At 64.6% G+C, this 55,895-nt stretch carries 56 protein-coding genes; 26 read left to right on the top strand and 30 right to left on the bottom strand.

Features of this window, described 5'->3' with window-relative positions:
• Positions 1-30: 30 nt before the first annotated feature.
• Positions 31-375 carry a hypothetical protein gene (locus QW868_RS22885; protein ID WP_316231572.1) on the bottom strand — a complete coding sequence of 115 codons (345 nt, stop codon included), beginning with the start codon at positions 373-375 and terminating at the stop codon, positions 31-33.
• 1,144 nt (positions 376-1,519) lie between these two features.
• Here QW868_RS22885 and QW868_RS22880 point away from each other — a divergent pair.
• Positions 1,520-3,688, top strand: a complete 2,169-nt coding sequence (locus QW868_RS22880; protein WP_316231571.1) for a malate synthase G — start codon at positions 1,520-1,522, stop codon at positions 3,686-3,688.
• Between the two features lie 73 nt (positions 3,689-3,761).
• Here QW868_RS22880 and QW868_RS22875 read toward each other — a convergent pair whose 3' ends face one another.
• Complete coding sequence (locus tag QW868_RS22875; RefSeq protein ID WP_315734551.1) at positions 3,762-3,917, bottom strand: Thivi_2564 family membrane protein; 156 nt, start codon at positions 3,915-3,917, stop codon at positions 3,762-3,764.
• A 174-nt stretch (positions 3,918-4,091) separates the two neighbouring features.
• Between QW868_RS22875 and QW868_RS22870 the strand changes: the two genes are divergently transcribed.
• Positions 4,092-6,185 (top strand): HAMP domain-containing methyl-accepting chemotaxis protein, encoded by a 2,094-nt coding sequence (locus tag QW868_RS22870; protein WP_316231570.1) that lies wholly within the window; start codon positions 4,092-4,094, stop codon positions 6,183-6,185.
• A gap of 13 nt (positions 6,186-6,198) precedes the next feature.
• Here QW868_RS22870 and QW868_RS22865 read toward each other — a convergent pair whose 3' ends face one another.
• Positions 6,199-6,855, bottom strand: coding sequence for a DUF2865 domain-containing protein (locus QW868_RS22865; RefSeq protein WP_316231569.1), 657 nt, complete (start codon positions 6,853-6,855; stop codon positions 6,199-6,201).
• A gap of 15 nt (positions 6,856-6,870) precedes the next feature.
• On the bottom strand, positions 6,871-7,620 hold the full coding sequence (locus QW868_RS22860; protein WP_316231568.1) for a L,D-transpeptidase: 750 nt from the start codon (positions 7,618-7,620) through the stop codon (positions 6,871-6,873).
• Between the two features lie 212 nt (positions 7,621-7,832).
• On the opposite strand from QW868_RS22860, the gene QW868_RS22855 reads away from it, so the two are divergent.
• The 3 genes from QW868_RS22855 to QW868_RS22845 all read left to right on the top strand — a co-directional run bounded on the left by QW868_RS22855 (position 7,833) and on the right by QW868_RS22845 (position 9,950).
• A complete protein-coding gene (locus QW868_RS22855) occupies positions 7,833-8,951 on the top strand; it encodes an AI-2E family transporter (protein WP_316231567.1) in 1,119 nt (372 codons plus the stop codon).
• Between the two features lie 80 nt (positions 8,952-9,031).
• A complete protein-coding gene (locus tag QW868_RS22850) occupies positions 9,032-9,403 on the top strand; it encodes a YqjD family protein (protein ID WP_315734561.1) in 372 nt (123 codons plus the stop codon).
• A gap of 103 nt (positions 9,404-9,506) precedes the next feature.
• Positions 9,507-9,950, top strand: a complete 444-nt coding sequence (locus QW868_RS22845) for a hypothetical protein (protein ID WP_315772605.1) — start codon at positions 9,507-9,509, stop codon at positions 9,948-9,950.
• 73 nt (positions 9,951-10,023) lie between these two features.
• Here QW868_RS22845 and QW868_RS22840 read toward each other — a convergent pair whose 3' ends face one another.
• Complete coding sequence (locus tag QW868_RS22840) at positions 10,024-10,461, bottom strand: hypothetical protein (RefSeq protein ID WP_316231566.1); 438 nt, start codon at positions 10,459-10,461, stop codon at positions 10,024-10,026.
• Positions 10,462-10,881: 420 nt separating this feature from the next.
• Between QW868_RS22840 and QW868_RS22835 the strand changes: the two genes are divergently transcribed.
• Positions 10,882-11,322 carry an energy transducer TonB gene (locus tag QW868_RS22835; protein WP_316231565.1) on the top strand — a complete coding sequence of 147 codons (441 nt, stop codon included), beginning with the start codon at positions 10,882-10,884 and terminating at the stop codon, positions 11,320-11,322.
• Positions 11,323-11,408: 86 nt separating this feature from the next.
• Here QW868_RS22835 and QW868_RS22830 read toward each other — a convergent pair whose 3' ends face one another.
• Positions 11,409-12,212, bottom strand: coding sequence for a response regulator (locus QW868_RS22830; RefSeq protein ID WP_315713838.1), 804 nt, complete (start codon positions 12,210-12,212; stop codon positions 11,409-11,411).
• Positions 12,213-12,408: 196 nt separating this feature from the next.
• Here QW868_RS22830 and QW868_RS22825 point away from each other — a divergent pair, with 196 nt between their 5' ends.
• Entirely contained in the window at positions 12,409-12,645 is a 237-nt protein-coding gene (locus QW868_RS22825) for a NepR family anti-sigma factor (protein WP_315734569.1), read from the top strand.
• On the top strand, positions 12,646-13,194 hold the full coding sequence (locus QW868_RS22820) for a sigma-70 family RNA polymerase sigma factor (RefSeq protein WP_006612137.1): 549 nt from the start codon (positions 12,646-12,648) through the stop codon (positions 13,192-13,194). It begins immediately after the preceding gene.
• A 142-nt stretch (positions 13,195-13,336) separates the two neighbouring features.
• Here QW868_RS22820 and QW868_RS22815 read toward each other — a convergent pair whose 3' ends face one another.
• The 16 genes from QW868_RS22815 to urtA all read right to left on the bottom strand — a co-directional run bounded on the left by QW868_RS22815 (position 13,337) and on the right by urtA (position 27,953).
• Positions 13,337-14,992: an HWE histidine kinase domain-containing protein gene (locus QW868_RS22815; protein WP_315734572.1), complete on the bottom strand. Its 1,656-nt coding sequence runs from the start codon at positions 14,990-14,992 to the stop codon at positions 13,337-13,339.
• 296 nt (positions 14,993-15,288) lie between these two features.
• Entirely contained in the window at positions 15,289-15,912 is a 624-nt protein-coding gene (ureG, locus tag QW868_RS22810; RefSeq protein WP_315753407.1) for an urease accessory protein UreG, read from the bottom strand.
• A gap of 68 nt (positions 15,913-15,980) precedes the next feature.
• Positions 15,981-16,709, bottom strand: a complete 729-nt coding sequence (locus tag QW868_RS22805; RefSeq protein ID WP_409998891.1) for an urease accessory protein UreF — start codon at positions 16,707-16,709, stop codon at positions 15,981-15,983.
• Positions 16,690-17,307, bottom strand: coding sequence for an urease accessory protein UreE (locus QW868_RS22800; RefSeq protein WP_316231564.1), 618 nt, complete (start codon positions 17,305-17,307; stop codon positions 16,690-16,692). Before QW868_RS22800 ends, QW868_RS22805 begins: the two co-directional genes overlap by 20 nt.
• Positions 17,308-17,334: 27 nt before the next feature.
• Positions 17,335-17,634: a putative quinol monooxygenase gene (locus QW868_RS22795; RefSeq protein ID WP_315734580.1), complete on the bottom strand. Its 300-nt coding sequence runs from the start codon at positions 17,632-17,634 to the stop codon at positions 17,335-17,337.
• Between the two features lie 47 nt (positions 17,635-17,681).
• Positions 17,682-19,397 (bottom strand): urease subunit alpha, encoded by a 1,716-nt coding sequence (ureC, locus tag QW868_RS22790; RefSeq protein ID WP_316231563.1) that lies wholly within the window; start codon positions 19,395-19,397, stop codon positions 17,682-17,684.
• Between the two features lie 44 nt (positions 19,398-19,441).
• Positions 19,442-19,954, bottom strand: coding sequence for a hypothetical protein (locus QW868_RS22785; RefSeq protein ID WP_316231562.1), 513 nt, complete (start codon positions 19,952-19,954; stop codon positions 19,442-19,444).
• A gap of 14 nt (positions 19,955-19,968) precedes the next feature.
• The gene (locus QW868_RS22780) at positions 19,969-20,508 is read right to left on the bottom strand and encodes an HD domain-containing protein (RefSeq protein WP_316231561.1); all 540 of its coding nucleotides are present in this window, start codon (positions 20,506-20,508) and stop codon (positions 19,969-19,971) included.
• Between the two features lie 4 nt (positions 20,509-20,512).
• Entirely contained in the window at positions 20,513-20,818 is a 306-nt protein-coding gene (locus tag QW868_RS22775; protein ID WP_006612145.1) for an urease subunit beta, read from the bottom strand.
• Positions 20,819-20,933: 115 nt separating this feature from the next.
• Complete coding sequence (locus QW868_RS22770) at positions 20,934-21,236, bottom strand: urease subunit gamma (protein ID WP_316231560.1); 303 nt, start codon at positions 21,234-21,236, stop codon at positions 20,934-20,936.
• A gap of 62 nt (positions 21,237-21,298) precedes the next feature.
• Entirely contained in the window at positions 21,299-22,135 is an 837-nt protein-coding gene (locus QW868_RS22765) for an urease accessory protein UreD (protein WP_316231559.1), read from the bottom strand.
• A 60-nt stretch (positions 22,136-22,195) separates the two neighbouring features.
• Positions 22,196-22,891, bottom strand: coding sequence for an urea ABC transporter ATP-binding subunit UrtE (urtE, locus tag QW868_RS22760; protein WP_316231558.1), 696 nt, complete (start codon positions 22,889-22,891; stop codon positions 22,196-22,198).
• Positions 22,892-23,009: 118 nt separating this feature from the next.
• Positions 23,010-23,771, bottom strand: a complete 762-nt coding sequence (gene urtD, locus QW868_RS22755) for an urea ABC transporter ATP-binding protein UrtD (RefSeq protein WP_315813400.1) — start codon at positions 23,769-23,771, stop codon at positions 23,010-23,012.
• Positions 23,772-23,775: 4 nt separating this feature from the next.
• Complete coding sequence (gene urtC, locus QW868_RS22750) at positions 23,776-24,939, bottom strand: urea ABC transporter permease subunit UrtC (RefSeq protein ID WP_316231557.1); 1,164 nt, start codon at positions 24,937-24,939, stop codon at positions 23,776-23,778.
• Positions 24,936-26,498, bottom strand: a complete 1,563-nt coding sequence (gene urtB / locus QW868_RS22745) for an urea ABC transporter permease subunit UrtB (protein WP_409999375.1) — start codon at positions 26,496-26,498, stop codon at positions 24,936-24,938. Before urtB ends, urtC begins: the two co-directional genes overlap by 4 nt.
• A gap of 132 nt (positions 26,499-26,630) precedes the next feature.
• Positions 26,631-27,953: an urea ABC transporter substrate-binding protein gene (gene urtA, locus QW868_RS22740; protein WP_316231556.1), complete on the bottom strand. Its 1,323-nt coding sequence runs from the start codon at positions 27,951-27,953 to the stop codon at positions 26,631-26,633.
• A gap of 509 nt (positions 27,954-28,462) precedes the next feature.
• Here urtA and QW868_RS22735 point away from each other — a divergent pair.
• From QW868_RS22735 to QW868_RS22725, 3 genes are all read left to right on the top strand, one after another.
• Positions 28,463-29,872, top strand: coding sequence for a DEAD/DEAH box helicase (locus QW868_RS22735; RefSeq protein ID WP_315734604.1), 1,410 nt, complete (start codon positions 28,463-28,465; stop codon positions 29,870-29,872).
• Positions 29,873-29,896: 24 nt separating this feature from the next.
• Positions 29,897-30,187: a translation initiation factor IF-1 gene (gene infA / locus QW868_RS22730; RefSeq protein ID WP_315734606.1), complete on the top strand. Its 291-nt coding sequence runs from the start codon at positions 29,897-29,899 to the stop codon at positions 30,185-30,187.
• 301 nt (positions 30,188-30,488) lie between these two features.
• The gene (locus tag QW868_RS22725) at positions 30,489-30,701 is read left to right on the top strand and encodes a cold-shock protein (protein WP_006612155.1); all 213 of its coding nucleotides are present in this window, start codon (positions 30,489-30,491) and stop codon (positions 30,699-30,701) included.
• 201 nt (positions 30,702-30,902) lie between these two features.
• Here the strand turns inward: QW868_RS22725 and QW868_RS22720 are convergent, their stop codons facing one another.
• The 4 genes from QW868_RS22720 to QW868_RS22705 all read right to left on the bottom strand — a co-directional run bounded on the left by QW868_RS22720 (position 30,903) and on the right by QW868_RS22705 (position 33,879).
• On the bottom strand, positions 30,903-31,463 hold the full coding sequence (locus QW868_RS22720; RefSeq protein WP_315753431.1) for a TadE/TadG family type IV pilus assembly protein: 561 nt from the start codon (positions 31,461-31,463) through the stop codon (positions 30,903-30,905).
• Positions 31,464-31,545: 82 nt separating this feature from the next.
• A complete protein-coding gene (locus QW868_RS22715) occupies positions 31,546-32,091 on the bottom strand; it encodes a TadE/TadG family type IV pilus assembly protein (protein ID WP_315734610.1) in 546 nt (181 codons plus the stop codon).
• 324 nt (positions 32,092-32,415) lie between these two features.
• The gene (locus QW868_RS22710) at positions 32,416-32,916 is read right to left on the bottom strand and encodes a pilus assembly protein N-terminal domain-containing protein (RefSeq protein WP_315734613.1); all 501 of its coding nucleotides are present in this window, start codon (positions 32,914-32,916) and stop codon (positions 32,416-32,418) included.
• 135 nt (positions 32,917-33,051) lie between these two features.
• A complete protein-coding gene (locus QW868_RS22705) occupies positions 33,052-33,879 on the bottom strand; it encodes a sterol desaturase family protein (RefSeq protein ID WP_316231555.1) in 828 nt (275 codons plus the stop codon).
• A 452-nt stretch (positions 33,880-34,331) separates the two neighbouring features.
• Between QW868_RS22705 and QW868_RS22700 the strand changes: the two genes are divergently transcribed.
• From QW868_RS22700 to QW868_RS22655, 10 genes are all read left to right on the top strand, one after another.
• Positions 34,332-34,496, top strand: a complete 165-nt coding sequence (locus QW868_RS22700) for a Flp family type IVb pilin (RefSeq protein ID WP_231317342.1) — start codon at positions 34,332-34,334, stop codon at positions 34,494-34,496.
• A 326-nt stretch (positions 34,497-34,822) separates the two neighbouring features.
• On the top strand, positions 34,823-35,347 hold the full coding sequence (locus QW868_RS22695; protein WP_315734617.1) for a prepilin peptidase: 525 nt from the start codon (positions 34,823-34,825) through the stop codon (positions 35,345-35,347).
• A 126-nt stretch (positions 35,348-35,473) separates the two neighbouring features.
• A complete protein-coding gene (gene cpaB, locus QW868_RS22690) occupies positions 35,474-36,274 on the top strand; it encodes a Flp pilus assembly protein CpaB (RefSeq protein WP_315734619.1) in 801 nt (266 codons plus the stop codon).
• A 17-nt stretch (positions 36,275-36,291) separates the two neighbouring features.
• The gene (locus QW868_RS22685) at positions 36,292-37,767 is read left to right on the top strand and encodes a type II and III secretion system protein family protein (RefSeq protein ID WP_316231624.1); all 1,476 of its coding nucleotides are present in this window, start codon (positions 36,292-36,294) and stop codon (positions 37,765-37,767) included.
• 22 nt (positions 37,768-37,789) lie between these two features.
• Positions 37,790-38,530, top strand: coding sequence for a CpaD family pilus assembly protein (locus QW868_RS22680; protein ID WP_315734622.1), 741 nt, complete (start codon positions 37,790-37,792; stop codon positions 38,528-38,530).
• Positions 38,527-39,795 carry a CpaE family protein gene (locus QW868_RS22675; protein WP_315734624.1) on the top strand — a complete coding sequence of 423 codons (1,269 nt, stop codon included), beginning with the start codon at positions 38,527-38,529 and terminating at the stop codon, positions 39,793-39,795. Before QW868_RS22680 ends, QW868_RS22675 begins: the two co-directional genes overlap by 4 nt.
• 21 nt (positions 39,796-39,816) lie before the next feature.
• Positions 39,817-41,280, top strand: coding sequence for a CpaF family protein (locus QW868_RS22670; protein WP_315734626.1), 1,464 nt, complete (start codon positions 39,817-39,819; stop codon positions 41,278-41,280).
• Positions 41,281-41,291: 11 nt separating this feature from the next.
• Entirely contained in the window at positions 41,292-42,266 is a 975-nt protein-coding gene (locus QW868_RS22665) for a type II secretion system F family protein (protein WP_316231554.1), read from the top strand.
• Positions 42,267-42,274: 8 nt separating this feature from the next.
• Entirely contained in the window at positions 42,275-43,249 is a 975-nt protein-coding gene (locus QW868_RS22660; RefSeq protein ID WP_315775479.1) for a type II secretion system F family protein, read from the top strand.
• Between the two features lie 84 nt (positions 43,250-43,333).
• A complete protein-coding gene (locus QW868_RS22655; protein ID WP_316231553.1) occupies positions 43,334-44,575 on the top strand; it encodes a Zn-dependent hydrolase in 1,242 nt (413 codons plus the stop codon).
• Between the two features lie 9 nt (positions 44,576-44,584).
• On the opposite strand, the gene QW868_RS22650 is transcribed toward QW868_RS22655, so the two are convergent.
• Positions 44,585-45,388: a tetratricopeptide repeat protein gene (locus tag QW868_RS22650; protein ID WP_316231552.1), complete on the bottom strand. Its 804-nt coding sequence runs from the start codon at positions 45,386-45,388 to the stop codon at positions 44,585-44,587.
• A gap of 193 nt (positions 45,389-45,581) precedes the next feature.
• Here QW868_RS22650 and QW868_RS22645 point away from each other — a divergent pair, with 193 nt between their 5' ends.
• The 5 genes from QW868_RS22645 (at position 45,582) to QW868_RS22625 (ending at position 53,580) form a co-directional block, all read left to right on the top strand.
• Positions 45,582-46,964, top strand: coding sequence for a leucyl aminopeptidase family protein (locus tag QW868_RS22645; RefSeq protein ID WP_316231551.1), 1,383 nt, complete (start codon positions 45,582-45,584; stop codon positions 46,962-46,964).
• A complete protein-coding gene (locus QW868_RS22640; protein ID WP_316231550.1) occupies positions 46,957-47,796 on the top strand; it encodes an NlpC/P60 family protein in 840 nt (279 codons plus the stop codon). Before QW868_RS22645 ends, QW868_RS22640 begins: the two co-directional genes overlap by 8 nt.
• Before the next feature lie 1,176 nt (positions 47,797-48,972).
• Entirely contained in the window at positions 48,973-50,157 is a 1,185-nt protein-coding gene (locus QW868_RS22635) for a hypothetical protein (RefSeq protein ID WP_315813407.1), read from the top strand.
• The gene (locus tag QW868_RS22630; protein ID WP_316231549.1) at positions 50,154-52,685 is read left to right on the top strand and encodes a hypothetical protein; all 2,532 of its coding nucleotides are present in this window, start codon (positions 50,154-50,156) and stop codon (positions 52,683-52,685) included. Before QW868_RS22635 ends, QW868_RS22630 begins: the two co-directional genes overlap by 4 nt.
• Positions 52,686-52,773: 88 nt before the next feature.
• Entirely contained in the window at positions 52,774-53,580 is an 807-nt protein-coding gene (locus QW868_RS22625) for a DsbA family protein (RefSeq protein ID WP_316231548.1), read from the top strand.
• A 742-nt stretch (positions 53,581-54,322) separates the two neighbouring features.
• On the opposite strand, the gene QW868_RS22620 is transcribed toward QW868_RS22625, so the two are convergent.
• The 3 genes from QW868_RS22620 to QW868_RS22610 form a co-directional block, all read right to left on the bottom strand.
• Positions 54,323-54,610 (bottom strand): hypothetical protein, encoded by a 288-nt coding sequence (locus tag QW868_RS22620; RefSeq protein WP_315775486.1) that lies wholly within the window; start codon positions 54,608-54,610, stop codon positions 54,323-54,325.
• Positions 54,611-55,051: 441 nt separating this feature from the next.
• Positions 55,052-55,342, bottom strand: coding sequence for a hypothetical protein (locus QW868_RS22615; RefSeq protein WP_315775487.1), 291 nt, complete (start codon positions 55,340-55,342; stop codon positions 55,052-55,054).
• Positions 55,343-55,401: 59 nt separating this feature from the next.
• On the bottom strand, positions 55,402-55,895 hold a 494-nt coding region (locus QW868_RS22610; RefSeq protein WP_316231547.1), incomplete at its 5' end, for an ATP-binding cassette domain-containing protein.

Raw genomic sequence — 55,895 nt, 5'->3', positions numbered from 1 at the left:
CGTGCCGACCATGTCCACGCAGAGCCAGCACTACACTCTTCCTTTGTTGATCATCTGTCTGGCCTGCTCTACTGCGCGATTCAGTCTGATGCGCTCCTTGCCTTGGCCGATTTGGTTTCGATAGTCCGCGATGGCCTGAATGGTCACCTCTGCCAGAACCAGCGGGCCACCCCCACGAGGCGCATCGAAGCTCACGACGGTATGGTCGTCGATGAGGATCGTATAGACGTCCTCGCCCTGCTCGGGGATATGTCTCAGCACGTGACAAGTCGATCCACCCGGGCAGACGCGGTCGATCTGGCGCAACAGCTCGGCACGAAACGCGTCTTCGGGCAGCAGCACATTAACTTGATATCGGTCTGTAAGACGTGCCATCGATATTCGCTCCGAATGCGATGCTATGCGAGCGGACAGCAAACTCCAGTGACGGCTTCGCCAGGCTGAGCCTCACGGCGGCCAAGATCGGTCCACTCCGGAAACCAGAAATCTCAACCGCCTCAATCTAATCTACCTTGTCCAGTCCCCAGCCCAAAAATATTCATCTTTCTTTTTTTCAGAAGTCATGCTTTTCTCTCTCCATCCCGTCCCACACGAGGGACAGTTCGCGACCGTCACGGACGTCGGGTGCGGGATGCGGTGGGCGTCTTGGGCTGCGGCGTGAGCGATCATGTTGACGGACAGTCCCGGGGCGCACGGCCAAGTCGTGGGGTCCTGGCATCCCGATGCCGATGCCACGCTTGCGACAGCGCCAACGCGCTGCGCAGGCAACGGTGACCAGAAAGCCCGGCGCACCGGGGAGACCACGAAGCAACCGTAGAGCCATCGCGCAGGGAAGGCCGGATGTCCGGCTCGTACCTGTGGTGACTGCCGCCTGCATTTTTTTCTGCAGGCGGGCCATGGGTGCAGCCTGCACCCGGCCTTCCCCGCGCCTCTCGTGATCGAGGGGCGGCACGTCAGCAAAGCTCGGACGCGATCACGCGCCGCGAGGACGAAGTCGCATGAGCCATCACCTCCACGAGCGATCACCTTCGTTGAGTTGTCCGCAGCCGTTTGGTGTACGTCGGAACGCCATTTGCGGCACGCTTTGCGTTGTCACCCTCCCCTGGAGGGGGAGGGTCGGCGCGCGTCGCGGCAGCGATGCGCGGCGGGGTGGGGTGATGCCACGCGCACCGGCGCTCGTGGAGAGATCACCCCACCCCGCCTCGCATCTCGCTTCGCTCGTCGCGAGTGGACCCTCCCCCTCCAGGGGGAGGGTGGCAGCGTGCCCGATCCGAGAGCTCCGCACGGTTGTGGGCTCGCGGCCGAACTCTGAGGCGGTCCTGCGAAATTACTTGGCATCACTCCGCCCGGAACCAGCCCGCCTGTCCGCTGCCCCCCGACCAACTGCGATACCCCTCCCCCCCCTTTCGTGGCCCCCGCTTTGGCGCTAAATGCACTGCACACGCCGCCTTCGAGGCGGCCATTTCAGCATGCCCAAGACACGCGCAACGTCGCCCTTATTCGAGAGAAACGTCTCATCATGACCCGTATCGACGCCCATGGACTGAAGATCGCCCCCGTTTTGTTCGACTTCATCGCCAAGGAGGCCACGCCGAAGACCGGGATCGATCCGGACGCATTCTGGGCCGGCCTCAGCGCGATCCTGCGCGATCTCGCCCCGAAGAACCGCGAGCTGCTCGCCTTCCGCAATGCCCTGCAGGACAAGATCGACGCCTGGCACCTCGCCAACAAGGGCAAGGCCTTCGACCTCGGCGCCTACACCGCATTCCTGAAGGAGATCGGCTACCTGCTGCCGGAGCCCGCGACCCACAAGGTCGAGACCGCCAATATCGACGAGGAGATCGGCAAGATCTGCGGCCCGCAGCTGGTGGTGCCGCTGACCAATGCCCGCTACGCGCTGAACGCGGCGAATGCGCGCTGGGGTTCGCTGTATGACGCGTTCTACGGCACTGACGCCATCCCGCACGATCCGAGTGAGTCCGGCAAGGGCTACAACAAGGCCCGCGGCGACAAGGTGATCGCCAAGGCCAAGGCGTTCCTCGACGCCGCCGTACCGCTCGCCACCGGCAGCCACACCGACGTCACCGCCTACAGCGTGATCGCCGGCCAGCTCTCCGCCAAGCTGAAGAGCGGCAACGCCACCGCGCTCAAGAACGCCGACCAGTTCGCCGGCTACCAGGGCTCGGCCGACGCCCCCTCCGTGGTCCTGCTCGCCAACAACGGCCTCCACGTCGAGGTCGTGATCGACCGCCGCCATGTCATCGGCAAGGACGATCCGGCCGGCGTCTCCGACATGATCCTGGAGGCCGCGGTCTCGACCATCCTCGACATGGAGGACTCGGTCGCCGCCGTCGACGCCGAGGACAAGGTGCTGGTCTACCGCAACACGCTCGGCCTGATGAACGGCACGCTGTCGGCCGATTTCGAGAAGGGCGGCAAGACGCTCACCCGCGCGCTGAACAGCGACCGCAGCTACACCACGCCGTCCGGCGGGACGCTCACCTTGCACGGCCGCAGCCTGCTGCTGATCCGCAATTGCGGGCACCACATGTTCACCGACGCCGTGCTCGACTCCGAGGGCAAGGAGGTGCCGGAGGGCATTCTCGACGCCGCCGTCACCGGCCTGCTCGCGATGCACGACCTCAAGGGTCTCTCCAAGGTCAGGAACAGCCGCACCGGCTCGATCTACATCGTCAAGCCGAAGATGCACGGCCCGGACGAGGTGGCGCTCACGGTCGACTTGTTCGCGCGCGTCGAGAAGCTGCTCGGCCTGCCCGAGAACAGCATGAAGGTCGGCATCATGGACGAGGAGCGCCGCACCACGGTCAACCTCAAGGCCTGCATCCAGCAGGCGTCCAAGCGCATCGTCTTCATCAACACCGGCTTCCTCGACCGCACCGGCGACGAGATCCACACCTCGATGGAAGCGGGTCCGATGATCCGCAAGAACGAGATGAAGGCGCAGCCCTGGATCAAGGCCTATGAGGACTGGAACGTCGATATGGGCCTGATCGACGGTCTTCCCGGCCATGCCCAGATCGGCAAGGGGATGTGGGCGGCGCCGGACAAGATGGCCGACATGCTGGCGCAGAAGATCGGCCACCCGCAGGCGGGCGCCACCACCGCATGGGTGCCGTCACCGACCGCCGCGACGCTGCATGCCCTGCACTACCACCAGGTCAACGTGCACGCCCGCCAGGACGAGCTCGCCAAGGGGGGCCCGCGCGCCAAGCTCGGCGACATCCTGACCATCCCGGTGTCGCAGTCGAACTGGGCGCCCGACGACGTGCGCCAGGAGATCGACAACAACTGCCAGGGCATTCTCGGCTATGTCGTGCGCTGGATCGACCAGGGCGTCGGCTGCTCCAAGGTGCCTGATATCCACGACGTCGGCCTGATGGAGGACCGCGCCACCTTGCGGATCTCCAGCCAGCATCTCGCCAACTGGCTTCACCATGGGGTCGTCACCAAGGAGCAGGTGATGGATTCGCTGAAGCGCATGGCCGTCGTCGTCGACAAGCAGAACGCCGGCGACGCGCTGTATCAGCCGATGGCGCCGTCGTTCGACGGCGTCGCCTTCAAGGCAGCCTGCGACCTCGTGTTCGAAGGCCGCACCCAGCCGAACGGCTACACCGAGTACATCCTCACCGCCCGGCGCCGCGAGGCCAAGCAGAACGAGAAGGCTTAGGCCAGACGTCACAAAGCCCCGGCGATCCGCCGGGGCTTTTTTTGATCAGGCGAGAGGTAACATGATCCTCAGATCATATGACCGCGATGTAGCGAAGCAGCGAGATCACGCCGAGCACGATCACGACGACGCGGCAGATCTGCTTGGCGCGGCCGTCGATCGGCAACAGATTGATCAAATACAGAATGAGGATGACGACGAGGAAGGTGACGAGAGCACTGATGAGCATGGGAGTCCCCTGGGAGATGAAGAATGCGCTGGCGCTGTGGAGCTAACCCGCTCGGCGGCTTGCAGTTCCCGGGTCGGAACTTTGGCCACTCCGTTTTCTCCGTAGTTCCACGGACCCACCTCGCATTCAGTTCTTTACCGGTTTGCGGTCGAATGCCGGGAACCGGAGATCAAAATGTTGAATCGCCTGACCATTTCTTCATTGCTGAAGACGGTCATCGCCACCGCCGCCCTCGCCGTCGTCGCCCTCTTCTCGCTGAACGCCTGGAATTCCTGGAGCAGGCTGCAATCTGCCCAGCGGATCGCACGCGTTGCCGAAGTCTCGGGCGTCTTGTTCAAGGCCATGAACAGCATGCGCAGCGATCGTTCGACCACGATCCGCGTGCTGAATGCCGATCAGGCCATGGACGGCGACACCGAGAAATTCCTGCGCTCCGCCCGTGGCATCTACGTCCCTGCGCTGGACCGCAGTCTCGATCTGCTGCAAGGCATCGACTTCCAACAGAACCAGAGCCTGGTTGCCGACCTCGACCGGCTCAACAAGACGCTGACCGCGGAGCACAGCGAGTTCTGGACCGAGATCGTCAAGCCGAAGGCGGCCCGCCGCGCCGGCCTGCCCAAGGAGTATGGCGAGACGTTCGACGCGCTACTGGTCCTGCTCGACAAGATCACGGTCAATATCGCCGCCAGCGTCAATCATCAGAGTGCGACCGTCGATCAGCTATTGATGATCAAGCAGATGGCCTGGCTGATGCGCAACACGGCTGGTGAAGCATCGCTCGTCGTCAGCAATGCGCTGACGGCCGGCAAGGTGTCGCCCGAAGCGGTGCTGGCCTACACCAAGCAGGTCGGCGGCGTCGATGCCGCATGGAAGGCGGTCCAGCTCGCCACCTCCGGCATGAGCTTGCCGCCGGCGCTCTCCGCAGCGATGTCGGGCACGGAGCAGGCCTATTTCACGCCGGAGTATGCCGGCCTGCGCGAGCGTCTGCTGGCAGCGGTGCAAAAGGGCGAGAAGCCTGAGCTGACGCCATATCAGTGGAGTCCGTTCTCCGTGAACAAGATGACGAGCGCGGTCGCCCTGGCCGAGGCGGCGCTCGACGCGGCCAAGGACCATTCCAGCGCGCAGCAGAGCACGGCGATGGAGTCTCTGATGCTCCAGCTGACGCTGCTGCTCCTGGCCGTCGCACTGGGCGGCGCGGCGATCGCCGCCGTGAGCGGCCGGGTGATCCGGCCGCTGCACCGGATGCGCGATGCCATGCTCGCGGTTGCAGGCGGCGATCTCGGCGTCGACACCGGCTACACCCAGCGGCAGGACGAGATCGGCGCGCTTGCCAACGCGCTCGAGACCTTCAAGCAGCAGGCCAAGGACAAGCTCGCGATCGAGGCCCAGGAGCGCGAGCGCAACGCCGCGACAGTTGCGCGCCAGCGCGCGATCGAGTCCTACGTCGCGGAGTTCGAAAGTCTGGTGCGCGGGTCGCTGGAGCAGCTCGGCCAGGCCTCCACCGACATGCAGGCGACGTCGGCCGGCCTCACCAGCGTGTCGCGGCAGACCAACACACGCGCCGAGGTCGCCGCGAAGGCTTCGAACGACGCCTCGATGAGCGTGCAGACCGTCGCCTCTGCGGCGGAGGAGCTGAATGCGTCGATCGCGGACATCTCTAAGCAGGCTTCCCATGCCGCCGGCATCGCCAGCCGCGCGGTCGAACAGGCCCGCATGACCGACGGCACGGTGCAGGGGCTGGCGCAATCGGCGAACCGGATCGGCGAGGTTGTCGGGCTGATCAACAGCATCGCCTCGCAGACCAATCTGCTGGCGCTGAACGCGACCATCGAGGCGGCGCGCGCCGGCGAGGCCGGCAAGGGCTTCGCCGTCGTCGCCTCCGAGGTGAAGACGCTCGCGAGCCAGACCGCGAAGGCGACCGACGAGATTTCCGAGCAGATCGCCGACATTCAGCGCGTCGCCAATGACGCGATCGACGCAATCAAGCGCATCGGCGGCATCATCGGCGAGGTCAACGAGGTGGCGACCGCGATCGCCGCTGCCGTGCAGGAGCAAGGCGCGGCGACGCAGGAGATCTCGCGCAGCACTCAGTTCGCTGCAGATGGCACCAAGAACGTCTCCGACAACATCACCGGCGTGAAGTCAGACGCAGACGCGGCTGCGGCCGCAGCCGACAACGTGCGCAATGCCTCGGAGACGCTGGAGAGCCAGAGCAGAAATCTTGGTCATCAGGTCACGGACTTCCTCGGCAAGATCCGCGCGGCCTGACGGTCTCGCAGGATCAGTCGGACGCCATCACCGGCGCGCGCTCATACTTCGCGCGCAGCGCCGCGGGCGCCGGCGAGAAGTTCAGCTCGGCGCGCTTGCCGCTGCCGGTCCGGTTGGCGACCTTGAGGCCGTCGTCGCTGGCGACGACATCGCCCTTGCGCAAGGTCGGATCGTTGTCGATCGACACCTTGGCGAGGCCGAAATGGTCCTTGCCGTTGCAGGTGCAGCCGTCGACGATTTCGGTGCGATACTTGAATGCGTTGGGCAGCGCCGAATACGGCTTGCCGCCATCCGTCTCGGCGCCGTCGATCGAGCTGCCATAGACGATCTCGGTCTTGGCCGCCGGGCAGAAGCTGTTGCAGGCGGCCTCCTTGCTCTGGTCACCGGTGGCGCCGAGCGGGAAATAGCGGCCATCACAGGTGCGCACGCACCACGCGGTGCTGCCGCCACCGGAATAGACCGGCTGGCTGCGCGGCGCTGGACGCTGCACCGGCGGCGCCTCGTCGGCGAACGGCATCCGGATATAGGGCGTCTGGCGTTGCGGCGCGTTGAAGCCTCCGAACAGCGCGGAGATAAAATCCTGCGCGCCCGCCGTGGTCGGCGCTGCCAACGCGCCCGCGGTTGCCATGGTTGCCACTGCGATGGCAGCGAGGGCACGTCGGCCGTTCATGACCCAACTCCCCGCTTAATTGACGGCCGCAACCGGCAGCGACATCGCCTGCCGCCCCGACGGCAGCGACGTCACGCGCGGCGCACGGCCGGCATTGGTGCGCGCCTGCAGCGAGGCGGCTTTCGGCAGCACGACGACCTTCGTCCCCACCTGCACCCGGCTGAACAGGTCGGAGACGTCCTCATTGGTCAGGCGGATGCAGCCCGACGACACGAATTTGCCGATTGTCGTGGGATCGTTGGTGCCGTGGATGCGATACTCGCTGGAGCCGAGATACATGGCCCGCGCGCCGAGCGGATTGCCCGGGCCGCCGGCCATGAAACGCGGCAGATAGGGCTGCCGCGCGATCATCTGCGCCGGCGGATGCCAGTCCGGCCACTCCGCCTTGCGTGTCACGGTCTGCACGCCGGCCCAGGTGAAGCCTTCGCGCCCGACGCCGACGCCGTAGCGCAATGCACGGCCGCCGCCGAGCACGTAGTACAGATAGGTGTTGCTCGTATCGATGATGATCGTCCCCGGCGCTTCCCGCGTATCGAGGTTGACGATCGTGCGGCGCAGACGGTCCGGCAGCCGGCTGTCCTCATCCTGCTCCCCCGCAGATGCCGTCGCCTCGTCCGGCGGAAATGCCTGCTGCTCGACCGGCGCATATCCGAGAATCTGGGCGTGAGATGCAGTTGCACCTGCGAGCAAGAGGACCGCGACGCCGGCGATCAGCGAAGCCGTCCGCCGCGAATTGCGGCGATGGCCGGAAGCGAGCTGTGTCATGGAATGCCCCTGTCATGCGAGCATCGCGGTGCGATGCGTGATTACCTTCCAAACGCCGAACGTCTCGTCGTAGTTCCGGCTTCGATGTGGTCGCCCTGCGTCAGTCAAGCATGTGAGCTCTCACGTTTGCGCGACGGAACCGGATGGCCCCCCGGCTGTTAGATGACAAGCCACGCGAGCCGTGCGCGAACGACTCGATCGGGAGATTCATGGTGCGTGTACTTCCCACCGAGCGGCTGCTCGCCAGCGGGAACGACGAATCAGCCCCGAATGAAAGTCGCCAAGAATTACCTCCCGTGATCAGACGGGTTGACGTCGTCGCCATCGCTCTCATCATCCTCACGGCCGTCTGCGTGACGGGTGTCCTCTATGTCGCCCGGGGATTTTTTCTCCCGATCGTGATGGCGTTCGTGGTCGGCACCATGCTGTCGCCGGCCGCCAACTTTCTCGAACGCTTCCACGTGCCGCGCGGTGTGGGCGCCGTGCTGATCGTGCTCGCGGTTGCGGCAGGGCTCGCCTTCATCATCGGCCTGATCTCGGCGCCGGTGCTGGACTGGACCAATCGCCTTCCCGAGCTTGCCGCCACGCTCAAGTCGAAGCTGCACGTCTTCGATCGGCCGCTGGCGCTGTGGCACGAAATGCAGGCGGCCATCGGCGGCGGAAGCGCACCGGCCTCGGCCAGCCTGGAGCTGCCCAAATTCGATTGGGTTCAGCCGACGATCGAATTCCTGTCGCCGACCTTCACCGAATTCCTACTGTTCTTCGCCACGCTCGTGCTGTTCATCGCAAGCTGGCGCGATCTACGGCGGGCGCTGATCATGACCTTTGGTGATCACGAGGTCCGGCTGCGGACGCTCCGCATCCTCAACGAGCTCGAGCTGCACCTCGGCAACTACCTCCTGACGGTGACGCTCATCAACACCGGTGTCGGCATTGCGGCCGGTCTCGCCTGCGCCATCGCCGGCATGCCCAATCCCGCCGGCCTCGGGGCGCTTGCGGCGACGCTGAACTTCATCCCCATCATCGGGCCCATCGCCATGTTCGCGGTGCTCGTCCTGGTCGGCGCAATCGCATTCCCGACCTTGAGCGCCGGCATGGTCGCGCCCGCCATCTTCGCCGTGATCACCTTCCTGGAAGGCCACTTCGTCACGCCGACCATCATCGGCAGGCACCTTGCGCTCAACGCACTCGCGGTGTTCATCGCGCTGGCATTCTGGACCTGGCTGTGGGGCCCGATGGGAGCCTTCCTCGCCTCGCCGCTCCTGATCGTCGCCCTCATCGTGAAGGAGCACCTGCTTCCGGACGATTCGCCGCAACTGCCGCCAGACTAATTCGGTTTCCACCGTCGGAACTTCGGCCGAGACCCAGCGTTTGTCGAGCAGACGCAATCACCTTGCTCCGGGAGCTTGCCATGCCACCGACTGACGGTGAGACCGCCCTGAAGGATCTCGTCGACAAAGCGAACTACGAACGCCTGCAGAAGGATGTCCACGCCGTGAAAAACGATATCGCAGCCCTCACCGAACAGATCACCGATGCGCTCAATGCTTTCGCGGGGCAGGCCAGCAAGCAGGCCCGCAGCGGCTATCGCCAGGCACGCGACAACGTGGACCAGACGTTCGACGACATGTCCGAGCGGGGCACCGCGATGTTTGGTGCAGCCCAGGATGCCGCAAACTCACTCGAGGAGCGCCTCGAGGACGTGATCTCCCATCGCCCACTTGCCACCGTGGGTCTTGCGCTCGGACTTGGATTCCTCATCGGCGCCGCTTGGAGACGCTAAGCGGCGGCCCCTGAAATCCAGAGGCTTGTCTTGTTTCGGCGCCGCGTCTTCGGCGCCGATTTGAGTTTGTTGCGCAGATGAATGAGACGCCGAGGGTAATGACATGCTGCAGCGCCTGATTGCGGACTTCCAGGAATCGACCGGGCATGCCGTTCGGCTCACGTCGCTCGCGATCGCTGCAGCGGTCGGACTGTTCGTCACCACGAGCTTTCTGTGCGCCGCAGCTTTCGTCGCCGTTCTGAATCGATACGGGCTCGTGGCCGCGTGCCTCACCGGTGCCGCCATCTTCTTCGTGGTGACGTTGATCGCCGCAATCAGCTACATGGCGCGCAAGCGCGCGATCGCGATCCGTGCCGCGCGGACCGCGGAAACGGCGCGGTCGGCAGTCCAGTCCGCTTTTGCAGACCCGATGTTGCTGGCGAGCGGCCTGCAGATCGTCCGCATGATCGGCATCAAACGGCTGATTCCCATTCTGGCTGTCGGCGGTCTGGCGCTCGGATTCATGGTCAGCCGCCAAGCGGCGGAAGAACAAACGCCTGCGGAGTGAGGGCTGCCCTGACCGTCATTGCCCGGCGTTGATCGCCTGCTTACGCCTCGGACCGGGTGCGGCGCTGCTGTAGCTAAGTCACACACCGTCCCGGTTGCAGGCGCTTGGCGATCTCCGTCAGCACCGACACCGACGGCTCGCAGGCCACCGGGTGCTTGGCGGCCTTCTCGTTGCCGGTGGTGATGAGCTGCGATCCCTGCGGCGACGGCGGGGAGCCCGCGCTTACACCCGTGGGGTTGACGGGAAGCCGCACCAGGAAGGAGGTATCCGCGAAAGCAGCCAGCTTGATCGATACAGTCTGTGACGGCGCCGCAGTACCGTTTTGGTTGGCGCGGTCAGACTTGGCGGCCCGGTTCACGTCGTTCGCTGTTGCGACGATCGTCTCGCGAGTGGTGTTCTGAACCGCCAGGCTGGCGCCAAGATCATGGCCGGAAGCCAGTTGCATTGCGCCTACGAGCATGGCGGACGCCGCAAGCGAACCCAAAACGACAACTTTCTTGGTCTGCGACATGTCTCTGCTCCCCTCGCCGCAAGGCGATCGGCATACCAACGTAAGTCGCAGGAACCGGGTTCTCGGTTGGGCAAATCACTTAACCGTGTGTAAACTGCGGCGACATTCTTCAGCTTTATGGCGTCAAAAAATTCGGTCTCACACGGAACGACTTTTCGGGTCACGCGTCATCTCGGCAGCCGGTTATTCCCCCTGCCCCATTGACCGGCGACGCGGGGCACTGCCGTGGTGATGCCGGCGGTGCCCCGCATTCTTTTCTGATCCAGCACTACCGGTCAGATCTCCGCCCACCCGTTGCGGCGCTTTATCCCCATTTCGTCTGAGGTATATGTTGGAGCGGCGCGGCTGACTTCATGGTCCGCGCGTGGGGACGAAATGCTGAGCACGTTGGATAGCGTCGGCGTATGGCGGGGGATTGGATTGGCTCTGGCTCTCGTAGGCCTCTTTCCTGCGATTGGAGCTGCCGAAAGCGCCAGGGACAATTGGATCAAGAGTCTGGTCGCGCAATTGAAGATTCAGCGCCGCTACCCGTTGCAGGCCTCGGGCGAGGGCGGAACAGCCAAGGTCCTGTTTCACATCGACCGCGAGGGTCATCTCATCTCGGCCGTGCTGGCGGAAACGACTGGCGATCCGGCGCTCGACCGGGAAGCGGTCGCCATGGTCGAGCGAGCCCAGCCATTTGCTCCACCGCCGCCGGAGCTGGCGGATGGTGATCTGACCTTTCTCGTGCCAATCGTCTTCGCGCCGCGGCGGACGTCTGAAATCTTCCAGCTCGACGAGAACAGGTTGAAGTTCCGAGAGTCCAAGCCGAACGACGCGGTGCTAAAGGCACGGCTCGACGGCGTCTGCCGCGGCTGCTGATCTCGCCCTTTGTTGTTGGGGCTACAAACGAAGCCGGCGCGCTCCATGACGAACGCGCCGGGACGACATCGTACACCGTGACCTGATCAGGCCGCCGGCTTCGGCATCCGGTTGCGCGAGTTGCGCTGGAAGAAAAGAGCCTGGCTGGCGACTGCCGACACCATGGCCGGCTGGAACGGCTTGGAGATCAGGAACGCCGGCTCGGGCCGCTCACCGGTGAGGAAGCGCTCCGGATAGGCGGTGATGAAGACCACCGGAACCTCGAAGGTGCGCAGCAGCTCGTTCACGGCATCCAGGCCGGACGAACCATCGGCGAGCTGAATATCAGCCAGGATCAGACCGGGCTTCTTGTTCTTGGCGAGAGCCACCGCGTCGGCATGGGTTCGCGCCACGCCGATGACGTTGTGGCCGAGATTCTTGACCAGGCTCTCGAGGTCCATCGCGATGAAAGTCTCGTCCTCGATGATCAGCACATCGGTAGCGATTTCGGCAGCGAGCTCCCGTCCGGCGGCATCCGCCAGCCGGCGGGTTTCGGCAACGTCGATATCGAGGATGAAGGCCACTTCCTCCTCGGGAAAACCCTCGAGCGAGAGCAGCAGGAAGGCTTGGCGTGGCAAGGGCGTGATGTTGGAGAGCCGCCGCTCCGGCGGCATCGGCAGGGTCGCCACTTCGGCGTCGTCGTTGAGGGCCACCGAGTTCCAGATCTGCGTGAACAGCCGGAACAGCGCAGCCCGCGGTCCATAGCGCTCGTCCAGCAGAGCCGGATCCTGAATCAGGGCCTCGAGCATCGCTCCGACATAGGCGTCTCCGGAACCCTGGCTACCGGTGAGGGCCCTCGCATACCGGCGCAACAGCGGCAAATGTTCAGCAACAAGCTGTGATCGGCTCATCCCCACTCCATTCGGTCATCTGGGCTTCCCGCCCGGGTTCCATCATGGGCTGATTACGCCCGAACCGACGAAAAGTTCCCCAAACGCGTGGAACTTTTGTCGCCCCGTCGCATTAGTTCCCGGCAGACCCTCTCGGTGGCGAGAATAATTCTTGAAGCTTCAGGGACTTAACTCTCGGGGAAACGTGGAAAAGGTCATGAAAGATGTAAAGTCTCAAGCCAGCAAGAATGCGGCACCGCGCAAGCCCGGCGGACTGAACGCGGAAATTCAATCCAGGATCGGTCATCAACTCCGCGCGATGTACGACGACGTCGTCCGTCAGGGAGTGCCGGACCGCTTCGCGGAGTTGGTGCGGAAGCTTGATGCGCCGGCAGCACAGTCCCACGTGGAAAACGGCGGGGGATCCAACGACCAAACCGACGGGAGGGAGTGAATGCCTCTCACTGATTCCTTGCGGGACGATATCCTCGCGGCCGTCCCCAGCCTTCGCGCATTTGCGATTTCCTTAAGTGGTAACAGCGATCGCGCCGACGACCTGGTGCAGGAAACCCTGCTCCGGGCGCTGGCCAACATCGACTCGTTCCAACCGGGATCGAATCTGCCTGCCTGGCTGTTCACGATCCTGCGCAACCTGTTCCGCTCCGACTACCGCAAACGCCGGCGCGAAGTGGAAGATGCCGAAGGCAACTACGCCAAGACGCTCAAGACGCATCCCTCGCAGGGCGCGCATCTTGAGTTCGAGGAGTTCCGTGCGGCACTCGAGAAGCTGCCTCAGGACCAGCGCGAGGCACTGATCCTGGTCGGTGCATCGGGCTTCTCCTACGAGGATGCGGCAGCGATCTGCGGCTGCGCGGTGGGCACCATCAAGAGCCGCGTGAACCGCGCGCGCTCGAAGCTGGCAGCGCTGCTCTATGTCGAAGGCGCCGAGGATTTCGGCCCCGACGAAACCGTGCGGGCGGTGATCGGCGGCAGCGGCGGCTGATCAGCCAAGCCGTCGCAAACAAGCCAGCAAAGAGGCGGCTCCCGAAAGAGCCGCCTCTTCTTGTTGTTGAACTTGTTGTTGTTGAACAGTTGCGCCGGGCATCGTGCGCCTTGATATCCTGTTCACTGACGAGCCCGGCGAGCTATCGCGGCGGATGCACCGGCGCGGAGAACTGCTCGGTGCGATCGCGCTCGGTCATGTCGATGACGGTCTCCATCGGAGCGGTCAGCTCATAGACATAGCTCGCCTCGGTGAAGAAGCGTTTTGACGTGCCACCGAGTGCTTCCGGCGCAACGCGATCGAGCAGGATCAGTCCGAAATCGCTGTCGGGCCGCCGCGTCGCTTCACTGGTATTCAATTCCTCCCAACGGAAGTGGAAGACGGCATTCGGCTCTTCGCCCGTCACCTCCCATCTGGCGGTGATGTGCGGGTGCTTTCCCACCAGCGAGAGGCCCTCGTCCGAGTGCGAGGCGAGTTCGAAGAACAGCAGCGAAAGGCTCTGCGCGGCACGCGCGCTCACGGTGATGTCGGGTCCGTTGACCGCAATCCTCTCGGCATGCGGGATGGCGCGAGCTTCGAACAGCCCGCGCAGCTGCACGCCTTGCCACTGGCTCTCGCTGAGCAGCGTGACGACGTTCGACATCGCATGGATCCGCCCGATCAGCAGCTCGCGCGCGACGTCCATGTCGCTGCCATGACGCAGCGTTCGCGTCACGATGGACTGGATCACCGCCAGGATGTTCTTGACCCGGTGGTTCAGCTCGTCGATGACCGCCGTCAGTCGGCGCTCGAAGCCGATCCGCACCTGGATTTCGCGGCTCAGGCGCAGATTGTTGTAGGCGACGTAGCCGAACAGGCCGCAGATGATGCCGGTGAGCGCCATCCCGATGACGCCGACGATCGCCGCGGTCTGTTGCGCACGCCGGACCGCATTGCTCTTGGCGTAATAGACCAACGACCAGTCGTGATTGCCGAAGGCCACGGTGCGGGTCGACGACGGAGCAGGATCGTCCGGCCCGCGGGTCCGGCTCGTCACCGCCCCCTGATCATTGGCAACCAGCTCGTCCGACGCGTTGCGCGGGTCCTTCAACGCCACCGAGAACAACGACAGATCGTCATTGGTAAGCAGCAGCGGCCCGATCTCGTACGAAAAGGTCACGAAGCCCGCCGGTGCAGTGGCGCCTTGCGGGACGACCGGGGCTGCCAGCACGATCCCGATCGGACCATCGCTCCGCACCAGCGGAGTGGGATCGGACGCAACCGGCTTGCCCTCAGCCATGGCCCGCGCGAGCATCGGTCCGACAATCGGCTGCCGGTCGAGGGCAATACCGGGAAGCTTGGAGGTCTCGGCATTGCGTGGCTCGAGATCCATCAGAACGTCCAACGGACGATCGACGTTCGGCCCCAGCGGCGTGTCATCGAAATTGCGAATGGTCGGATTCGGGAAGCCGGCCTGGCGCAGCTCGGCTTGCGCAATGGAAAACTCATCCGGCCGCAGCCGTGCGATCCACGACGCCACCACGAAGTCGGTCTTGAACGCGTAGATCGACGATCGCAGCGGCTCCAGCATATTGGCCTTGATCACGGAGGGAGCGCGGAACAGCCCGGAGGCCACCCGGGCCAGCAGCTCACGTTCGGTCAGCCGGTCCTGCACCAGGCTGGCATGGACGTCGATGGCGCGGGCCAGCGCAATGCGATCGAGCGCCAGCTCCTGGTCGTGTACGCGGTAGGCAGCCAAGCCGGATAGCGCCGTCCCGAGCAGCGCGATCAAGCCGATGATGACACCCAGCCGGAGCACTCGTTTACTCTGAGGTAAAGGGTTGGTGGCGAAGGAGACGAGTCATCCAATAACCGGGCCTGCAACTCAAGGACGCACCTCGGGGCGACGGGAGCGATCGGAGCGATCAGCGGAAAGCGATCCCAGGATACCGGCCGTCCATCGGCCGCCGAGACGCCTTGAGCAAGGCGCACCCCGGGCCGAGGCAACACCCAGGGGCTCAAGTTGTTCCGGCCGGTTGAGGCTTTTTTGCGTCTGCCATTGCAGCAGATACCTCGCGCAACGAAGAACGGTGCGACGCAGATCAGTCCCCGCGCTCACGCCGACGGCTTGAGACCACCCTTGGCTTCGATGAAGCCGATGATCCGATCAAGCCCCTGGCTCTTCTTCAGGTTGGTCATGACGAAGGGCCGTGCGCCGCGCATGCGCTTGGCATCCGTCTCCATCTTCTCCAGAGAAGCGCCCACATGGGGCGCCAAGTCAATCTTGTTGATCACCAGAAGGTCGGAGCGGGTGATACCCGGCCCGCCCTTCGACGGGATCTTGTCGCCCGCCGCGACGTCAATGACATAGATCGTGATGTCGGCCAGTTCCGGCGAGAACGTTGCCGCGAGGTTGTCGCCGCCGGATTCGATCAACACCAAGTCGAGCCCAGGAAACTTCGCGCGCATGTCGGCCACGGCTGCGAGGTTCATGGACGCGTCCTCGCGGATCGCGGTGTGCGGACAGCCGCCGGTCTCCACGCCGGCAATACGATCCGGGGTCAGCGATCCCGAGCGAACGAGAAACTCCGCGTCCCACTTGGTGTAGATGTCGTTGGTGATCGCGGCGATGTCGTAGTTCTCCCGCATCGATTTGCACAGGAGATCCATCAGCGCAGTCTTGCCGGACCCGACTGGGCCACCGACGCCGACGCGGAGCGGACCGTGAGACGATGCCATGTCATCTACCCTTCTATCGTTCGCGCGACCGCGCGGGGCCGTGATCGGAGCAACCTTGCCCCGCTTCATCACGACCGAAACAGCCTTGTATATTGCGTCTCGTGATGAAGGCTTGCGAGATCGGCGCGGAATGTTGCGCCGCCGATGTCGTCGAGCGAGGCGAGCAGAGCGCGGTCCGCCGTCGCGGCGACGACAGGTTCCAATGCGGCGAGCACGCGCTGGCTGTCGGTCTGCCCCAACGGTACGAGACGGCTGCCGGCGGAAATCCAGTTCGACGTGACCGCGTGCAGAAAGCCGTGCAGCAGGGCCGCCAGAGGAACGCCATGAAGCGCGCCGACCAGCCCCACGGCGACCGGGTAGACGATCGTCTCGCATTGCGCCACCGCCTCGTCGAGACCTGCGCTGTTCCAGGCTGACCGCGCGATCTCGACGAAGGCACGGCCCTGCGCGGTGGTTTCGAGCTGACGTTCGCGCGACGGTACGAAAGCCGCCGCGAGCTCGGCCACCTCGCGGAGGCTGGTCCTGTCGTCCAGCTCGACCGCGCGATACGCGTGCGCGAGGAAAGCCGCATCGCAGAAGCCGGAGCCATTGGTAAGCATCGTCGCAAGCCAGCCGCGCAGCCCCGCCGCATCGCCGATGTCGCCCGCCTCGACGGCCCATTCGATGCCGCTCGAATAGGAGAAGCCGCCGATCGGAAACGCCGGCGACAGCCACGTCAGCAGCCGATACAGCGCGGCCGAATCTGCGGCGCTGATCGAGGCCGGCCGAAGCTCTGGTTCATTTGTGCTCGTGAGCATGGGAATGACCGTGATCGTGATGGTCATGGCCGCAGTGCTCGTCATGCACGTGATGATCATGCGCGTGGCCGTGGTCATGGCCGTGATGCGCATGATCGTGCCCGGCATGATCGTGATGATGATCGTGGCCGTGGTGATCATGATCATCATCGCCATGCGCATGGCTCGGCTCGGCGTAAGCACCGCCTTCCGGATCGAACGGCGCCTCGATCTCGATGACACGCGCGCCGAGACCCTTGACCATGGCCTCGATCACGTGGTCGCGGCGGATGCGCAGGCTCTTGGCCAGGATCTGCGTCGGCAGGTGCCGGTTGCCGAGGTGCCAGGCCAGCCGCACCAGGTGATGCGGATCAGCGGCGCGGATCTCGAGCAGCGGCTCGGCCGCCGCGACGACCTCGATCAGCCGGCCGTCCTCCAGCACCAGCGCATCGCCACCGCGCAGTGCGGTGGCGTGCTCGAGGTCCAGCAGGAACTCCAGCCCGCGCGTTCCGGTCATGGCCAGCCGCCGCCGATGCCGGTCGTCGAAATCGAGCAGGACGGAATCGGCGGCAGCCTCTTTCCAACGATGCTGCCCAAGCACGCGTGTCGCGCGGATCATGCTGAAACTCTCATTCACTTATTTCGCTCAGCGGACATCGACCTTCTCAGGCGTGATGATCTCGATCTTCGGCGGGGCCGACATGCATTTGACCGCGACGCGCCCGAACGTCTTCATGTGCTCGGTCGCGCGGTGCGGCACCAAGGCCTCGGCGTTCTCCCACTGCTCGACGAACACCATCTTGCTCGGATCGGTGACGCTCTCATGCAAATCATAGGCGATATTGCCGGGTTCTTTGCGGGTCCCCGCAATGCAGGCGGTCGCAGCGGCGATGAATTCCGCACGGGTTTCGGGCTTGATGGTCAAGGTGGCAACGACATAGATCACGAACACGTCCTCCCGGTACTTTTCTGGTTCTGGTACCGGGCGGAAGCTTAGTACATGAAGTAGCGCTGCGCCATGGGCAGCACCTCGGCCGGCTCGCAGGTCAGGAGCTCGCCGTCGGCGCGCACCTCATAGGTCTCCGGATCGACCTCGATGTTCGGCGTCACATCGTTGTGGATCATGCTCTTCTTCGAGATCCTGCCGCGGGTGTTCTGCACTGGGTAGAGCTTCTTCGAAAGGCCGAGCTTGCGGGCGAGTCCGCCGGTGACGGCCGCCTTCGAGGTGAAGATCACGGACGATGCCGTCAGCGACTTGCCGAAGGCGCCGAACATCGGCTGGTAGTGCACCGGCTGCGGCGTCGGGATCGAAGCGTTGGGATCGCCCATCGGCGCCGCGACGATGGTGCCGCCCTTGATGACACAGTCCGGCTTGACGCCGAAGAAGGCGGGCGACCACAGCACGAGGTCGGCGAGCTTGCCCTTCTCGACCGACCCGATCAGCTTCGACACGCCGTGCGCGATCGCCGGGTTGATCGTGTATTTGGCGATGTAGCGCTTGACGCGGAAATTGTCGTTGTCCTTGCCCTTGTCCTGCGGCAAGGCGCCGCGCTGCTTCTTCATCTTGTCGGCGGTCTGCCAGGTCCGGATGATGACCTCCCCAAGCCGGCCCATCGCCTGCGAGTCCGACGACATCATCGAGAGCGCGCCGAGATCGTGCAGGATGTCCTCGGCCGCGATCGTCTCCTTGCGGATGCGGCTCTCGGCGAAAGCGAGGTCCTCCGCGATCGACGGATCGAGATGGTGGCAGACCATCAGCATGTCCAGATGCTCGTCGATGGTGTTGCGCGTGAACGGTCGCGTCGGGTTGGTCGAGGACGGCAGCACGTTCTTCAAACCAGCGACCTTGATGATGTCGGGCGCATGACCGCCACCAGCGCCTTCGGTGTGGAAGGCGTGGATGGTGCGGCCCTTGAAGGCCTTGATGGTGTCCTCGACGAAGCCGGATTCGTTGAGCGTGTCCGAATGCAGCATCACCTGGACGTCGTAGTCGTCGGCGACCGAGAGACAATTGTCGATCGCAGCCGGCGTGGTGCCCCAATCCTCGTGCAGCTTCAGCGCGCAGGCGCCGGCCTTGACCATCTCGACCAGCGCCGCGGGGCGCGAGGCGTTGCCCTTGCCGGAGATGCCGAGATTCACAGGAAACGCATCGAACGACTGCATCATCCGGCCGATGTGCCATGGGCCGGGCGTGCAGGTGGTGGCGAAGGTCCCGTGCGAGGGGCCGGTGCCGCCGCCGAGCAGCGAGGTGACGCCACTCATCAGCGCGTGCTCGATCTGCTGCGGGCAGATGAAGTGGATGTGGCTGTCGAAGCCGCCGGCGGTGAGGATCTTGCCCTCGCCTGCGATCACGTCGGTGCCCGGGCCGATCACGATGGTGACGCCGGGCTGGATGTCCGGATTGCCGGCCTTGCCGATCGCAGAGATCATGCCTTCCTTGATCGCGACGTCGGCCTTCACGACACCCCAGTGATCCACGATCAGTGCATTGGTGATGACCGTGTCGGCAGCGCCCTGCTTGTTGGTCGCCTGCGACTGGCCCATGCCGTCACGAATGACCTTGCCGCCGCCGAACTTCACCTCCTCGCCATAGGTGGTGAAGTCCTTCTCGACCTCGATGATCAGGTCCGTGTCGGCGAGGCGCACCCTGTCGCCGGTGGTCGGGCCGAACATGTCGGCATAGACGGAACGCTTGATCTTGACGGACATGTCGTGCTCCAGCCTCTAGCTCTCAACTATTTCCAGCGCGCGGATCATTTCGGACGTGCGCAGATCGATTGAAACTTGGCGATGGTCTCGAGACCCGGCTTGAACTCTTCGCGGATGGCGGTCTTGCCGATCTTGAACGTCAGGCGTCCGGTGCGCTTGAAAGCATCGAAAGCGGGCGCATCGGCCGCCACCTCGAAGCTGTACTCCCAGACCGATCCCGCCTCGCTGTAGGACACGCTCAGCAGCGTTTGCCCGTAACGGCTCGCCGGCACCATCTCGACCTGCGGATATCCGTTCGAGCGCAGCAGATCCGCAACTACGTTCCGTAGCTCCTGGCCAGCATCTCCGGTGACAGCGATGGTGCCGGACTTGGCCTTGCAGCGGAACGACGGCGATCCGACGTCGTCGGTCGCCTCATCGCTCCGACTGGGCGACAGCAACGCGCCGTCGTCCTGCTCGAACAGCCGCCAGCGCCGGTCGTCGGCTGCCGAAGCCGCGGCAGCAAACCCCGCAACGGTCGATGCCGCGCACAGGCTGTAGATGGCCGCCGAGGACATTCGCGCTAGGCCGCTCACAGCGTCCCCCGCGCATTGGTCACCGTCTCGTCGAACAGCGCATCCAGCGCCGCGTTGACGCCGCGGCAGCCGGCGACGACCTGCTCGGCCCAGCCGAGATACTCCATCAGCTCCAGCTGCTGCTCGAGGTCCGGCTCGAAGAAGACGCGGGCGCGGATGTTGCTGATTTTGTCGGCGATCTTGATCTGCTTGGCGCCAGCAGATTTGCCGGGAGCCGCGATGATTTGGACCGCGCGCCGCTCGCTCTTCGGCAGAGTCATGTCGTCGGTAACCTCCTCGACCAGCCCGGCGACGCGCGCGCCGAAGCGCTGCGCCAGCTCGTCGTGGCTGGTGTCGGTGTCCTCGATAGTGTCATGCAGCCAGCCGGCCGCGACGAGCTCGGCGTCCTCGCCGTTGCAGGTTGCCGACAGGATGTTCGCGACCTCGGCGAGATGATTGATGTACGGCTCTTCGTCACGCCCCTTGCGCTGCTGGCCGGCATGACGGCGCGCGGCCAGCTCGGCGGCTTCGGAGACGAGGCGCAATCCGGTCAGCATCGGCTTACAGCTTGCCCATCACGTCGCCGCGGAAGCCATAGACCATGCGCTTGCCGGCGAGCGCCACCAGTTGCACGTCGCGGGTCTGGCCAGGTTCGAAGCGCACGGCCGTGCCGGCCGCGATGTCGAGCCGCATGCCGCGCGCCTTCTTCCGGTCGAACTTCAGCGCCGGGTTGGTCTCGAAGAAGTGGTAGTGCGAGCCGACCTGGATCGGACGGTCGCCGGTATTGGCGACCGAGAGCGTCACGGTCTTACGGCCGGCATTGAGCTCGATCTCGCCGTCCTGGATGAAGAGTTCGCCGGGGATCATGTTGTCCTCTCCGTCATTCCGGGGCAGCCCGCAGGACCGAACCCGGAATCTCGATCTAATAATCTCTGGATTCCGGGTTCAGCCCTGCGGGCTGCCCCGGAATGACGTGCCATGATCAGCGGATCGGCTCGTGCACCGTGACGAGCTTGGTGCCGTCCGGAAACGTCGCCTCGACCTGGATGTCGTGGATCATCTCGGGGATGCCGGGCATCACCTGGTCGCGGGTCAGGACCTGGGCGCCGGCCTGCATCAGCTCGGCGACGGTGCGGCCGTCGCGCGCGCCTTCGAGGATGAAATCGGAGATGACCGCGACCGCCTCGGGATGGTTCAGCTTGACGCCGCGCTCGAGCCTGCGGCGGGCCACGATGGCGGCCATCGAGATCAGGAGCTTGTCCTTTTCGCGGGGAGACAGGTTCATGCGGACTCTCTGGTGATCGTCTTCTGGTAATCGTTACTTGGTAAGCGTCGCTTGGTAAATGTCTAGTTGAGCCAGAGCCGCGGCAGCGGCACGGTCGAGGCGCAGCCGAGCACGGCCATCATGTCGGCGCGCAGGCTTGCGGCATCTTGGGCACAGAAGCGCGCCATTGCAAATCCATTCCAGGCCGACAGCCCGGCCTCGCCCCGGAACGCCGGCAGGCTCTCCCTGATGCGCTCCACCAGTGCGGCGTCGCCGGGGACGATCAGCGCAGTCCCGATCGAAGCGGCGCCGTTGGCGATCGCGGGCTCCGCCAGCTTGGCGCCGACGTCGCCGTCGAGGCGGACGGTCTCGGCGAACACCAGCTTGCCGCCGCGCCGCAGCCGCCAGCGATCGACGAACTCGCCCTCGCGCATGCGCTCGCCCATGGCCGTGCGGCCGAACACGACGATCTCGCACAACAGTAACGAAGCGGTGTCGGCGAGATCGATGTCGATGCGGCGGTGGATGCGGGCGCGGTCGAACAGGATGGTCTCCTGCGGCAGCCACGAGATATGCGCGCCCGCCGCGGCCTTCAGCACAATGTCCAGTTCGGCCGGCTTGCCGGGCGCACGATAGACCTTCTCGGCTGCGGCGCTCGACAGCGTCACGCGGCTGCCCTCGCCGGCCGCGACCTGGATGGCGAAGCGGTCGCCGCCGGCAATGCCGCCGGCCGTGTTGACGAACATCGCCGACAGGCCGTCGTCCTCGGGCGAGGGAAAGCGCACGCGCAGCGAGCCGGACTCGTGCAGGTGATGACGCCGCGTCACGCCGTCCTGCAGCCGCACGTCGAAACGCACCGCGCCGCGGGCGCGGTTGGCCTCGAAGATGTCGGCGGCGGCGTTGGCGGGATCGGCCCGCATCGATCCCCTCCCCCTGGGACCAGACGCGGGGCGAGTCCGCGTCGAGAAGCTACGTGATGATCAGAGCGCCATCTGGCGGCTAATCTCGGCCGGATCGAGGTTGGCGCGGGTGCAGGTAAATTTTACCGCGCCGCGATCCATGACCGCGAAGTTGTCGCCGAGTTCGCAGGCAAAGTCGAGATACTGCTCGACCAGCACGATCGCGATGTTGCCGAGGTTACGCAGATACGAAATCGCCCGGCCGATGTCCTTGATGATCGAGGGCTGGATGCCCTCGGTCGGCTCGTCCAGCAGCAGGACCTTTGGCCGCATCACCATGGCGCGGCCGATCGCGAGCTGCTGCTGCTGGCCGCCGGAGAGATCGCCGCCGCGCCGACCGAGCATCGATTCGAGCACCGGAAACAGCGAGAACACGTCATCGGGGATGCTGCGGTCGGCGCGCTTCAGGGGGCCGAAGCCGGTCTTGAGGTTCTCCTCGACCGTCAGCAGCGGGAAGATCTCGCGGCCCTGCGGCACGAAGCCGATGCCCTTGCGCGCCCGCTCATAGGGCTTGAGATGGGTGATGTCGGCGCCGTCGAAGGTGATGGTGCCGGAGGCCAGCGGATACTGCCCGACCAGCGCCCGAAGCAGCGAGGTCTTGCCGACGCCGTTGCGGCCGAGCACGCAGGTGACCTTGCCGGGCTCCGCCGCGATCGAGACGCCGCGCAGCGCCTGGGCGGCGCCGTAATAGAGGCTGATGTTGTCGACCGTGAGCATCAGCGACCTCCGGTCGCTGATGGGCGAATGGCGGATGGCGAATAGCGAATAGATTGAATTCTCTGCGTCATCGTCCCTTGCCCTATTCGCTACTCGCCATTCGCTATTCGCCGGCCGACTAACGGCCCAGATAGACCTCGATCACCCGCTCGTTCGACGACACCTGATCGATGGTGCCCTCGGCCAGCACCGTGCCCTCGTGCAGGCAGGTGACCTTGACGCCGAGCTCGCGCACGAAGGTCATGTCGTGCTCGACGACCATGACGGTATGATCCTTGTTGATTTCCTTGAGCAGCTCGGCGGTCTGATGCGTCTCGACGTCCGTCATGCCGGCCACCGGCTCGTCGACCAGCAGGAGCTTCGGGTCCTGCGCCAAGAGCATGCCGATCTCCAGCCACTGCTTCTGGCCATGCGACAGGCTGCCGGCGAGCTTGCGCCTGAGGTCCTTGAGCCGCACGGTTTCGAGCACCTTGTCGATCTGCTCGGCTTCGCTTCTCGATCCGCGCCAGAACAGCGTGCCCTTGACGCTGTGGTCGACGTTGAGGGCGAGCAGCAAATTGTCCTCGACCGACTGGCTCTCGAACACCGTCGGCTTCTGAAACTTGCGGCCGATGCCGAGCTCGGCAATCCGTGTCTCGTCCAAACGAGTCAGATCGGTCTTGCCGTCGAACAAAACCGTGCCCTCGTCCGGCTTGGTCTTGCCGGTGATGATGTCCATCATCGTGGTCTTGCCGGCGCCGTTCGGGCCGATGATGGCGCGCATCTCGCCGGGCTCGAGCGTCAGCGACAGATTGTTGATGGCGTGGAAGCCGTCGAAGGAGACGTGCACGCCGTCGAGATAGAGCAGCGACGACGTCGCGCGGGTATCCATCACGTTCATGCGCTCACTCCGCCATCTTGGGTTCGGTGACGCCGTCCTCGCGGGCGGCGCTCTCGGCGTTGGGCGTCTTGGTGCTGAGTTGATCCCACCGCGTATTGAACGTGCCGATGATGCCCTTGGGCAGCAGCAGGGTGACGAGCACGAACAATGCGCCGAGCATGAACAGCCAGTACGGCGCCAGCACGCCCGAGGTGAAGAACGTCTTGGCGTAGTTCACGACGACGGCGCCGAGCGCAGCGCCGGCCAGCGTGCCGCGGCCGCCGACCGCGACCCAGATCACCGCCTCGATCGAGTTGCCCGGAGCGAACTCGCTCGGATTAATGATACCCACCTGCGGGACATACAGCGCACCGGCGACGCCGGCCATGCATGCGGACAGCGTGAACACGAACAGCTTGTAGGACTCGACGCGATAGCCGAGGAAGCGCGTCCGCGACTCGGCGTCGCGGATCGCGATCAGCACCTTGCCGAGCTTCGACGACACGACGGCCCGGCAGATCAGGAACGCCAGAATGAGCGCGACGCAGCTCAGCGCGAACAAGGCGGCACGGGTGCCCTCCGCCTGGACGTTGAAGCCGAGGATATCCTTGAAGTCGGTCAGGCCGTTGTTGCCGCCGAAGCCGAAATCATTGCGGAAGAAGGCGAGCAGCAGCGCGTAGGTCATCGCCTGGGTGATGATCGACAGATACACGCCGGTGACGCGCGAGCGGAAGGCGAGCCAGCCGAAGCAGAAGGCGAGCAGGCCGGGCACCACGAGCACCATCAAAGCTGCGAACCAGAACATGTCGAAGCCGTGCCAGTACCAGGGCAGCTTGGAATAGTTCAGGAACACCATGAAGTCCGGCAGGATCGGATTGCCGTAGACGCCGCGGGTGCCGATCTGGCGCATCAGATACATGCCCATCGCATAGCCCCCGAGCGCGAAGAACGCGCCGTGACCGAGCGAGAGGATGCCGCAATAACCCCAGATCAGGTCGATGGAGAGCGCCAGGATCGCGTAGCAGACATATTTGCCCCACAGCGCGACCAGATAGGTCGGCACCTGCAACGCCGAGCCGGCCGGCAGCAGCAGGTTGGACAGCGGGATCAGGATGCCGCAGGCCGCAACGATCAGCACGAAGATGGTCGCGGCGCGGTCCAGCGACCTCGTCAGCATATGCGGCATCATGCTTCCACCGCCCGGCCCTTGAGCGCGAACAGGCCGCGCGGGCGCTTCTGAATGAACAGGATGATCAGCACCAGGATCGCGATCTTGCCGAGCACGGCGCCGGCGACCGGCTCCAGGAACTTGTTGGCGATGCCGAGCGTGAAGGCGCCGACCAGGGTGCCCCAGAGATTGCCGACGCCGCCGAACACCACGACCATGAAGGAATCGATGATGTAGCTCTGGCCGAGGTTGGGGCTGACGTTGTCGATCTGCGACAGCGCCACGCCGGCGATGCCGGCGATGCCCGACCCCAGCCCGAAGGTGAGCGCATCGACGCGCGAGGTGGCGATGCCCATCGACGCCGCCATGCGCCGGTTCTGCGTCACGGCGCGCATTTCCAGACCGAGCGCGGTGTAGCGCAGCATCGCGAGCAGGATCGCGAACACGGCCATCGTGAAGCAGAGGATCCAGAGCCGGTTATAGGTGATGGTGATCTGGCCGAGCTCGAACGCACCGCTCATCCAGGAGGGATTGCCGACCTCGCGGTTGGTCGGGCCAAACGCGGAGCGCACCGCCTGCTGCAGGATGAGCGAGAGGCCCCAGGTCGCGAGCAGCGTCTCGAGCGGCCGCCCGTAGAGGAAGCGGATGATGGTGCGCTCGATCAGCACGCCGATGGCTCCGGCCACCAGGAAGGCGAGCGGCGCGGCAATCAAGAGCGAGTAGTCGAACAGCGCCGGATAGCGGGTGCGGATGACCTCCTGGACCACGAAGGTGGTGTAGGCGCCGAGCATCACCATCTCGCCATGGGCCATGTTGATGACGCCCATGACGCCGAAGGTGATGGCAAGCCCGATGGCGGCCAGCAGCAGCACCGAGCCGAGCGACAGGCCGTACCAGGCATTCTGCACGCCGGACCAGATCGCGAGCGAGCTCTGGATCGAAGCGATGGCGCCTGCCGCGGCCTTGGCGACGCTTGCGGGCTGATCGCCACTGCTGATCTCGGTGAGCAGCGCCAGCGCCTCCTGGTCGCCGCGCGCCTTCACGGTGGCTACCGCTTCGAGCTTGTCCACCTCGCTGGCATCGGACTTGAACAGGAGAATTGCGGCGCGGGCCTCGGCGAGCGCCTGCTTGACCGAACGATTGGTTTCCTTGGCGAGCGCCGTTTCCACGGTCGGCAGCGTCGCCTCCTCATGCGATTTGAACACCGACTTGGCGGCCGACAGGCGCGTGTTCACGTCCGGCGACAGCAGGGTCAGGCCGCCCAACGCGGCGTCGACGCTGCGGCGCAGGCGGTTGTTGAGGCTGACCGCCGCGGCGTTGTCGGGCAGCCTGTCGACGGCGGCGCCGGTGGCGGCATCGATGATCTTGCCGTCGGTCTGCTTGACATAGACCTTCTTGGTGTCGGTATCGAACATCAGCCGCTCATCCTGCAGCGCGCTGATGATCGGATAGGCCAGCGGATTGCCCGACACGGCGATCTCGCCCACCGCATCATCGGTGTCGGAGAAATCGTCATTGGCGAACTTGGCGACGGACTCTTCGAAGCTGGCCGCGAATGCAGGCGCGGCCACGGCAATCAGGACAATAGAAAGAAGAATGCGACGAAGAATCGCGCAAATAGTTGCAGGCACTGGACAACCCCGGCAGGAGGAAGTGAGAAGGCGGCGCTATCCACCGCCTTCTCCAGTTGTGACTTGGACGTCAGATCGATCTCAGCTGCCCGAGCCCAGGCACTTGTTGGTCTTGACGTTGAAGTTGCCGCACTTCTTGCCGACCCAGTCGCCGATCAGGTCCTTGGAGCCCTCGAGCTCCTTCGACCAGGCGTCGCCCGGGACGAGGTCCTTGGTCTTGTAGACGACGCTGAACTGGCCATCGCCCTTGATCTCGCCGATGAACACCGGCTTGGTGATGTGGTGGTTCGGCAGCATCTTCGACACGCCGCCGGTCAGGTTCGGGGCCTCGGTGCCAGGGAGGGCGTCGATGACCTTGTCCGCATCGGTCGACTTCACCTTCTCGACCGCCTTCACCCACATGTTGAAGCCGATCACGTGCGCTTCCATCGGGTCGTTGGTCACGCGCTTCGGGTTCTTGGTATAGGCCTGCCAATCCTTGATGAACTTCTCGTTGGCCGGGGTTTTGATCGACTCGAAGTAGTTCCAGGCGGCGAGATGGCCGACCAGCGGCTTGGTGTCGATGCCGGCGAGCTCTTCCTCACCCACCGAGAACGCGACGACCGGGATGTCCTTGGCCTTGATGCCCTGGTTGCCGAGCTCCTTGTAGAACGGAACGTTGGCGTCGCCGTTGATGGTCGAGACCACCGCGGTCTTCTTGCCGGCCGAACCGAACTTCTTGATGTCGGCCACGATCGTCTGCCAGTCGGAGTGACCGAACGGCGTGTAGTTGATCATGATGTCGTCCTGAGCCACGCCCTTCGACTTCAGGTAGGCTTCCAGGATCTTGTTGGTGGTGCGCGGATAGACGTAGTCGGTGCCGGCCAGCACCCAACGCTTCACCTTCTCTTCCTTCATCAGGTAGTCGACCGCCGGGATCGCCTGCTGGTTCGGCGCCGCACCGGTGTAGAACACGTTGCGCTCGCTCTCCTCGCCCTCGTACTGGACCGGGTAGAACAGGATGCTGTTGAGTTCCTTGAACACCGGCAGCACCGACTTGCGCGACACCGAGGTCCAGCAGCCGAACACGACCGCGACCTTGTTCTTGGTGATCAGCTCGCGCGCCTTCTCGGCGAACAGCGGCCAGTTCGACGCGGGATCGACGACGACGGCCTCGAGCTTCTTGCCGAGCACGCCGCCCTTCTTGTTCTGTTCGTCGATCAGAAACAGGATCGTATCCTTCAGCGTGGTTTCGCTGATGGCCATGGTGCCGGACAGAGAATGCAGAACACCAATCTTGATGGTGTCGTCGGCAGCCATGGCCGGGCCGAAGCCGGCGACGCCGAGCGCCAGGCCGGCAGCAGCAGCCAGCCAGCGACGGCGGCTGAATGGCGCCGTTAATTCCTGAGTGAGTCGAGTAAGCATGAGGTAATATCTCCCTGACGCAGACGTGCTTCACAGCCAAGGCGGCCGGCGGTCTGCGGCGGAAGAATCGCAAGAAGCATGCCATGCCGTTCACATCTCGTAAGCCATTGATCCCAATCTGGAACTCGGGCCGATCGCGGCGGAAGGTCGCAATCTCGTGCCGCCGGCTTAGGCAGGCACGGTGATTATTCGGCTGGCATCGAGCACATGATTTATGCACTTTGTTTTGAATGGCTAAAATTAAAGCAGCAGAGTACCGGATCAATCGCCGATCCGTTGCGCACCGGCCTTGAAAGTGCCGCCAGTCTGTTCCATATATCTGATAGATCGAGGCGAATCGGCCGGATCTTTGCAAGCCGCGTGTTCTTTAGCTCGTTCAGAGCTTCTGGCTTCGCATTCTCACCCATCCAATCTCGACGCTCCAAACACGCGGGTGTCTCTTCAACCACCCACCCGCGTCCGGCTGGCTGCCGACACGGGCCTCATCCTCTTATGGAAAGCCCAATCTTTTGACATCCTTTCAGGATTTTAACCTCGCCGACGCGCTGACGCGCGCGCTGAAGGAAGAGAACTACACCACCCCCACCCCGATCCAGGCACAGACCATCCCGCTCGCCCTCGAAGGCCGCGACGTGATCGGTATCGCCCAGACGGGAACCGGCAAGACCGCCTCGTTCGCCCTGCCGATCCTGCACCGCCTGCTGCAGAACCGGATCAAGCCGCAGCCGAAGACGGCGCGCGTGCTCGTTCTGAGCCCGACCCGCGAACTATCCGGCCAGATCCTCGACAGCTTCAACACCTATGGCCGCCACATCCGCCTGACCTCGGCGCTCGCGATCGGCGGCGTGCCGATGGGACGCCAGGTCCGCGCGCTCATGCCGGGCCTCGAGGTGCTGGTCGCCACGCCTGGCCGTCTGCTCGACCTCGTCCAGGGCAACGCCGTGAAGCTGAACCAGGTCGAGTTCCTGGTGCTCGACGAAGCCGACCGCATGCTCGACATGGGCTTCATCAACGACATCCGGAAGATCGTCGCCAAGCTGCCGATCAAGCGGCAGACGCTGTTCTTCTCGGCCACCATGCCGAAGGACATCGCCGAGCTTGCGGACGCCATGCTGCGCGACCCCGCGCGGGTCGCGGTGACCCCCGTTTCCTCGACGGTCGAGCGCATTGCCCAGCGCGTGATCCACGTCGACCACTCGGCCAAGCCGAACCTTCTGGCTCAGTTGCTCAAGCAGGAGCCGGTCAACCGCGCGCTGGTGTTCACCCGTACCAAGCACGGCGCCGACAAGGTCGTGAAGAGCCTGGAAAAGGCAGGCATCCCCGCCCAGGCGATTCACGGCAACAAGTCACAGAACCACCGCGAGCGCACCCTCGCAGCGTTCCGCACCGGCGAGATCCGAACCCTGGTCGCAACCGACATCGCGGCCCGCGGCATCGACGTCGACGGCGTCAGCCATGTCGTGAATTTCGACCTGCCCAACGTGCCGGAGACCTACGTCCACCGCATCGGCCGCACGGCACGCGCCGGCGCTGAAGGCATCGCGATTTCGCTCGTCGCCGGAGCGGACGAGCTGTCCTACCTTCGCGACATCGAACGGCTGATCAAGATCTCGCTGCCGCGCGACGATCGCCGCACGCCGGGCCTCCGCGAGGCCGCGGCACCGGCCAAACCGCCTCAGCGTGGCGGCCGTCCTGGCATGCAGAATGCGCGGACCAACGAGGGTGGTACCGCCGCAAAAGGCCCTCGCCGTCGCCGTCGTTCCAATGCTAAGATGGCGCCTCTGCCAGGCAATCGTCAGGAGCCCCAGCGGCCGTCGCAAGGCGGCGGCAAGGCCGGGTCGATTCAAGGCGTTGCTTTCCTGCATCGCGAGGGCAGACCCAAAAACCACGCTCACAACCGCAACCAACGGCCAAACTAGACGTCTATCGATCTGGAGAGAGACATGGCTAAGGAAGAGCTGATCCAGTTCGAAGGGCTGGTCACCGAAATCCTTCCCGACGCGCGCTACCGGGTACAACTCGATGCGGGGCACGAAATCGTCGCCTACACCGCCGGCAAGATGAAAAAGAATCGCATCAAGACGCTCGCGGGAGACCGCGTGACCGTCGAGATGTCGCCCTATGATCTGGAAAAGGGCCGGCTGATCTTCCGCCACAAGGACGAGCGCCCCAGCTCGACCGGCGGACCTCCGCGTGGCGCAGCGCAGCGCGGCGGCCAGTTCCGGCGGCGCTAGAGCCTTGGGCGGAGCAATGGTTCCGCCCAACCCAGCGAATTGATCAACTCTTGCGCAATCAGCGACAATTCAGCGCGTCGGCCTCAAGCCGGCGCGTCAAAAAATCATGCGCCCTCGCGCAGCTCAGGATTGTTTTGCGCGGGCATTTCCAATAGTATATCCCGCAATCGATTTTCGGCCGGACGAGATTAGCTATTACCGGTACAGCCGGTTCAGACGCTGACGACCCTTCCAAAAATTCGATCTAACCAGCCCAGGAATCTGGGTTACGCATTTGATATCTGAGAAGGGAACTACCCCCGTGAGCATGGGAACCGTGAAGTGGTTTAACGCAACCAAGGGCTATGGCTTCATTCAGCCGGATGACGGCGGCAACGACGTGTTCGTGCACATCAGCGCCGTCGAACGCGCTGGTCTCGGCACGCTGCGCGAAGGCCAGAAGATCTCCTACGAGATCGTGGCGGACCGTCGTTCGGGCAAGTCGTCGGCCGATAATCTCCGCGCCGCCAATTGAGCGACGCCAGGGTAATCGCCTGCGCGATTGCCCGCCTGGACAACGAAAGGCCGCCTTGCGCGGCCTTTTTTATTGCCTGCTTTTTGCTGCCTGAATGCCCATCGTCGCGCTCTGCTCGCCCGAAAGACCGCATGTCGCGCCGGTTCGCAGGCGCGTGCGACCGCGGCCCCGGGGGCGGGCTCGGTTGCGGCAGCCCTCACCTCAGCAGTAGGTCGCCGGACTATACATCACACAGGTCGACTGCCGCGGGCGGGTATAGGCGACGTCGCTGAGATTGACGCCGGTCTTGCCCATGACGTAGCCGATCGTCGGAACGTACTGGTAGTTCACCTCGCTGAAGATCAGATAGGTGCCGGACACCAGCAATTCAGCCGGCACGCCGACCGTCATGCCGACGGTTCGCGGTGTCGACCCCTTGCTCCACTTCACCGTCGCCTGCTTGGTGGTGGGATCGACATAGAGCTCGGTGATCGTCGCATTCACCGGCGTGGTGGAATAGGGGTACATGATGCCGGTCGAGGCGGCGAAGAAGTTCGACATGTCGCTATCGCCGACCGAGGTCGATTGCGATGTCAGATCCGACAGGGTTCGCGCCATCAAGGTGACCTTGCGGTCGACGGCGATCGCCGAGCAGAATTCGACCGTGCCGAAGAACATCACCAGCATCAGCGGCACGATGAATGCGAATTCGGTGGCCGCGACACCGCGTCGATCGGCGGCAAAGGCGTCGATGCGACGCCACAGGCGCAGGCTCGAAGACATACCCGGCATTCTTCCCAACGGCATGATGAATTCCTGGTGTCCCTCTGAAGGAGCTCGCGAGAGCCTTGTCGTGAGAGCCGTGTTATGAATACGGCTCGTTCTTGAATGCGGCCGTGCCCACCAGCAGCCGCTTGCTGCCGCTCAGGTTGGCGATGTTGTAGCCGAGCCCCGTCACGAAGATCGGCCATTGATAGAACAGCCTGACGACGACGATGTCTCCGGCGGCACCCGGGCTGTAGGTCATGTTGTTGACGAAGTTGCCGCTGTTGTCGATCTGGTTGCTGATCGAGACGCTCCCGAACGAGGAGTAGCTCTTCACGTCGATATAGATCTTGTTGCAGTCGAACAGCGCGGGAACCTGGGTGCAGACGTAGCTCGCGAACTGCGCCTGCGTATAGGCGCCCTGTTGCGCCTGTCCGGTCAGGATCATGCGCGCCGAGTCCTGCGTGATCGTCTCGAGCACCTGGCCGGCAAAGAACATCAGCGCCGTTTCGATGATCGCGAACAGCAGCGCGAAGAAGACCGGCGCGACCAGCGCGAATTCGAGCGCGGCCGACGCCCGCCGGTTGCGTCGGAAGCGGCGCAGCATCCGGCGCATCGAAGCGGTCGAGGAGACGGGGGCTTGCATGGGTTCATCCGGACTGGAAAGGCACATCAATCTGAGCGAAAGGAATAGCGGAAACTCCTTGGGAAAGGGTTTCCCACGATGCGGACAGTATGGCCTGCCGCATCAACGTCCCGCTAACCGTGCTTGGGGGTTCGCACGCAGCCAGCCCTTCGAGACAGCGCGTCACCGCCCGATCCGATCATCGAAACCAAACGAGAAACCAAACGAATCGGGCGACCCAGCCGCAGCACCAGCGGCAAGGCTCGCCGCATCGTCGGCGCGGACACGCGTGGAGAGGCGGTCAGGCGCTGCCATCGACCCGGGCAGGCGTGGCAAGGCCAGCGCTCAGTTGGTCTTTGAGGCCGCCGCCGCGTTACCGCTCGCCGTGCTGGACATCGTTCCAGCCTGGTCGAGCACCGATTTGAAGTAGTTGTCGCCGTCGCCCAAGGTCACCCGGCGCTGGCAGATCGGCATACAGCTATAGGTCTCACGATCGACGCCGCGATACACCGTCACGAGCTGGTCGGTGGGCCCGGCGACCTGGATCTGGCGATCGATCAGCACCTGTCCGCCACGATCCATCGCAATGAAGTTGGTGGCGCCATAGCTCTTGCCGGTGACGACGATGATGCCGCCGCTCTGCAGCGTCACATCGGCAATCATCGGATTGCCGACGACGAGGGTCGCGACCCGGTCGGGCAGCTTGACCAGCTTGGCCTGGTCGACATTCACGGCGATGGCGGGATCAGGCTCCGCCAAGGCGGCAGCCGGCCACAGCAGCACCGCGGCGACAGCTGCCCGCAATGCGAAGGAAACACTAGGACGACGCGACACACAGAACGACATACTCAAACCCCGGGACATTGACGAGCCGTCTCAAGCGATACGCAGCGGTGACGGCGCCCGACGCGGCAAATCTGCGCTCAATTGGTGAATGATCTGCAAACGTCGCCATTTGATCTGGGGCGGTTGCAGAACCCCTCATCGCCGGAACGGAAACGCGAGCTGGCCGCCGAACTCACCGGGCATCGTCGCCTCGTCCTTGCCGTAGGCCATGGGCAACTGCCCCGCCGGAATCCGGAACGTGCCGAACAGGATGTCCCAGATCGGGAACGTGCCGGCGAAGTTGGTATTGCCGCCCTGCTCCATCGACGTGTGGTGCCAGCGGTGGAAGATGGGCGTGGCGAGGACATATTTCAGCGGGCCCAGCGTCCAGTTGAGATTGGCGTGCACGAAGGCCGAATGGAACGTAGTGAATGGTCCGACCCAGATCATGACATTGGGCGAGATGCCGGCCATCAAGAGGATGACGTCGACCGCGATCGTGCCCAGGATCAAGTTGATCGGATGGAAGCGGGCAGCCGAAATCCACTCCAGATCCTCCGACGAGTGGTGAACCGCGTGGTATTTCCAGAACTCGCCGCCATGGAACAGACGATGCGTCCAGTACAGCATGAAGTCGGAGACCACGAGGAAGAGCACCCCCTGCAGCCATTCGGGAAGCTGCGCCAGCGGGCCGTGCCCGTTCTCATAGAAGGCGATCAACTCGTCGGCGTCGCGGATCTTGAAGAGAACGCTGGCGCCGAGCACGAGAAAGCCGATGCGGAGCACCCGGGCGAACACCGGCACGAAGAACCAGTAGACCACGTCGGTGACGAGCTCGCGCTTCTGCCACCACGGCTTGCCGGGATTGCAGGCCCAGAAGTGACTGAGCACCGAGAACACCACCGCCAGCACCAAGGTGATCGGCAACACCTTCTCGATGGTCTGGCCGAGCATCAGCGCGACTTCCCATGGCAGACCGGACATCACATTCCTCATCTCATGAACTGTTCCGAGGGGTACTCCTTGGCGCTTAAGGAGCCGTGAACCTCGGCGCCGGCAAAACCGCTCTGCCTATCGGCCCAGCGCGATCGACATCGAGCCACATGCTCCGCCAGCCAGGTCGACACGGCCATATGCATATAGTGCGGAATGCGGAGCAGGCCCCGCGATGGACCGGTCGGGCATGATCGCCGAAACCCTGCGCTCATCTTTTCAACGAGACCGACCGCGGCGCGACCATGCATCATTTCGAATGATCGCGCCGCGCTTCATCCTATGTTTACTCTGCACAATAACAGCCATTTGTCGCCGTGTTTCGGCGACCGAATTAACTACGCCGAAATTCCTGCCCCCTAGGGTGGCCGCATGGTCACGGTGCTGAGAACGCCGCAACGACCAGAGTTTGTTCGACCAGCCACGTGTACATGGAGTTACCTATGAAGAATCTTCTTGCTCGCTTCGTGAAGGATGAATCCGGCGCGACCGCGATCGAATACGGTCTGATCGCCGCCGGCATCTCGCTCGCGATCATTGCCGCGGTGAACGGTCTCGGCTCCAGCCTGAGCTCCAAGTTCGGCGCGATCAACACCTCGCTGAAGTAAGCGGTCGTCACGGCCGAGCAAAGAAGGCCCCGGACATCCGGGGCCTTTATCATTTCCACATTCAGCTTCGCGGCGTTCAGTGATGCGTAACCACGTTTTGTCCGCAGCCGCGTCCCGGCCCCCGCCCAGGGCGGCCGACGTCGCCTTGCGTTGGATCTGCGGCGGCCTCGGCGTGTCCATCCTCGCTCTCGCGGCCCGCATCGTCAGCGTCTGGTGAGATCGACAGCCAACCGGCCATTCCGGCTGTTTCCCGATCGTTTATTTCTTGCAGCTAGACTCTGGCGCAGCGGCGCACCCACGCGCCGCGTCGATGCCATTGAGAGCCCATGACCCTCGATCTCGCGCGCCTTCTGCTGTTTCCGGCCCTGATGGCCTTTGCCGCGGCGAGCGATTTGTTCACGATGACCATTTCGAACCGGGTCTCCCTTGCGCTCGTCGCCGGCTTTCTGGTTCTGGCGCCGCTGAGCGGCATGAGCATGGCTGACATGCTCATGCACCTCGGCGCCGGCGCGACCCTGCTGGTGATTGCTTTCACCTGCTTTGCATTCGGCTGGATCGGCGGCGGTGACGCCAAGGTCGCATCCGCCGCCGCGCTGTGGTTCGGCTTCGCCCACCTGATGAACTACTTGTTGTACGCCTCGATCTTCGGCGGCGTGCTCACTCTCGCCCTCATGCAGTTCCGGCAATGGCCGTTGCCCTACATGCTGGCGGGGCAACCCTGGCTTGCACGCCTGCACGCCAAGGAGAGCGGCGTGCCCTATGGCATCGCGCTCGCCCTGGGCGCTCTGATGGTTTATCCAGAGACCGATTGGGTGAAGGCGATCGACGCTGCGCGTCTTGCATTGCTCTGAAAGCACCGTGTCAACGCGGTGTTAAGGCGATTTAGATACGCCTCATTAACCATGCTTTGACGAATAACTGCTCAACTCCCATCACGGCGGCGGAAACGTCGCGGCGTCATGTGGAAAGTGAAGCGTATGAATACCGCACGCATTGTGGTTCTGACCATCGCTGTAGGCGCTGGCGGCGTGGCCGCATATCTCGCGAGCGGGTCCGACGACCGGCCGGCTCAAGTTGCCGCGCCCGCGCCGCAGATGCCCACCGTCGACGTTCTCGTCGCCAAGGGCGACATCGCCCTCGGCCAATCGCTCAAGCCCGAAGATCTGCAGTGGCAGAGCTGGCCGGCGGCCACGGCCAGCTCCAGCTTCATCCGGCGCAGCGAGCGGCCCGAAGGACAGACGCAGATCACCGGCACGATCGCGCGGGCGCCGTTCATTGCCGGCGAGCCCATCCGCGAACAGAAGCTCGTCAAGGCCGACGGCTCGGGCTTCATGGCCGCGATCCTGCCGGCCGGCATGCGCGCCGTTTCCACCGAGATTTCTCCGGAGACCGGCGCCGGCGGCTTCATCCTGCCGAACGACCGCGTCGACGTGATCCTGTCCAAGCGCGAGCGCAATCCGGATCAGCCCAACGCGGGCGACGTCGTCAGCTCCGATATCATCCTGTCGAACATCCGCGTGCTGGCGATCGATCAGGCTCCGAAGGAAAAGGACGGCCAGACCACGGTGGTCGGCAAGACCGTCACGCTGGAGCTGAAGCCGGAACAGGCCGAGACGCTCGCGCGTGCCCGTCAAACCGGAACGCTGTCCCTGGCGCTCCGCAGCATCGCCGACGTCAACGTGGCCGAGCACCGCACGGACGAGACCAGCCGCAAGCGCAGCGACAGCGTTGCCGTCGTCCGCTTCGGCATTCCCAGCACGATGACGACGCAGAAGTGAGCAAGAGGACCACCAAGATGACCTGCAGCGAAAATCAGCGGAAGATGCGGACCCTGTTGGTCCGCGCGCTGTCGTTTTCGGCCGCCGCTGCGCTGACCCTCAATCCGGCGATCGCACCGGTGATCGCGGCAGACTACCGCCCGGCGACCGCAGCCGCCGCGGACGGCCAGATCAATGCACGCTTCCTTGCGCTCGGCATCGGCAAGTCCGTCGTCATCGATCTGCCGCGCGACATCAAGGACGTTCTCGTCGCCGATCCGAAGATCGCGAATGCCGTCGTGCGCTCCGCCCAGCGCGCCTACATCATTGGTGCGGCGATCGGCCAGACCAATATCGTCTTCTTCGACGCGCAGGGCCAGCAGATCGCGGCCTACGACATCGCGGTCAAGCGCGACCTGAACGGCGCGCGGGCGGCGCTGAAGCAGTTGCTGCCGAATACCGATATCCAGATCGAAGGCCTCGCCGACAGCATCGTGCTGACCGGCTCGGCGTCGAGCCAGATCGAAGCCCAGCAGGCCGGCGAACTCGCCGCCCGGCTCGCCGGCGGCGCCGACAAGGTCGTCAACTCGATCACCGTGCGCGGCCGCGACCAGGTCATGCTGAAGGTGACGGTCGCCGAGGTGCAGCGCTCGATCGTCAAGCAGCTCGGCATCGATCTCTCCGGCCAGCTCAACTATGGAACAGCCGTCGTCAAATTCGCCAACTCCAATCCGTTCACGGCCTATGGCAGCAATCTGGTCTCGAACAATGCCGTGAGCGCAGCGTTCGGAGCGGCCCCGACGGTGCAGGCGACGCTGCGCGCGATGGAGAACGCGGGCGTGATCCGTACCCTCGCGGAACCCAATCTGACCGCCATCTCGGGCGAGTCCGCGACCTTCATCGCCGGCGGCGAGTTTCCGGTTCCTGCCGGCTACTCCTGCGATCCGACGACCCATGTCTGTACGACGCAGATCAGCTTCAAGAAGTTCGGCATCTCGCTCAACTTCACGCCCGTCGTGCTCAGCGAGGGCCGGATCTCGATGCGGGTGATGACCGAGGTCTCGGAGCTCTCAAACGAGAACTCGATCACGCTGTCGCAAGCCGTCAGCTCGACGACGGTCAACTCGTTGACGGTTCCTTCGATCAAGACCCGGCGTGCCGAGACCACGCTGGAAATTCCCTCCGGCGGCGCCATGGCGATGGCCGGCCTGATCCAGCAGCAGACCAAGCAGGCGATCAGCGGCATGCCGGGCCTGATGCAGCTGCCGGTCCTCGGCGCGCTGTTCCGCAGCCGCGACTACGTCAACAACCAGACCGAACTGATGGTTCTGGTGACGCCGTTCGTCGTCCGCGCCGTGGCACAGAAGGATCTCTCCCGCCCTGACGACGGCTTCGCGGCCGCGTCCGACCCCCAGGCCGATCTCCTGGGCAGCATCAACCGCATCTACGGCGTACCCGGCCGGGCCGAACCCGGACGCAACTATCGCGGCACCTATGGCTTCATCACGGACTGAGCCGGGACAAGGACCTGCAACGATGACCATCACATCCAGCCCCGCTCGATACCGCCGCCTGCCCCTTGCCGCAGCGCTCGCCGGAGCCGCAGCCCTGCTCGGCGCCTGCAACTACACCAGAGACGCTGCCACCACGGCGAGCATCCCGGACGACTACCGGCTGCGCCACCCGATTGCGATCCAGGAGGCCCCGGACTCCCTGGTGGTCTTCGTCGGCCAGGGCCGTGGCGGCCTGACCGCCGAGCAGCGCGCCGACGTGATGGGACTGGCCCAGGGCTGGATTCGCCAAGGCACGGGCGCGATCAGCGCCGACGTGCCGAGCGGCACCCCCAATGCACGGGCGGCCGCCGACTCGATGCGGGAGATCCACTCCCTGCTTGCCGCCGCCGGCGTTCCGCCGCACGGCATCACCGTACGCAATTATCAGCCGAAGGACCCGCGCCAGATGGCCGCGATCCGGCTGAGCTATCCTAAAATGTCGGCCACGGTCGGGCCCTGCGGCGTCTGGCCGGACGACCTCGGGCCGTCGATCAAGAACAAGAACTGGTTCGACAACAAGCCTGACTGGAACTACGGCTGCGCCTACCAGCGCAACATGGCGGCAATGGTCGCAAACCCGTCTGATCTCGTGCAGCCGCGATCCGAAACGCCGTCCTATACCACCCGGCGCACGGCGTTGTTCGACAAATATCGCAAGGGACAATCAACCGCGATCACGTATCCAGAGGCCGACAAGGCCAAACTCAGCGACACAGGCAAATGATCAGCTACGCCCGACAGACCCAAGAGGAGCAGCCTGACGTCGTGCCGCCGCCGGCCGACGATCACATCGCGCCCGCGCCGCGCGTGTCCGTGCAGGCGTTCTGTGAGACGGTGGAAACCGCCGCGACGGTTCAGGCCGCCGGTGAGGACCGGCGCCTCGGCAAGGCGCATCTGAAGGTTCAGATGGGCGGCATGGCGGCGGCGATCGAGGCCTACCGGTCGGCACCGACCCCGAACGTCATCATCCTGGAGACGGATGCGCGCACCGACATCCTGGCAGGCCTGGATCAGCTCGCCACGGTTTGCGACCCGGGCACGCGCGTCGTCGTGATCGGCCGCGTCAACGACGTCACGCTGTATCGCGAGCTGGTGCGGCGCGGCGTCAGCGACTATGTGCTGTCGCCGGTGACGCCGATCGACGTCGTCCGCTCGATCTGCAACCTGTTCTCGGCGCCAGAGGCCAAGGCCGTCGGGCGCATCATTGCCGTCGTCGGCGCCAAGGGTGGCGTCGGAGCTTCGACCCTCGCCCATAACATCGCCTGGGCGATCGCGCGCAACCTGTCGATGGATTCCGTCGTGGCCGACCTTGATTTGGCGTTCGGCACCGCCGGCCTCGACTACAACCAGGATCCCGCGCAGGGCATCGCGGACGCGGTGTTCTCGCCCGACCGGATCGACATCGCCTTCATGGACCGGCTGTTGTCGAAATGCACCGATCATCTGAGCCTGCTGGCCGCGCCCGCGACGCTCGACCGGGTCTACGATTTCGGCGCCGAGGCATTCGATGCGGTCTTCGACACGCTGCGGGCCTCGATGCCCTGCATCGTGCTCGACGTTCCGCATCAATGGGCAGGCTGGACCAAGCGGGCGCTGATCTCCGCGGACGACATCCTGATCGTGGCGGCGCCGGATCTCGCCTCGCTGCGCAACACCAAGAACATGTTCGATCTCCTCAAGGCCGCCCGGCCGAACGATCGCATGCCGCTCTACTGCCTGAACCAGGTCGGCGTTCCCAAGCGGCCCGAGATCAATGCGAGCGAGTTCGCCAAGGCGATCGAAAGCCCGCCGATCGCGACGATCCCGTTCGAGCCGCAGATCTTCGGCGCCGCCGCCAACAACGGCCAGATGATTGCGGAAATGTCTCCCAGTCATCGGACGACGGAGATGTTTCTCCAGATTGCGCAGCGGCTCACCGGCCGCAGCGAGACCAAGAAGCCGAAAGGCTCCTTCCTGTCGCCTCTGCTGGACAAGCTGAGGGCGAAGTAGGCACGCGTGGAGTTCTAAGTCGTGTTTGGTAAGCGTAGCGGATTGGACAACGATACCAGGACCCTCAGGCCGGCCGCGCCAGCGCCCGAGCCGGCGCCGGCAGCACCACGCGCGGCGTCTCCGGCCGTGCCGTCGCCACCTCTGGCTCCGACCCGGCAGGCTCCGCCGCCGCCGCCACCGGTTGTCGAGGCCCGGCGTTCTGACAGTTACTATCAGGTCAAGGCGACGATCTTCGGGGCGCTGATCGAAGCGATCGATCTCGCTCAGCTGGCCAAGCTCGACGGCGAATCCGCGCGCGAGGAAATCCGCGACATCGTCAATGAGATCATCGCGATCAAGAATATCGTGATGTCGATCGCCGAGCAGGAAGAGCTGCTCGACGATATCTGCAACGACGTGCTCGGCTATGGCCCGCTGGAGCCGCTGCTGTCGCGCGACGACATCGCCGACATCATGGTCAACGGCGCCGGTACGGTCTTTATCGAAGTCAACGGCAAGATCCAGCGCACGGGCATCCGGTTCCGCGACAACCAGCAGCTCCTGAACATCTGCCAGCGCATCGTCAGCCAGGTCGGCCGCCGTGTCGACGAATCCTCGCCGATCTGCGACGCGCGTCTCGCCGACGGCTCGCGCGTCAACGCCATCGTTCCGCCGCTTGCGATCGACGGCCCCGCGCTCACCATTCGTAAGTTCAAGAAGGACAAGCTGACGCTCGATCAGCTGGTCAAGTTCGGCGCGATCTCGCCGGAGGGCGCGGAGATCCTGCAGATCATCGGCCGCGTCCGCTGCAACGTGCTGATCTCCGGCGGTACCGGTTCGGGCAAGACCACGCTGTTGAACTGTCTGACCAATTACATCGATCACGACGAGCGCGTCATTACCTGCGAGGACGCCGCCGAGCTCCAGCTGCAGCAGCCACACGTGGTGCGCCTCGAAACCCGGCCGCCCAACATCGAAGGCGAAGGCCAGGTGACGATGCGCGAGCTGGTGAGAAACTGCCTGCGTATGCGACCCGAACGCATCATCGTCGGCGAGGTCCGCGGACCCGAGGCCTTCGACCTGCTGCAGGCCATGAACACCGGTCACGACGGATCGATGGGCACGCTGCACGCCAACAACCCGCGCGAAGCCTTGTCCCGCTGCGAATCCATGATCACGATGGGCGGCTTCTCGCTGCCGTCGCGGACCATCCGTGAGATGATCTGCGCTTCGATCGACGTCATCGTCCAGGCGGCGCGCCTGCGCGACGGCTCCCGCCGCATCACGCACATCACCGAGGTGATGGGCATGGAAGGCGACACCATCATCACCCAGGACATCTTCCTCTACGACATGATCGGCGAGGACGCGAACGGCAAGATCATCGGGCGCCACCGCTCGACCGGAATCGGTCGGCCGCGGTTCTGGGAGCGTGCGCGCTACTACGGCGAAGAGAAGCGGCTTGCGGCTGCACTCGACGCCGCCGAAGTCGCGAGCAAGGACTGAGGAGAGACCCCATGAAGCTTCAGGCTCTCGCCCTTGCCTTCCTCGCCGCCACCGCCATCGGCGGCATCGCCTGGGTGTTCCTTTATCCCCTGCTGTCGGGTGAGCGGAAGGCCGAGCAGCGGCGCAGCACCGTCGCCAAGTCCGAGCCGGTGGTCCGCCAGGCCGAACGCAGTCAGCGCTCGCGCCGCGAGCAGGTCGAGTCGTCGCTGAAGGATCTCGAGGCGAAGGCCCAGAAGCTGAGCAAAGTCCCGCTGAATATGCGGATTTCGCAGGCTGGGCTCGACTGGACCGTGCAGAAGTTCTGGATCGTTTCCGGCGTCCTCGGCTTCGTCGTCTGCGCGGTCGCCTTCTTCGCCGGTGGCGGCCCGCTCGGCGCGCTCGGGCTCGGCTTCGCTGCAGGTCTCGGTTTGCCGCGCTGGATCCTCGGCTACCTCAAGAAGCGGCGCGAGAAGAAATTCCTGGCGGCATTGCCGGACGCCGTCGACGTGATCGTGCGCGGCATCAAGGCGGGCCTGCCGCTGTTCGAATCGATCAAGGTCGTCGCCGCCGATGCGCCGGAGCCCTTGCGCAGCGAGTTCCTCGCGATCATCGAGACCCAGGCGATCGGCATGCCACTCGGCGAGGCCTGTGCGCGGCTGTATGAGCGTATGCCGCTGCCGGAAGCCAACTTCTTCGGCATCGTCATCGCGATCCAGCAGAAGTCGGGCGGCAACCTCTCCGAGGCTCTCGGCAACCTCTCGAAGGTGCTGCGCGACCGCAAGAAGATGAGCGAGAAGATCCAGGCGATGTCGATGGAAGCCAAGGCCTCCGCGGGCATCATCGGATCGCTGCCGCCGATCGTGATGCTGCTGGTCTATCTGAGCACGCCCGACTACATCTCGCTGCTCTGGACCCATCCGACCGGCCAGCTGATGCTGGTCGGCTGCGTGATCTGGATGTCGATGGGCATCCTGGTCATGAAGAAGATGATCAACTTCGATTTCTGAGGTGGACCATGGTCGACTTTCTGGTCACCAAGCTGCACGACCCGCACTTCATGACGATGTTCTTCGCCGCCATCGCGGCGACGGCCACCGTCTATACGTTGATCATGCCGCTGTTCGCGGGCGAAAACCTGAACAAGCGCATGAAGGCGGTCGCCAGCGAACGCGAGCGGATCAAGCAGCGTGAGCGCGAGCGGTTGAACGCCGGCGAGAAGGTCTCGCTGCGGCAGACGCCGAAGCAGCTCATCTCTCGTGTCGTGGAGGATTTCAACCTCACCAAATGGCTCGCCCAGGAAGCGGCCCGCGAGAAGCTCATCATGGCGGGCTACCGCGGCCAGGCGCCCTACATCACTTTCCTGTTCGCGCGCATGGTGACGCCGCTGGTGCTGTTCGTCGGCTCCGTGCTGTACGTCTTCGTGATCGCGCATCTGCAGAAGTCGATGCCGGTCAAGATCGGCATCTGCGTCGGCATGGCCTATCTCGGACTGCAGGCGCCGATGCTGTTCCTCAGCAATGCGATCTCCAAGCGCCAGTTGTCGATCAAGCGCGCCTTTCCCGACGCGCTCGACCTGCTGCTGATCTGCATCGAGTCCGGCATGTCGATCGAGGCCGCCTTCCGCCGGGTGGCGATCGAGATCTCGAGCCAGTCGATCGCGTTGTCGGAGGAGTTCACGCTGACCACCGCGGAGCTCTCCTACCTGCAGGACCGCAAGGTCGCCTATGAGAACCTCGCCCGCCGCACCGGCCTGGAGGGCGTGAAGTCGGTCTGTCTCGCGCTCCAGCAATCGGAGCGATACGGCACGCCGCTTGGACAGTCGCTGCGCGTGATGGCGCAGGAAAATCGCGACATGCGCATGAACGAGGCCGAGAAGAAGGCGGCCGCGCTGCCGCCGAAGCTGACGGTGCCGATGATCCTGTTCTTCCTGCCGGTGCTGTTCGTGGTCATTTTGGGACCGACCGGCATCAAGGTCGCGGCCATGCAGTAGACGTAGACCGCTCGCGAGAAATTTCGCTTGCGGTCGCGGCTCTACCCTGGAAGCTAGGCGGAGCATGATCGAGGTCTCCGCCTGATGTCCGACAAGCTCCGCCGCGCCGATGGCGCCCGCGTTCTGGCCGATCTGAACGCGCTGCGTGCCTTCGGCACCTACAAGACCGGCGTGCACCGGCCGACCTTCTCCAACGCCCACCGGCAGTCGCTGGCCTGGCTCGCCGAGCGCCTGCCCGACGCGCAGCTGACGCCTGATATCGACGGCATCGGCAATGTGCTCGGCACCAGCGCCAAGCCGGGACGCAAGCTGCTGGCGGGCTCGCATCTGGAGAGCCAGAACCAGGCCGGCTGGCTCGACGGCCCGCTCGGCGTCGTCTACGCGCTGGAGGCGGCGCGCGTGCTCAATCCAGACCCGTCCATCAACGGTGCGGTGGAGGTCGCCTCCTGGTGCGACGAGGAGGGCCACTTCGGCAGCATGCTCGGCAGCCGGTCCTATGTCGGCGACGTCAGCGAGGCCGAAATCGATGCTGCCCGCGACCGCAGCAGCCCGCGCACGATGCGGGAGGCGCTTGCCGAGATGGGCCTCGCCGGACGGCCGCGCCTGCAGGCCGAGCGCGGCCGACATATCGGCTATCTCGAAGCTCATATCGAGCAGGGCGACACGCTCGAGGCGAGCGGGCTCAAGATCGGTGTCGTCACCTCGATCGTCGGCATCTGGCAATACCGCATCACCTTCACCGGCGAGCAGAACCATGCCGGCACGACGCGGATGGCGGTGCGCAAGGATGCCGGGCTCGCGCTCGCCAAGTTCTGTGTCGCGATCGATGCGCGCTTTCCGGCCGCCTGCGGCCCGCGCACGGTGTGGACCACGGGACGCATCACGCTCGATCCGGGCGCACCGAGCATCATCCCCGGCCAGGCCGAGATGCTGTTCCAGATCCGCGACGACAATGCCGCCGTGGTCGACCGGCTCGAACAGCTGCTGCGTGAGATGGCTGCGCAGGCGTCAGACGCAGGTCCCTGCCATGTCGCCGTCGAGCGTATTCGTACCGGCGCGCCGGCCATGATGGACGGCACGTTCCAGGATGCGGTCGAGGCCGCCAGCCGCGATCTTGCCGGCGGCAAGTCGCTGCGGATGCCGAGCGGCGCCGGACACGACGCGCAGGTGCTGGCCACCATCATGCCGGCGGGCATGCTGTTCGTGCCGTCGATCGGCGGCATCAGCCATCACTGGACCGAGAACACCTCCGATGCCGACATCGTCACCGGCGCCGACGTGTTCGTCGACACATGCCGCCGCCTGCTCACAGGCGCGACGCGATAGGGCACGCCGTCAGTCCGGCGGGTTGAGCGCGGCCATCGGCGCCGCGTTGCGCGCCTTGCCCTGGCTCTGCCCCTGAATCATCTGCTTGAGATAGGCGACGTTGGCGGCGGCCTCGTCCGGCGGCAGATCGGCCCGTGCGATCTGCTCGGCCTCCGCGAAGCGTCCCTGCAGGCCGACGACGAGCGCGAGGTTCTGGCGCACCCGCGCGTCCGCCCGCTGCGAGCCGTAGGCCTGGCGCAGCACCTCCTCGGCCTTCGGGAGCTCTCGCGTCAGCATGTAGGACAGGCCGAGATTGGACAGCACCGAGGGCTCGCCCGGCACGATCTTCAGCGCGCTGTCGTAATAGCGCCGCGCCTCGTCGTGGCGGCCCATCTGGTCCAAGACGGTGCCCTGCACCGACAGCAGCTTCCAGTCGGGATTGTCGGGCGAGTGCGCGCGCGACAGCACGTCGAACGCCAGCTTGAAATTGCCGTTGTCGGCGAGTGCCCGTCCGTAGGCCGCGAGCACGGTCTTGTTGCCGGCGTTGGCGAGCGTGGCCTGCTCGAGCACGGCGACCGCCTGCTCGCGCTGGCCGTTGTTGCGCAGCGCCTGGCCATAGGCGAGCGCGATGGCGGCATCCTTCGGGTTGGCGCGGTAGCGCTCGCCATAGACCTCGACCGCGCGCTGCGGGGTCGCGGGCGGCGGCGGCTCGGCCCGGCTGCGCAGCGAGCCCGTGACGTCGGACATGGTCTGGCAGCCGCCGAGGCCCGCAGCGACAAGCGCGGCGAGGGCAACGGACGCGAGGAGCCGGGGAATGGGAGGCGCTTGACGCATGTCACTTGGACTCGAACGAGCGAATTGAACGCACCAGCAATAAACTGTTAACGCTAACAGCCGGTTAATGGCGTGTTCCAGGCGCAGCCGTCACATTTGCGTCGGCTTGCAGGCGATGCGGCCGGCGCGATTGCAGCGGCCTCCAAACTCTGCGAAGTCTGGCTGCCGCGCGCCAGTTAGGGAACCATTAGGCATGCCGTCGATGTTCGAGACCGCCTCCACAACGTCCGCCATCCCGATCACCTTCGTAACGAAGGCGAGCTGGCCGGGGATCAAGGAGGGCTTGTCCACTGAAGCACGCAACTTCGCCGAGGCCAACGTCTACACCGCCAAGCCCGGCAGCTATCTGGCGCTGCCAGCCGCCGACGGCCGCATCGCGCAGGTCCTGTTCGGCATCGAGGACGACGACGCCGGGCACCGCGATCTGTTCCGGCCCGGCGCCCTGCCCGGCCTGCTGCCTGCGGGCACCTACCGCTTTGCCAATGCTCCCCATGATGCGCGGCTGGCGGCGCTCGCCTTCGCGCTCGGCAGCTACCGCTTCGGCCGCTACCGCAAGACCGAGACGCCGGAGGTTCGCCTCGTTCCGCCGGATGGCGTCGACGCCGCCGAGCTGAACCGACTTGCCGACGCGGCGACATTGGCGCGCGACCTCGTCAACACGCCGTCCAACGACATGGGGCCCGAGGAGCTCGAGGCCGCTGCAAAGCAGCTCGCCGACCGCTTCGGCGCCCGCTTCACCAGCATCGTCGGCGACGACCTGCTGCAAGCGAACCATCCGCTGATCCATGCCGTCGGCCGCGCCTCGACCCGCGCGCCGCGCCTGATCGAGCTCGTCTGGGGCGATCCATCACATCCCAAGGTGACCCTGGTCGGCAAGGGCGTCTGCTTCGACACCGGCGGGCTCGACCTGAAGCCGTCGAGCAGCATGCTCCTGATGAAGAAGGACATGGGCGGCGCCGCCAACGTGCTGGCGCTGGCGCAGATGGTGATGGATGCCAAGCTCAAGCTGCATCTGCGCCTGCTGATTCCAGCGGTCGAGAACGCGGTCGCCGGCAACGCCTTCCGTCCGCTCGACGTGTTTCCCTCGCGCAAGGGCATCACGGTCGAGATCGGCAACACCGATGCCGAGGGCCGGCTGGTCCTGGCTGACGCGCTGGCGCTGGCCGACGAGGACAAGCCCGACCTGCTGATCGACATGGGCACGCTGACCGGCGCGGCGCGCGTCGCGCTCGGTCCCGATTTGCCGCCATTCTACACCCAGGACGAGGCGCTCGCCGCCGACGTCGCGCGCTGCGCTGCCGCCGAGAACGATCCGCTGTGGCGCATGCCGCTGTGGGCGCCCTACGACTCGTGGCTCGACTCCAAGGTCGCGACCATCAACAACGCGCCCTCGGGCGGCTTCGCCGGCTCGATCACCTGCGCGCTTTTCCTGCAGCGCTTCGTCGAGCACGCGAAGAGCTGGCTGCATCTCGACATCTTCGCCTGGACGCCGTCCGCCAAGCCGGGCCGGCCCGAGGGCGGCGAATGCCAGGCGGCGCGTGCGCTCTACAAGCTCCTGAGCGAGCGCTATGGCTGATCCGCGCCTCACGCCTGCGCGCGGCGACATCGCTGCGAAGCGTCTCGAAGGCCAGGTCACGGCCGCGCGCTTCGTCGAGGGCGAGATGCTGGTGGTCGTCGATTCCATCGCGCCGCTACGCCAGCAGCCGTTCTCCGCCGCCGAGCTGGCGACGCAAGCGCTGAGGGGCGAGCGCGTCACGATCTATGATCGCAACGGCGAGGGCTGGGCCTGGGGCCAGCTCGCGACCGACGGCTATGTCGGCTGGCTGCCGGAGGCCGCGCTGGCGGCGCCCGCTGCGGCGCCGACGCACAAGATCAGCGCCGTGCGCAGCTTCGCGTTCCCCGGACCGTCGATCAAACTGCCGCCGGTCGCGACGCTGGTGATGGGCTCGACCATCGCGGTCGCGCGCGAGGACGCGAGCTTCGCCGTGACGGCCGATGGCTGGTTCGTGCCGAAGCCGCACGTGGCGCTGCTCGGTGCCATCGAGCCCGATTATGTCGCGGTCGCCGAACGCTTCGTCGGCACGCCCTATCTGTGGGGCGGCAAGAGCAGCCTCGGCATCGACTGCTCCGGCCTGGTGCAGGTGTCGTTGAATGCTGCGGGTGTGCCGTGCCCGCGCGACAGCGACATGCAGCTCGCCGCGCTGGGGCGCTTGCTCGACGGGGGAGAGCCGCTTCGCCGCGGCGATCTGATGTTCTGGAGGGGCCACGTCGCCATCGTGCGCGATGCTGACACGATCGTCCACGCCAACGCGTTTCATATGGCCACGCAGATCGAGCCGATCGGCGAAGCGATTGCCCGTATCAAGGCGAGCGGGAGCGATGTGCTCGCGATCAAGCGGCTGGATTGACTCGCCTCATCGCGCTGGCGCGTCCTCCCGATGAGGTTTTGAGACGCAGGCTCCCTCCTCCGTCATTGCGAGCGTAAGCGAAGCAATCCAGAGTCCCGCCCACGACTCTGGATTGCTTCGCTGCGCTCGCAATGACGCGGAGAGAGCGGCGCAAGAGTCCGATATACCTATCAAACAGCAACAGGCCGCGCCAAACAGCAGGGCAAGCATCCGCATTCTCGCGGCCGCATCGGTCCGAGTCCTGCTGCAATCATCCGCCCTCGAAAACATGAGAGGGCGCAGGGAAGGCCGGGTGCCGACCGCACCCGTGGTTGCGTGCAACAAGCACGCGGTAGTCACCACAGGTACGGGCCGAACATCCGGCCTTCCCTGCGCGATGTTTTGCGACTTACTTCGTGATCTCCCCAGGGACCGGCTTTCTTGCCCCTGTCGGCCGCAGGCCTCATCGGCTCCCGCGACCTTGACGCCAGCATCGGGGCGCCAGGACCACACGACTTCGCCGTCCGCATGACACCGTTCGTCGGTGCGCGAATGCACACTGCAACATCATCGCGGCCATCGCATCCCGCACCCGACGTCCGTGACGACGCGTACGTCCCTCTCGTGGGGCAGGACGAGGCGGAGCATGCACGATTTCCGAAAAAAAGAAAGATGAATATTTTTCGCGAGAGGACTGGACAGGCGGAAGCGGACCGCGCCCGTCGGCCAAATCACCCGCAATCGCGTGGGTTCTCGCCGCAGCCCAAGAGATCTGAGATTCTGACTGCCGGCGCTTTTGGTAATTCGCCCGATCTCGAGAGTATAGCGACAGATTGGTGCCCGGCAGACGATTGCCGCTTCTGTGAAGGGTTTCGGATGCCGGCCGCATGATTGACGTCGCGGCATATTCGGGCGGCCGGCGTCCGAAAGCCTCCAAGGGGGGAACCCGCGCATGGTGGGCAGGACTGGTGCGGAGGCGCATTCCACCGTGGCCGGTCGATGAGCGGCGGGCACGACGAACAGCTTTGCAGAATGGCGGTTGTGCGGTCATGAGGTGTCGATCCTGATGGCGCTGGTTGGCGCAGTCGGCTGATGGCGCGGCTGCCGTCGCCTCTGTTGATCTAGCGCAAGGCTGGAATTGAGAAGAACGGCAACATTAAGAAGAACGGCCACGTTGATGCGACAGAGGGGCGGATCATGGGGCGCGCAGGACGCTGGCGGGTTCAAGGAGCGGCCATCGTCGCCGCGATGATTCTGCTGGCGTCGCCGGCGCGGGCGGGCTGCAGTCCAGAAGACATCGCGGATGCCTTTATCGGGACGCTGTCCGCCGCATATGTGTGCAAGTCGGTCTATGAGAATGACGCAAGCCGCTACGCAGCGATTGCACTGACCGCAGCACTCAGCGGCGTCGCCTTGTCAGGGTCGGACACGGGGAAAGGGCAAGCCCTGGTCAATCAATTCTGCGCAGAGGCGCAGGGCAACGCCGACCAAGTCGTCAGCAAGCTGAACACGATCTTTGGCAACGCGATCGCAGAAAATGTTCTCGGCGATCTTTCCAAGGAGCTCGCAGCCGTTGGCGCGGCCGCAGACGTCGTGAAATGCGCCTGCAAGAGCGAGCAGAGCACCGTTGGATTGGGTTCCGAAGTCGGCTCATGTCTTCAGGAGGCGCTGTGCTGGGGGCAGGAAAAGCTTGGCATGCAGTCCTGCGGCGATTGCGAGGTCCTTCCGCCTGTTCAAGCCACATGCGCCGCGATCAACGCGACGTGCGAAAAAGTACATTACATGGAGTGGTGGAGGTACCCGGAATGTCAAGGCATCGGCGGCCCCGGCTCGATCTTCAGCCCTTCCAGCAAAGGCGTCTATCAGGATCAATACGATCGATATGGCGTGGGCATGGTGGAAACCGGCGACGGGACGCTGGTGGTCACGGATCCCGGCGCCTATGCCTGCCACACAGGGAGCAGTTACTGCACCTGTCCGAAACCGATGGTGCCGCACTGGCAACAGGTCCCCAACCCCGGATCCGGCGATAGCAAGTACGTGTTCTCGTGCGATTGCCCGAAGGACACCCATCCCGGCGCGTTGAAGTCGGACGGGCTCTCCGAGTGCCTGTGCGACGACACCAACCAGGTGGCGGCTTTCGGCTTTGCGCCCTACGGCATGTGTCCGCCCGCGGCCTGCCCGGCCGGACAGACAAGACTCGGCGGCGACAAGAACAGCCCCTGTGTCACGCCCTGCTCCGACAAGAGCCAGGGAATGGCCTTTGACGGGAGCTGCTGCAATCCCGCGCAGATGACCAATTGTGGAGAATGTTGCCCGCCGGACACCGTGCCCAACGTCAAGACCGGCTCCTGCGAGCCACGGCCCAAGCAGCCGAAATGAGGCGGACCGACATGATCGAGCTTGGCCGACAGACGTCCTTGACAGCCGCCGTCCGTGCGATGCGGCGCCTCGCCTGGCTGCTGATCCTGCCTCTCGCACTCGGGGGGCCCGCGTCGGCGCAAACGCCGCCCGGCGTTTACACCCCCGGCGATGCTGCAGTCACCGGATTCTCCGGGGCTATTCGCCCGTTCGAGATCGAGCCCGGTCAGGATCCCGACGTTCGGACCATCATCGATCCTGGAGGGCCGTCGCTGCGCATCGTCGATCTAAGACGCATGGGCGGTCCGCCCCAGGCGCAATTGGTCGGTGCGCCGAAGCCGTTCACCGTCAGCGCGAAGTCGATCGGGCAGGTGTTTGGCGTCGCTCTGGACGACAGTTCCCCCGCCAACATTTACGTCGCGGCGACATCCGCCTATGGTCTCTCGATCGTCGCGCCGGGACCTGAAGGTCGACCGCAACATGTCAGGCTCGGGACTAGCGGCGCGACCTTCATGCCGGCACAATGGGGTCCGGGCGGCGGCCCGGGATCGATCTGGAAGATCAATGGCGCCACCGGCGCGGTGACGCTGTTCGCGAATGTCACCACGGGCGACAAGGCCAATTCGGGCGCGGCGCTCGGGGGATTGGCCTATGATCCGGCGACCAAGTCTCTGTTCGTCGCCGACCGTGAGACCGGGCTGATCCATCGCTTCGGCCCGAACGGCGTCGACCTCGGTGTCTATGATCACGGCGTCGCCGGCAACGCAGCCGCGGGACTTCCGACGACGCCGGCGCCGGCCGGGCCAGGCGTCGATATTACGAATCCTCAATTCGACAGCGCGCAGCCCGAGACCTGGGGCTACGCGGCACCGGATCGGCGAGTGTTCGGCCTCGCCATTCGCGACCGCCGGCTCTACTACGCGGTCGCCGAGGGCTTGCGGGTGTGGTCGGTCGGGCTCAACGCGAACGGCTCGTTCGGTGCGGACGCCAGAATCGAAGTCGTCGCGCCGTCCGCCGCCGGCCCCACCGAGATCTCCAGGATTACTTTCGACGATGAGGGACGGATGTTTTTGGCCGAGCGGCCAGCGCCGACCGGGGCGCAGGATTTCGAGGCCTTGTCCGCGCCGTCGATCGGCCGCGTGCTGCGCTATACGCTGATCGGTGTCACTGAGATCAAGCAGCCGATCTGGCAGCCCTTGCCGGACGAATATGCGGTGGGATTCCCCGAACGTTTCCGCAATGGCAATGGCGGCGTCGCGATCGGCTACAGCTACGACATGGGCGGGACCATGAATCCGGCCTCCTGCGGCGGCTTCGTCTGGACCACCGGCGAACAATTGCGCCACGCCACCGATCCCAAGCTCGTGGCTCAACTCGGCCAGAACGACGCGCTTGCGATCGACGGACTGCAGGGGAATCCGATCTGGCGCATCCGCCGCGGCGATGAGCCACCGCTGCTCAGTTACTTCATCGACTATGCCGACGCGCCGCCCGATCTATCAGCTCGCGGGCACATGGGAGATATCGCCATCTTGCGCGCGTGTACGAGGGAAGCCGCACAGATACGGCTGGCGCCGCGTCCAGCCGGCGCGCCGCCTCCCGCCGGCATGCCGAAGCCACCGGGTCTGCAGACCTGCAAGACCCATGTCTGCGGTTCGGACGGATCGGTTTGTCCGCCCAATCAGATCTGGATCATCAAGACCAAGAGTTGCGCGTCGAGCTGCGCCCCGCCCAATGTTCTGGTCAATGGCCAATGCTGCTCGCCCAAAGACCTGCAGCCGGGGGGCATCTGTTCGAACAACAATCCGTCGACTGATATCGCCAAGCCGATGTGCGGCGTCAACCAGACGGCGATCGGCCCGAACAATGAATGCTGCGAGAACAGCCAGATCTATTCCGGCCCGATTGGCCAACAACTTTGCTGCGGGACGACCGTGGTGAACGGCGTGTGCGATCCGTTGAAGCCGAAAATTCCGGACTGGAAATGCCCGAGCTGCTGTGCGCCCGACTATGTCAAGATCGCCGGCAAGTGCTGTCTCAAGAGCCAGGCGACGTCGAAGGGACAGTGCTGCCCGGCCGGCCAGATTGCGAGCCCCGACGGCACGCTATGCATACCGCTGCACTGGCTGCCGAGACTTTCACAGTGTTGCGCCTCGGGCTTCTTGCCGACTGCGAATAGCAAATGCTGCGCGCCCGCGAATCTGACGACGAGCGGCGAGTGCTGCGCGGCCCCGGTCGACCCAAAGGATCGAAGCCAGTGCTCCAAGAAGATCGAGAAGAAGTCCACCACGGTCGTCCCCGTGATTCCGAAGCTGCCGACGACGTGCCAACCTGGTGAGCGGCGCAATGCCGACGGCGTGTGCGTGGCACGCAAGCCGGGGGTGACGCGGGACCGGCGGGCGCCGGATGTCGGTCGCCCGATCGTCTGCCCCCCCGGTTGGATTCCGGGGCCGCTTGGCGCGCGCTGCCGGCCGACCGGCCGATTTGCGCCGCGCATGCCGGGGTTCAGACCGGTCCCCCCGCCCGGCATGATGATGCCGCGACGATGAAGGAAGCAGCGATGCTGCGAGGACACGAATTCGCAAATCATTACTACACGCCAACTGCGGAAGTCGGCAGCCATATGGAGGATGACCGATGACCAATTTGATCCGTAGCGTTGCCACGGCGGCTGCCGTCTTCACGCTGTCTTTGCTTTGCGTGCAGCCCGGCCGAGCGGAGAGTTCGCGCAGCGACATCGAGGCGATCGTCAAGGACTATATAGCGACCCATCCCGAAGAAATCGAGCAGGTCGTGAAGGACTACCTCGCCAAGCACCCCGAGGCCGTGCAACAGGCCATCTCCGACCTGATCAAGAAGCGGCAAGCCGCGACGCCGGCGGCGGCGCCCGGTTCCGACAAGACTGCACTGGTGAAGCAAAATGCGCCGGCCTTGTTCGCGTCAGCGCACCAGGTCACGCTCGGCAACCCGCGGGGTGATGTCACCCTGGTCGAGTTCTTCGATTACAGCTGCGGCTACTGCAAGCGTGCGCTCGGCGATATACTCGAATTGTTGAAGAGCGACCCCAAGCTCAAGATCGTGCTCAAGGAATTTCCGATCCTCGGCCCCGGTTCGCTGGAGGCGGCGCGCGTCGCGGTAGCGGTACGCATGCAAGACCCGACGGGCGCGAAATACCTCGACTTTCATCAGCGACTTCTCCAAAGCAGCGGACCCGCCGACAAGGCGCGCGCGTTGGCCATCGCGCAGACGATCGGTCTCGACGTTGCTCAGCTTGAAAAGGACATGGACAGCGTGGAGGTGCGCCAAAGCCTCGATGAGAGCGGCAATCTTGCGCAGAAATTGGGATTGAACGGGACGCCGAGCTATGTCATCGGCGGCAATGTCATTGTCGGCGCGGTCGGACTTGCCACGCTGAAGGCCAGAATTCAGCAGGCTCGCCAGTAGTACGCTCCGATAGCGAAGATATGCATCGACGCCCGAGGTCTCGATTTGTGCAGCGCGCGAGTCCGCTGCTGTGAAGGGCTTCGGATGCCGGCAGCATGATTGACGGCGCGCATATTCGGGCGGCCGGCGTCCGAAAGCCTCCAAAGGAGGAAACCGCGCATGGTGGGCAGGACTGGTGCGGCAGGCTCTATGGGGACTTGAGCGCTGCAGGCGAGCCGGCTGATTGAGCTCGAAATGGTGCAGCGAGCTTCGCGACGATGGCGCGGCGGGTGAATGAGCGGTGGATGGCGTGGCAAGCGATCAATTGTCGGCGGATTGACGACGACAGATGGACGTTTGGGCGCATTCCACCGGGCCGGTCGATGAGCGGCGGGCACGACGAGCAGCTTTGCAGAATGGCGGTTGTGCGGTCATGAGGTGTCGATCCTGATGGCGCTGATTGGCGCAGTCGGTTGATGGCGCGGCGTTGCGCCTCGCGTGAAGTCGGTCTGCCTCGCGCTCCAGCAATCGGAGCGCTACGGCACCCCGCTCGGGCAATCGCTGACGACGCGTACGTCCCTCTCGTGGGGCAGGACGGGGCGGAGCATGCACGGTTTCCGAAAATAAGAAACAGAAATATTTTTTCAGGAGGGGCTGGACGGGCTTTCGCAGACACGGCCCGTCGGGAAATCATTTTCCATGCCACGGGGGCGAACGATAGGGTCCTCGTGGCCCGCAAACGCGCTGAGCTACACTGACGGAATCACGATGTGTTTGTGTCCTGCGCAAATCGCTCGACGAGGTCGGACCAAAACGGAATGTGCTTGACTTGCGGAGGCCAGGGTTTGCTGCTCCAGCCCGTGAACTCTCGTTCGAAATAGTCGTTCAGATTGGCACCATAGTAGATGGCGTCGACGCCGTAGATCGAAAAGACCGGGTTACCTGACTCATGCGGCTGCTCAGGCAAATATCGGTGAGCAATCAACGGAATTAGTTTTGGCGCCCGGGACACGATTTCCCGAAGCGCCTCTTCCCGGGCGCGTGCGGTCAAAGGTAGCCTTCCCCATTCCGACCACCACAATTGTCCGTTCTCGACAGAGTGACGAAGACTTTCAAACGGCCATTCAAGCGCTCGTCTTATCGCACGATCGTCCGTCCAGTCGTGTCCATTCGTCGGCCGCCTTCGTCTCAGAAGCGCCATCAAATCGGGAGGAAAGACCAACCCAAATCGACGTTGCGCCCTGTCGAGCTCGGATTGCGTATATCCCTTGGTCCAACGAACCGTGTCCCTGCCGGACATTCCTATTGCTTCCGTTTGCTTCGGCCTCTCTCGATCGCAGGATCGCGCCGATGCAGGTTGGAGACGCGCGAATGTATCAAATTCGTCTTGGCCCATTCCGGACCCATTGATCGGCTCCACGGTACGACCGATGACCTGAACTGACCAGAGGTGATCCCCCAGCAGCTTTGTCGACGTTCGCAAGTGCGTTTCCTAAGGCCGCTCGCTCTTTCCCGATGCGCTCAACTCGACGATGGCCTGCTGCACCAAACGACGCCATTTCGAGGGCAGCCTCGGATAGAGCCGGTGCACGGTCTCTCCGCTCTTGAGCGGGACGTGCCAGTAGGGGCCAAGGTTGCCTGCCGGCGACGGACCCATATCGACCCAGGCGCGATTCCAATCGAGATCAGCCCATTGTTCTTCGGTGACGCGATAGCCGTCACGCAGCCAATCCTTATGCGTGGTTCCAGAAATCCATTCTGGACGTCCTGGAGCATCAGTCACGGCACGCTCTCCGGATTCGCGCCATCAGTTGCAACAGAGTGGCTGCCGACAAGCGACATCTAGCTCGTCGCCGTCCCATTCCCCGCCGTCTCGTTCCTGAACGCCGCTGCGAACAGCGCGTGGGTGTAGTCGGTCTTCGGCGCCTTGAACAGCTCGACCGCCGGCCCCTCCTCCACGACCTTGCCGTTGCGCATCACGATCAGATGGGAGGCGAGGGCGGCGACCACGCGCAGATCGTGCGAGATGAACATGTAGGTCAGCTCGCGCTTGCGCTGCAGATCGCGCAGGAGATCGACCATCTGCGACTGGAACAGCATGTCGAGCGCCGAGGTCGGCTCGTCCAGCACGACGAAGCTCGGCTCGAGCACGACCGCGCGGGCCACCGAGATGCGCTGGCGCTGGCCGCCGGAGAATTCGTGCGGATAGCGGAAGCGCGTCTCCGGATCGAGCCCGACCTCCTTGAGCGCCTTGACGACCTTGGCCTCGCGCTCCTCATCCGTCAGTTTCGGCTGATGCACGCTCAGTCCCTCGGCGATGATGTCGCCGACCGACA

Origin of the sequence: Bradyrhizobium sp. SZCCHNR1051 (assembly GCF_032489615.1) — a bacterium.
Taxonomy (GTDB): Bacteria; Pseudomonadota; Alphaproteobacteria; order Rhizobiales; family Xanthobacteraceae; genus Bradyrhizobium.
The sequence above is the reverse complement of the archived record's forward strand: the minus strand, read 5'-3'. Positions and strand labels throughout refer to the sequence as shown.

What these genes read in the sequence shown, in the direction of transcription:
- QW868_RS22885 (WP_316231572.1), bottom strand. Translation starts at nt 375, where the DNA reads ATGGCACGTCTTACAGACCGATATCAAGTTAATGTGCTGCTGCCCGAA.
- QW868_RS22880 (WP_316231571.1), top strand. Translation starts at nt 1,520, where the DNA reads ATGACCCGTATCGACGCCCATGGACTGAAGATCGCCCCCGTTTTGTTC.
- QW868_RS22875 (WP_315734551.1), bottom strand. Translation starts at nt 3,917, where the DNA reads ATGCTCATCAGTGCTCTCGTCACCTTCCTCGTCGTCATCCTCATTCTG.
- QW868_RS22870 (WP_316231570.1), top strand. Translation starts at nt 4,092, where the DNA reads ATGTTGAATCGCCTGACCATTTCTTCATTGCTGAAGACGGTCATCGCC.
- QW868_RS22865 (WP_316231569.1), bottom strand. Translation starts at nt 6,855, where the DNA reads ATGAACGGCCGACGTGCCCTCGCTGCCATCGCAGTGGCAACCATGGCA.
- QW868_RS22860 (WP_316231568.1), bottom strand. Translation starts at nt 7,620, where the DNA reads ATGACACAGCTCGCTTCCGGCCATCGCCGCAATTCGCGGCGGACGGCT.
- QW868_RS22850 (WP_315734561.1), top strand. Translation starts at nt 9,032, where the DNA reads ATGCCACCGACTGACGGTGAGACCGCCCTGAAGGATCTCGTCGACAAA.
- QW868_RS22845 (WP_315772605.1), top strand. Translation starts at nt 9,507, where the DNA reads ATGCTGCAGCGCCTGATTGCGGACTTCCAGGAATCGACCGGGCATGCC.
- QW868_RS22840 (WP_316231566.1), bottom strand. Translation starts at nt 10,461, where the DNA reads ATGTCGCAGACCAAGAAAGTTGTCGTTTTGGGTTCGCTTGCGGCGTCC.
- QW868_RS22830 (WP_315713838.1), bottom strand. Translation starts at nt 12,212, where the DNA reads ATGAGCCGATCACAGCTTGTTGCTGAACATTTGCCGCTGTTGCGCCGG.
- QW868_RS22825 (WP_315734569.1), top strand. Translation starts at nt 12,409, where the DNA reads ATGAAAGATGTAAAGTCTCAAGCCAGCAAGAATGCGGCACCGCGCAAG.
- QW868_RS22820 (WP_006612137.1), top strand. Translation starts at nt 12,646, where the DNA reads ATGCCTCTCACTGATTCCTTGCGGGACGATATCCTCGCGGCCGTCCCC.
- ureG (WP_315753407.1), bottom strand. Translation starts at nt 15,912, where the DNA reads ATGGCATCGTCTCACGGTCCGCTCCGCGTCGGCGTCGGTGGCCCAGTC.
- QW868_RS22805 (WP_409998891.1), bottom strand. Translation starts at nt 16,709, where the DNA reads ATGCTCACGAGCACAAATGAACCAGAGCTTCGGCCGGCCTCGATCAGC.
- QW868_RS22800 (WP_316231564.1), bottom strand. Translation starts at nt 17,307, where the DNA reads ATGATCCGCGCGACACGCGTGCTTGGGCAGCATCGTTGGAAAGAGGCT.
- ureC (WP_316231563.1), bottom strand. Translation starts at nt 19,397, where the DNA reads ATGTCCGTCAAGATCAAGCGTTCCGTCTATGCCGACATGTTCGGCCCG.
- QW868_RS22785 (WP_316231562.1), bottom strand. Translation starts at nt 19,954, where the DNA reads ATGTCCTCGGCGGCCATCTACAGCCTGTGCGCGGCATCGACCGTTGCG.
- QW868_RS22780 (WP_316231561.1), bottom strand. Translation starts at nt 20,508, where the DNA reads ATGCTGACCGGATTGCGCCTCGTCTCCGAAGCCGCCGAGCTGGCCGCG.
- QW868_RS22775 (WP_006612145.1), bottom strand. Translation starts at nt 20,818, where the DNA reads ATGATCCCCGGCGAACTCTTCATCCAGGACGGCGAGATCGAGCTCAAT.
- QW868_RS22770 (WP_316231560.1), bottom strand. Translation starts at nt 21,236, where the DNA reads ATGAACCTGTCTCCCCGCGAAAAGGACAAGCTCCTGATCTCGATGGCC.
- QW868_RS22765 (WP_316231559.1), bottom strand. Translation starts at nt 22,135, where the DNA reads ATGCGGGCCGATCCCGCCAACGCCGCCGCCGACATCTTCGAGGCCAAC.
- urtE (WP_316231558.1), bottom strand. Translation starts at nt 22,891, where the DNA reads ATGCTCACGGTCGACAACATCAGCCTCTATTACGGCGCCGCCCAGGCG.
- urtD (WP_315813400.1), bottom strand. Translation starts at nt 23,771, where the DNA reads ATGAACGTGATGGATACCCGCGCGACGTCGTCGCTGCTCTATCTCGAC.
- urtC (WP_316231557.1), bottom strand. Translation starts at nt 24,939, where the DNA reads ATGATGCCGCATATGCTGACGAGGTCGCTGGACCGCGCCGCGACCATC.
- urtA (WP_316231556.1), bottom strand. Translation starts at nt 27,953, where the DNA reads ATGCTTACTCGACTCACTCAGGAATTAACGGCGCCATTCAGCCGCCGT.
- infA (WP_315734606.1), top strand. Translation starts at nt 29,897, where the DNA reads ATGGCTAAGGAAGAGCTGATCCAGTTCGAAGGGCTGGTCACCGAAATC.
- QW868_RS22720 (WP_315753431.1), bottom strand. Translation starts at nt 31,463, where the DNA reads ATGTCTTCGAGCCTGCGCCTGTGGCGTCGCATCGACGCCTTTGCCGCC.
- QW868_RS22715 (WP_315734610.1), bottom strand. Translation starts at nt 32,091, where the DNA reads ATGCAAGCCCCCGTCTCCTCGACCGCTTCGATGCGCCGGATGCTGCGC.
- QW868_RS22710 (WP_315734613.1), bottom strand. Translation starts at nt 32,916, where the DNA reads ATGTCGTTCTGTGTGTCGCGTCGTCCTAGTGTTTCCTTCGCATTGCGG.
- QW868_RS22705 (WP_316231555.1), bottom strand. Translation starts at nt 33,879, where the DNA reads ATGTCCGGTCTGCCATGGGAAGTCGCGCTGATGCTCGGCCAGACCATC.
- QW868_RS22700 (WP_231317342.1), top strand. Translation starts at nt 34,332, where the DNA reads ATGAAGAATCTTCTTGCTCGCTTCGTGAAGGATGAATCCGGCGCGACC.
- QW868_RS22695 (WP_315734617.1), top strand. Translation starts at nt 34,823, where the DNA reads ATGACCCTCGATCTCGCGCGCCTTCTGCTGTTTCCGGCCCTGATGGCC.
- cpaB (WP_315734619.1), top strand. Translation starts at nt 35,474, where the DNA reads ATGAATACCGCACGCATTGTGGTTCTGACCATCGCTGTAGGCGCTGGC.
- QW868_RS22685 (WP_316231624.1), top strand. Translation starts at nt 36,292, where the DNA reads ATGACCTGCAGCGAAAATCAGCGGAAGATGCGGACCCTGTTGGTCCGC.
- QW868_RS22680 (WP_315734622.1), top strand. Translation starts at nt 37,790, where the DNA reads ATGACCATCACATCCAGCCCCGCTCGATACCGCCGCCTGCCCCTTGCC.
- QW868_RS22675 (WP_315734624.1), top strand. Translation starts at nt 38,527, where the DNA reads ATGATCAGCTACGCCCGACAGACCCAAGAGGAGCAGCCTGACGTCGTG.
- QW868_RS22665 (WP_316231554.1), top strand. Translation starts at nt 41,292, where the DNA reads ATGAAGCTTCAGGCTCTCGCCCTTGCCTTCCTCGCCGCCACCGCCATC.
- QW868_RS22660 (WP_315775479.1), top strand. Translation starts at nt 42,275, where the DNA reads ATGGTCGACTTTCTGGTCACCAAGCTGCACGACCCGCACTTCATGACG.
- QW868_RS22655 (WP_316231553.1), top strand. Translation starts at nt 43,334, where the DNA reads ATGTCCGACAAGCTCCGCCGCGCCGATGGCGCCCGCGTTCTGGCCGAT.
- QW868_RS22650 (WP_316231552.1), bottom strand. Translation starts at nt 45,388, where the DNA reads ATGCGTCAAGCGCCTCCCATTCCCCGGCTCCTCGCGTCCGTTGCCCTC.
- QW868_RS22645 (WP_316231551.1), top strand. Translation starts at nt 45,582, where the DNA reads ATGCCGTCGATGTTCGAGACCGCCTCCACAACGTCCGCCATCCCGATC.
- QW868_RS22640 (WP_316231550.1), top strand. Translation starts at nt 46,957, where the DNA reads ATGGCTGATCCGCGCCTCACGCCTGCGCGCGGCGACATCGCTGCGAAG.
- QW868_RS22635 (WP_315813407.1), top strand. Translation starts at nt 48,973, where the DNA reads ATGGGGCGCGCAGGACGCTGGCGGGTTCAAGGAGCGGCCATCGTCGCC.
- QW868_RS22630 (WP_316231549.1), top strand. Translation starts at nt 50,154, where the DNA reads ATGAGGCGGACCGACATGATCGAGCTTGGCCGACAGACGTCCTTGACA.
- QW868_RS22625 (WP_316231548.1), top strand. Translation starts at nt 52,774, where the DNA reads ATGACCAATTTGATCCGTAGCGTTGCCACGGCGGCTGCCGTCTTCACG.